The 57,671-nt window shown below is 63.0% G+C and carries 44 protein-coding genes (1 of these 44 running past the window's edge); 25 read left to right on the forward strand and 19 right to left on the reverse strand.

Annotation, left to right across the window (positions count from 1 at the left end):
- From BN2475_RS24520 to acnA, 4 genes are all read left to right on the forward strand, one after another.
- Positions 1 to 497, forward strand: a 497-nt coding sequence (locus tag BN2475_RS24520) for a citrate/2-methylcitrate synthase (RefSeq protein ID WP_281254267.1), incomplete at its 5' end; no start/stop codon positions are given.
- 104 nt (positions 498 to 601) lie between these two features.
- Entirely contained in the window at positions 602 to 1,108 is a 507-nt protein-coding gene (locus BN2475_RS24525) for a hypothetical protein (RefSeq protein ID WP_094782075.1), read from the forward strand.
- A 26-nt stretch (positions 1,109 to 1,134) separates the two neighbouring features.
- On the forward strand, positions 1,135 to 2,586 hold the full coding sequence (locus BN2475_RS24530; RefSeq protein WP_094782076.1) for a bifunctional 2-methylcitrate dehydratase/aconitate hydratase: 1,452 nt from the start codon (positions 1,135 to 1,137) through the stop codon (positions 2,584 to 2,586).
- Positions 2,587 to 2,626: 40 nt separating this feature from the next.
- Positions 2,627 to 5,344: an aconitate hydratase AcnA gene (gene acnA / locus BN2475_RS24535; RefSeq protein ID WP_094782077.1), complete on the forward strand. Its 2,718-nt coding sequence runs from the start codon at positions 2,627 to 2,629 to the stop codon at positions 5,342 to 5,344.
- Positions 5,345 to 5,509: 165 nt separating this feature from the next.
- On the opposite strand, the gene BN2475_RS24540 is transcribed toward acnA, so the two are convergent.
- Complete coding sequence (locus BN2475_RS24540; RefSeq protein ID WP_425435565.1) at positions 5,510 to 6,007, reverse strand: GNAT family N-acetyltransferase; 498 nt, start codon at positions 6,005 to 6,007, stop codon at positions 5,510 to 5,512.
- Positions 6,008 to 6,622: 615 nt separating this feature from the next.
- Here BN2475_RS24540 and BN2475_RS24545 point away from each other — a divergent pair.
- Together BN2475_RS24545 and BN2475_RS24550 are read left to right on the forward strand one after the other, a co-directional pair.
- Positions 6,623 to 7,678, forward strand: a complete 1,056-nt coding sequence (locus BN2475_RS24545) for a DMT family transporter (protein WP_245841561.1) — start codon at positions 6,623 to 6,625, stop codon at positions 7,676 to 7,678.
- 375 nt (positions 7,679 to 8,053) lie between these two features.
- A complete protein-coding gene (locus BN2475_RS24550; RefSeq protein WP_094782132.1) occupies positions 8,054 to 8,257 on the forward strand; it encodes a DUF3079 domain-containing protein in 204 nt (67 codons plus the stop codon).
- A 24-nt stretch (positions 8,258 to 8,281) separates the two neighbouring features.
- Here BN2475_RS24550 and BN2475_RS35785 read toward each other — a convergent pair whose 3' ends face one another.
- Positions 8,282 to 8,542, reverse strand: a complete 261-nt coding sequence (locus BN2475_RS35785) for a hypothetical protein (protein ID WP_094782079.1) — start codon at positions 8,540 to 8,542, stop codon at positions 8,282 to 8,284.
- 17 nt (positions 8,543 to 8,559) lie between these two features.
- Positions 8,560 to 10,107, reverse strand: a complete 1,548-nt coding sequence (gene pdxR / locus BN2475_RS24560) for a MocR-like pyridoxine biosynthesis transcription factor PdxR (RefSeq protein WP_094782080.1) — start codon at positions 10,105 to 10,107, stop codon at positions 8,560 to 8,562.
- 124 nt (positions 10,108 to 10,231) lie between these two features.
- On the opposite strand from pdxR (BN2475_RS24560), the gene BN2475_RS24565 reads away from it, so the two are divergent.
- Entirely contained in the window at positions 10,232 to 10,870 is a 639-nt protein-coding gene (locus BN2475_RS24565) for an FMN-binding negative transcriptional regulator (protein WP_094782081.1), read from the forward strand.
- A gap of 199 nt (positions 10,871 to 11,069) precedes the next feature.
- The gene (locus tag BN2475_RS24570) at positions 11,070 to 11,861 is read left to right on the forward strand and encodes a hypothetical protein (RefSeq protein ID WP_094782082.1); all 792 of its coding nucleotides are present in this window, start codon (positions 11,070 to 11,072) and stop codon (positions 11,859 to 11,861) included.
- A 397-nt stretch (positions 11,862 to 12,258) separates the two neighbouring features.
- Here BN2475_RS24570 and BN2475_RS24575 read toward each other — a convergent pair whose 3' ends face one another.
- From BN2475_RS24575 to BN2475_RS24600, 6 genes are all read right to left on the reverse strand, one after another.
- Positions 12,259 to 12,729, reverse strand: coding sequence for a hypothetical protein (locus BN2475_RS24575; protein ID WP_094782083.1), 471 nt, complete (start codon positions 12,727 to 12,729; stop codon positions 12,259 to 12,261).
- 535 nt (positions 12,730 to 13,264) lie between these two features.
- Positions 13,265 to 14,173, reverse strand: a complete 909-nt coding sequence (locus tag BN2475_RS24580; RefSeq protein WP_094782084.1) for a hypothetical protein — start codon at positions 14,171 to 14,173, stop codon at positions 13,265 to 13,267.
- The gene (locus BN2475_RS24585) at positions 14,170 to 14,769 is read right to left on the reverse strand and encodes an Hpt domain-containing protein (protein WP_143325893.1); all 600 of its coding nucleotides are present in this window, start codon (positions 14,767 to 14,769) and stop codon (positions 14,170 to 14,172) included. The genes BN2475_RS24580 and BN2475_RS24585 overlap by 4 nt, the downstream gene beginning before the upstream one ends.
- A gap of 294 nt (positions 14,770 to 15,063) precedes the next feature.
- Entirely contained in the window at positions 15,064 to 15,672 is a 609-nt protein-coding gene (locus BN2475_RS24590) for a response regulator transcription factor (RefSeq protein ID WP_094782086.1), read from the reverse strand.
- Between the two features lie 347 nt (positions 15,673 to 16,019).
- On the reverse strand, positions 16,020 to 17,135 hold the full coding sequence (locus BN2475_RS24595) for an OmpA family protein (protein WP_094782087.1): 1,116 nt from the start codon (positions 17,133 to 17,135) through the stop codon (positions 16,020 to 16,022).
- Between the two features lie 94 nt (positions 17,136 to 17,229).
- Positions 17,230 to 23,913 carry a YadA-like family protein gene (locus tag BN2475_RS24600; RefSeq protein WP_094782088.1) on the reverse strand — a complete coding sequence of 2,228 codons (6,684 nt, stop codon included), beginning with the start codon at positions 23,911 to 23,913 and terminating at the stop codon, positions 17,230 to 17,232.
- 746 nt (positions 23,914 to 24,659) lie between these two features.
- Here BN2475_RS24600 and BN2475_RS24605 point away from each other — a divergent pair.
- From BN2475_RS24605 to BN2475_RS24670, 13 genes are all read left to right on the forward strand, one after another.
- Positions 24,660 to 24,935, forward strand: a complete 276-nt coding sequence (locus tag BN2475_RS24605) for a Flp family type IVb pilin (protein ID WP_094782089.1) — start codon at positions 24,660 to 24,662, stop codon at positions 24,933 to 24,935.
- A 25-nt stretch (positions 24,936 to 24,960) separates the two neighbouring features.
- Positions 24,961 to 26,490 carry a pilus assembly protein TadG-related protein gene (locus BN2475_RS24610; RefSeq protein WP_094782090.1) on the forward strand — a complete coding sequence of 510 codons (1,530 nt, stop codon included), beginning with the start codon at positions 24,961 to 24,963 and terminating at the stop codon, positions 26,488 to 26,490.
- On the forward strand, positions 26,487 to 27,455 hold the full coding sequence (locus BN2475_RS24615; RefSeq protein WP_094782091.1) for a hypothetical protein: 969 nt from the start codon (positions 26,487 to 26,489) through the stop codon (positions 27,453 to 27,455). Before BN2475_RS24610 ends, BN2475_RS24615 begins: the two co-directional genes overlap by 4 nt.
- On the forward strand, positions 27,452 to 28,180 hold the full coding sequence (locus BN2475_RS24620) for a hypothetical protein (protein ID WP_094782092.1): 729 nt from the start codon (positions 27,452 to 27,454) through the stop codon (positions 28,178 to 28,180). Before BN2475_RS24615 ends, BN2475_RS24620 begins: the two co-directional genes overlap by 4 nt.
- A 1-nt stretch (position 28,181) precedes the next feature.
- Complete coding sequence (locus BN2475_RS24625) at positions 28,182 to 28,388, forward strand: hypothetical protein (RefSeq protein WP_094782093.1); 207 nt, start codon at positions 28,182 to 28,184, stop codon at positions 28,386 to 28,388.
- Between the two features lie 19 nt (positions 28,389 to 28,407).
- Positions 28,408 to 29,505 carry a Flp pilus assembly protein CpaB gene (gene cpaB, locus BN2475_RS24630; RefSeq protein WP_094782094.1) on the forward strand — a complete coding sequence of 366 codons (1,098 nt, stop codon included), beginning with the start codon at positions 28,408 to 28,410 and terminating at the stop codon, positions 29,503 to 29,505.
- A gap of 24 nt (positions 29,506 to 29,529) precedes the next feature.
- Positions 29,530 to 31,326 (forward strand): type II and III secretion system protein family protein, encoded by a 1,797-nt coding sequence (locus tag BN2475_RS24635; RefSeq protein ID WP_094782095.1) that lies wholly within the window; start codon positions 29,530 to 29,532, stop codon positions 31,324 to 31,326.
- Positions 31,327 to 31,346: 20 nt separating this feature from the next.
- Entirely contained in the window at positions 31,347 to 33,296 is a 1,950-nt protein-coding gene (locus BN2475_RS24640) for an ATPase, T2SS/T4P/T4SS family (protein ID WP_094782096.1), read from the forward strand.
- A 10-nt stretch (positions 33,297 to 33,306) separates the two neighbouring features.
- On the forward strand, positions 33,307 to 34,155 hold the full coding sequence (locus tag BN2475_RS24645; protein ID WP_094782097.1) for a type II secretion system F family protein: 849 nt from the start codon (positions 33,307 to 33,309) through the stop codon (positions 34,153 to 34,155).
- A 3-nt stretch (positions 34,156 to 34,158) separates the two neighbouring features.
- Positions 34,159 to 35,040, forward strand: coding sequence for a type II secretion system F family protein (locus tag BN2475_RS24650; RefSeq protein WP_094782098.1), 882 nt, complete (start codon positions 34,159 to 34,161; stop codon positions 35,038 to 35,040).
- The gene (locus tag BN2475_RS24655; RefSeq protein WP_094782099.1) at positions 35,037 to 35,387 is read left to right on the forward strand and encodes a DUF192 domain-containing protein; all 351 of its coding nucleotides are present in this window, start codon (positions 35,037 to 35,039) and stop codon (positions 35,385 to 35,387) included. Before BN2475_RS24650 ends, BN2475_RS24655 begins: the two co-directional genes overlap by 4 nt.
- 71 nt (positions 35,388 to 35,458) lie before the next feature.
- The gene (locus BN2475_RS24660; RefSeq protein WP_094782133.1) at positions 35,459 to 36,202 is read left to right on the forward strand and encodes a TadE family protein; all 744 of its coding nucleotides are present in this window, start codon (positions 35,459 to 35,461) and stop codon (positions 36,200 to 36,202) included.
- 194 nt (positions 36,203 to 36,396) lie between these two features.
- Entirely contained in the window at positions 36,397 to 37,185 is a 789-nt protein-coding gene (locus BN2475_RS24670; RefSeq protein ID WP_245841563.1) for a lytic transglycosylase domain-containing protein, read from the forward strand.
- 30 nt (positions 37,186 to 37,215) lie between these two features.
- Here BN2475_RS24670 and BN2475_RS24675 read toward each other — a convergent pair whose 3' ends face one another.
- The 7 genes from BN2475_RS24675 to BN2475_RS24705 form a co-directional block, all read right to left on the reverse strand.
- Entirely contained in the window at positions 37,216 to 37,590 is a 375-nt protein-coding gene (locus tag BN2475_RS24675) for an Hpt domain-containing protein (protein ID WP_094782100.1), read from the reverse strand.
- Positions 37,591 to 37,606: 16 nt separating this feature from the next.
- Complete coding sequence (locus tag BN2475_RS24680; protein WP_094782135.1) at positions 37,607 to 38,251, reverse strand: response regulator transcription factor; 645 nt, start codon at positions 38,249 to 38,251, stop codon at positions 37,607 to 37,609.
- 66 nt (positions 38,252 to 38,317) lie between these two features.
- Entirely contained in the window at positions 38,318 to 38,977 is a 660-nt protein-coding gene (locus BN2475_RS24685; protein ID WP_245841564.1) for a hypothetical protein, read from the reverse strand.
- Positions 38,978 to 39,134: 157 nt separating this feature from the next.
- Positions 39,135 to 39,974: an ABC transporter permease gene (locus BN2475_RS24690; RefSeq protein WP_094782101.1), complete on the reverse strand. Its 840-nt coding sequence runs from the start codon at positions 39,972 to 39,974 to the stop codon at positions 39,135 to 39,137.
- Between the two features lie 15 nt (positions 39,975 to 39,989).
- On the reverse strand, positions 39,990 to 41,258 hold the full coding sequence (locus BN2475_RS24695) for an ABC transporter permease (protein WP_174642036.1): 1,269 nt from the start codon (positions 41,256 to 41,258) through the stop codon (positions 39,990 to 39,992).
- A 552-nt stretch (positions 41,259 to 41,810) separates the two neighbouring features.
- Positions 41,811 to 42,860, reverse strand: coding sequence for an ABC transporter substrate-binding protein (locus tag BN2475_RS24700; RefSeq protein WP_094782103.1), 1,050 nt, complete (start codon positions 42,858 to 42,860; stop codon positions 41,811 to 41,813).
- Between the two features lie 105 nt (positions 42,861 to 42,965).
- Positions 42,966 to 44,063 (reverse strand): ABC transporter ATP-binding protein, encoded by a 1,098-nt coding sequence (locus tag BN2475_RS24705; RefSeq protein ID WP_094782104.1) that lies wholly within the window; start codon positions 44,061 to 44,063, stop codon positions 42,966 to 42,968.
- A 129-nt stretch (positions 44,064 to 44,192) separates the two neighbouring features.
- On the opposite strand from BN2475_RS24705, the gene pdxR (BN2475_RS24710) reads away from it, so the two are divergent.
- A complete protein-coding gene (pdxR, locus tag BN2475_RS24710; RefSeq protein WP_094782105.1) occupies positions 44,193 to 45,749 on the forward strand; it encodes a MocR-like pyridoxine biosynthesis transcription factor PdxR in 1,557 nt (518 codons plus the stop codon).
- 130 nt (positions 45,750 to 45,879) lie between these two features.
- Here pdxR (BN2475_RS24710) and BN2475_RS24715 read toward each other — a convergent pair whose 3' ends face one another.
- Positions 45,880 to 49,680: a DUF748 domain-containing protein gene (locus BN2475_RS24715; protein ID WP_094782106.1), complete on the reverse strand. Its 3,801-nt coding sequence runs from the start codon at positions 49,678 to 49,680 to the stop codon at positions 45,880 to 45,882.
- 304 nt (positions 49,681 to 49,984) lie between these two features.
- Positions 49,985 to 51,421, reverse strand: a complete 1,437-nt coding sequence (locus BN2475_RS24720; RefSeq protein WP_094782107.1) for a DUF1254 domain-containing protein — start codon at positions 51,419 to 51,421, stop codon at positions 49,985 to 49,987.
- A gap of 376 nt (positions 51,422 to 51,797) precedes the next feature.
- Here BN2475_RS24720 and BN2475_RS24725 point away from each other — a divergent pair, with 376 nt between their 5' ends.
- From BN2475_RS24725 to BN2475_RS24735, 3 genes are all read left to right on the forward strand, one after another.
- Complete coding sequence (locus BN2475_RS24725) at positions 51,798 to 52,493, forward strand: FMN-binding negative transcriptional regulator (protein ID WP_094782108.1); 696 nt, start codon at positions 51,798 to 51,800, stop codon at positions 52,491 to 52,493.
- Positions 52,494 to 52,644: 151 nt separating this feature from the next.
- A complete protein-coding gene (locus BN2475_RS24730) occupies positions 52,645 to 55,260 on the forward strand; it encodes a heavy metal translocating P-type ATPase (protein WP_094782109.1) in 2,616 nt (871 codons plus the stop codon).
- Positions 55,261 to 55,417: 157 nt separating this feature from the next.
- Complete coding sequence (locus tag BN2475_RS24735) at positions 55,418 to 57,391, forward strand: methyl-accepting chemotaxis protein (protein ID WP_094782110.1); 1,974 nt, start codon at positions 55,418 to 55,420, stop codon at positions 57,389 to 57,391.
- A 143-nt stretch (positions 57,392 to 57,534) separates the two neighbouring features.
- Here BN2475_RS24735 and BN2475_RS24740 read toward each other — a convergent pair whose 3' ends face one another.
- Positions 57,535 to 57,671 carry the 3' end of a glutathione S-transferase family protein gene (locus tag BN2475_RS24740; protein WP_094782111.1) on the reverse strand. It continues 517 nt past the right edge of the window, so 137 of the gene's 654 nt are visible here — the last part of the coding sequence; the start codon falls outside the window, past its right edge; the stop codon is at positions 57,535 to 57,537.

Below are 57,671 nucleotides of genomic sequence, written 5' to 3' on the forward strand. Positions count from 1 at the left end.
GCGCGATCGGCGCGCTGCGTGGGCCGAAGCACGGCGGGGCGAACGAGGCCGCGTTCGAGATCCAGTCGCGCTACCAGAGCCCGGACGAGGCGGAGGCCGACATCCGCCGGCGCGTGGAGAACAAGGAAGTGGTGATCGGCTTCGGCCATCCGGTGTACACGATCTCCGATCCGCGCAACAAGGTCATCAAGGAAGTCGCGCAGAAGCTCTCGAAGGAAGCGGGCAACACCAAGCTCTTCAGCATTGCCGGGCGGCTGGAGTCGGTGATGTGGGACGCGAAGAAGATGTTCCCGAATCTGGACTGGTTCAGCGCGGTGTCGTATCACATGATGGGCGTGCCGACGGCAATGTTCACGCCGCTCTTCGTGATCTCGCGCACGGCCGGCTGGAGCGCGCACATCATCGAGCAGCGCATCGACAACAAGATCATCCGGCCGAGCGCGAATTACACCGGACCGGAGAATTTAAAGTACGTGCCGCTAAATAGGAGAAAATAGCGGTCGCTGTGCGCTGTCAAAGCGCGTGCAGTTCAACGCACGCGGCCGCCAGGACCGGTAGCCCGCGCGATGTTTAACTGAAACTAGATAGAAAGGTTTTCTCCATGAAAAAGCTGATGATCGCCGCCGTGATTGGCGCCCTGTCCTCGACGATGCTGACCGTCGCGACTGACGCCGCCGCTGCGGACACGGCAACCGCCAAGCCGGCCACCAAGGCCGTTGCGAAGCGCCCAGAGCCGCGCCGCCTGATCAAACGCAAGCCGAACGCGGCCAAGGAAGCGAAGGTCGATCCGGTGCCGGAAGGCTCGGAAAAGTGGTCGTGCAAGGAAGGTCTGGCATTCGACCTGAAGGGCGACATGAAGCGTGACCAGGTCGTCACGGTTCACTGGGCGAACAAAAACTACACGCTGCCGCGCGAATCGACCACCACGGGTGCCGACCGCTTCCACGACGCCGCAACCGGTATGGATCTGGTCGTGATCCCGACCAAGGCCATGCTGTTCCAGGACAAGGACAGCTCGCGTCTGGCCGACGAGTGCAAGACGGCAGCGATGGAGCAAGGCGCACCGGCTCCGACGCAATCGAACGCGATCAACAAGTCCAGCAACTAATCATCGTCATCAGGAAAAGCTCCCCGATGTCCGCTCCGATTTCCAACGTGCGACCCGACCCGGATTCCGTCCTGGTCGATATCGTCGATTACGTTCTGGATTATCCGATCGACAGCACGCTCGCGCTGGAAACCGCGCGTCACTGCCTGATCGACACGCTCGGCTGCGGACTCGAGGCGCTCACCTACCCTGCCTGCACCAAGCTGATGGGACCAATCGTGCCGGGCACGATCGTCCCCAACGGCGCAAAGGTGCCGGGCACGTCGTTCCAGCTCGATCCGGTTCAGGCTGCCTTCAACATCGGTGCGATGATCCGCTGGCTCGACTTCAACGACACCTGGCTCGCCGCAGAATGGGGTCATCCGTCGGATAACCTCGGCGCAATTCTCGCGACAGCCGACTGGCTCTCGCGCACTGCCATCGCAGCGGGCAAAGCGCCGCTGGCGATGAAAGACGTGTTGATCGCGATGATCAAGGCGCACGAAATTCAAGGCTGTATCGCGCTCGAAAATTCCTTCAACAAGGTCGGGCTCGATCATGTGCTGCTGGTGAAGCTGGCGTCGACGGCCGTGGCCGGCCAGTTGCTCGGCCTCACGCGCGACGAGCTGATCAACGCGGTGTCGCAGGCGCTCGTCGACGGGCAGGCGCTGCGCACGTATCGCCACGCGCCGAACACCGGTTCGCGCAAGTCGTGGGCCGCGGGCGACGCGACCTCGCGTGCGGTGCGCCTCGCGCTGATTTCGAAGACCGGCGAGATGGGCTATCCGTCGGTGCTCACCGCGAAGACGTGGGGCTTCTACGACGTCCTCTTCAAGGGCAACGCGTTCAAATTCCAGCGCCCGTATGGCTCGTACGTGATGGAAAACGTGCTGTTCAAGATTTCGTTTCCGGCCGAGTTCCATGCGCAAACCGCGGTGGAAGCCGCGCTTGCGCTGCATGCGCAACTCGCCGTGCAAGGCCGGCGCGTGGAAGACATCAGCAGGATCACGATTCGCACCCACGAAGCGGCGCTGCGCATCATCGATAAAAAAGGCCCGCTGAACAATCCGGCCGACCGCGATCATTGCATTCAGTACATGATCGCGGTGCCGCTGATCCATGGCCGGCTGACGGCCGCGGATTATGAAGATTCGATCGCGCAGGACGCGCGCATCGATGTGCTGCGCGCGAAGATGGAATGTGTCGAAGACGCGCAGTTCACGAAGGACTACCACGATCCCGAGAAACGTTCGATCGCCAATGCACTGACGATCGAATTCAACGACGGATCGAAGTTCGATGAAGTCGCAGTCGAATACCCGATCGGTCACAAGCGCCGTCGCGAAGACGGAATTCCGTTACTGGTCGAGAAGTTCAAGACCAACCTCGCGCGGCGCTTTCCGGTCAAGCAACAACTGGCGATTCTCGACGTGTCGCTCGAACAGGCAAGGCTCGAAGCCATGCCGGTCAATGAATACGTCGATCTGTACGTCATCTAGTCAAGTACTGTAGTTCCGCGATCAAACCAAGGAAAACACCATGGCCCACAACCTCCACAAAACGCTCAAGGAATTCGACAGCGGTTCCGGCAAAGGCAAGTTCTACTCCCTGCCGCAACTCGGCAAGGCACTGAACATCGAGATCGACCGCCTGCCGGTCTCGATCCGTATCGTGCTGGAATCGGTGCTGCGTAACTACGACGGCAAGAAGATCGCCGAAGAACACATCACGCAACTGGCGAACTGGAAGCCGACCGCCGCACGCGTCGACGAAATCCCGTTCGTCGTGTCGCGCGTGGTGCTGCAGGACTTCACCGGCGTGCCGCTGCTCGCCGACATCGCTGCGATGCGCGGCGTCGCGAAGGCCGTCGGCAAGAACCCGAAGTCGATCGAGCCGCTGGTGCCGGTGGATCTCGTCGTCGACCACTCGGTGCAGATCGATCACTTCCGTGAAAAGAACGCGCTCGACCTGAACATGAAACTGGAATTCCAGCGCAACAACGAGCGCTACCAGTTCATGAAGTGGGGCATGCAGGCATTCGACACGTTCAAGGTCGTGCCGCCGGGCGTCGGCATCGTTCACCAGGTGAACCTCGAATACCTCGCACGCGGCGTGCACAAGAAGGCTGAGGGCGCCGACACCGTGTACTACCCGGATTCGCTGGTCGGCACCGACAGCCACACCACGATGATCAACGGCATCGGCGTGGTCGGCTGGGGCGTGGGCGGTATCGAAGCCGAAGCCGGCATGCTCGGCCAGCCGGTGTACTTCCTGACGCCGGACGTGGTCGGCGTGAACCTGAAGGGCAAGCTGCGCGAAGGCGTGACGGCGACCGACCTGGTGCTGACCATCACCGAACTGCTGCGCAAGGAAAAGGTTGTCGGCAAGTTCGTCGAGTTCTTCGGCGAAGGCACGCGCTCGCTGTCGCTGCCGGACCGCGCGACGATCGGCAACATGGCGCCCGAATACGGCGCGACCATGGGCTTCTTCCCGGTCGACGAAAAGACCGTCGACTACTTCAAGGGCACCGGCCGCACGGACGCGGAAATCGCCGCGTTCCAGAACTACTTCAAGGCGCAGGACCTGTTCGGCCTTCCGAAGGAAGGCGATATCGACTACACGAAGGTCGTCACGCTGGATCTCGGCACGGTTGCTCCGTCGCTGGCAGGCCCGAAGCGTCCGCAAGACCGCATCGAAATCGGCAACGTGAAGTCGACCTTCACCGACCTGTTCTCGAAGCCGGTCGCGGACAATGGCTTTGCGAAAAAGGAAGCCGATCTCGACGCGAAGTACACGACGAGCAACGGCGTGGACGTGAAGAACGGCGACGTGCTGATCGCCGCGATCACGTCGTGCACCAACACGTCGAACCCGAGCGTGCTGCTGGCCGCCGGCCTGCTGGCGAAGAAGGCTGTCGAAGCCGGCCTGACGGTCGCGCCGCACATCAAGACGTCGCTGGCTCCGGGATCGCGTATCGTCACCGAATACCTGACCAAGACCGACCTGCTGAAGTACCTCGACAAGCTCGGCTTCACGCTGGCCGCTTACGGCTGCACGACCTGTATCGGTAACGCGGGCGATCTGACGCCGGAACTGAACGAAGCGATCACGAAGAACGACATCGTTGCGGCAGCGGTACTGTCGGGCAACCGTAACTTCGAAGCGCGGATTCACCCGAACATCCGCGCGAACTTCCTGGCCTCGCCGCCGCTGGTCGTCGCTTACGCGATCGCCGGCAATATCACGCGTGACCTGATGACCGAACCGGTCGGCAAGGGCAAGGGCGGCAAGGACATCTACCTGGGCGACATCTGGCCGACCAGCGAAGAAGTCAACGACCTGCTCAAGTTCGCGCTGGACGCGGAAGCGTTCCGCAAGAACTACGCGCAGCTCACCAAGAAGGGCGACCTGTGGAGCAAGATCGAAGGTGAAGAAGGCCAGGTCTACGACTGGCCGAAGTCGACCTACATCGCTGAGCCGCCGTTCTTCGGCAGCGACTTCTCGATGACCCCGGCCGACAGCATCGCACCGGTCAAGAACGCACGCGCACTGGGCATCTTCGGTGACTCGGTCACGACCGACCACATCAGCCCGGCAGGCTCGATCAAGGAAGATTCGCCGGCAGGCAAGTGGCTGAAGGCAAACGGCGTGCAGAAGGCCGACTTCAACAGCTATGGCTCGCGCCGCGGCAACCATGACGTGATGATGCGCGGCACGTTCGCGAACGTCCGGATCAAGAACCTGATGATCCCGGCGAAGGCTGACGGCACGCGCGTGGAAGGCGGCCTGACGGTTCACCAGCCGAGCGGCGAACAACTGTCGATCTACGACGCAGCGATGAAGTACATCGACGCCGGCACGCCGACCGTCGTGTTCGCGGGTGAAGAGTACGGCACAGGCTCGTCGCGCGACTGGGCGGCGAAGGGCACGCAACTGCTGGGCGTGAAGGCCGTGGTCGCACGCAGCTTCGAGCGCATTCACCGTTCGAACCTGGTCGGCATGGGCGTTCTGCCGCTGCAGTTCAAGGGCTCGGATAGCGTGCAATCGCTCGGCATCACCGGCGAAGAAACGTATGACATCGAAGGCCTGGGCGCTGACTTCAAGCCGCAACAGGAAGTGACGCTGGTGATTCGCGGCAAGGACGGCAAGGAAAAACGTGTGCCGGTGCTGCTGCGTATCGACACGCCGATCGAAGTCGACTACTACAAGCACGGCGGGATTCTGCCGTTCGTGCTGCGCTCGCTGTTGGCTGCTTAAGGTTAGCGGTCAAGCAAACGGCTTGGATGTTTTGCAGGGGCTGCGTCCTGTGGAAGGCGCAGCCGACTTTGAAGCCCGACCTTTGGTCGGGCTTTTTTTGTTGTGGGATGCGTGGTCTGCGGGTGGTTTGTTGCTGTGCGAGTGGGGAGACCAACGCGCGAAAAGCTAAGCCAATTGCCTGTGAAAGAACGTGGTCCCACAGAACTTGCCGTCGGGCATCAACGCATAGTTGGGTACATCGCCGACACGTTGCCAACCGGAGCGTTCGTAGAGTCTCTCGGCATCTCCACCGGTAACGGTGTCGAGGACTAATACAGACTTGCCGGCAGCGCGGGCCGCCTCATCGACCGCAGCTAGCAGGCGCAATGCGATACCTTGGCGCCTCGCTTTACGGCAGACCAGCATCTTTGCAACGTCAGCGCGATGCGGCTGGTTTTCGGGCTGGGCCGTTATTATCTGCACTGTGCCAACGATCCGGCCGTCGGCGTTTTCAGCAACGAGTAGTATTCGCTCGTTGCGCGCTACGCCATCTGCCACCCGCCGCCAGAACTCGACGGCGGCGCTCCTCGAGATCGGCAACATGAAACTCACGGACGCACCGCCCTCGACGCAATCAATCAGGACATCGGCCAACGCGTCCACACAGGCCATCGCTTCGTTCATGCCAACGCGTTCCACCTCGCGCTGAAGCGCGTCGCGAATGGGCCGTGCGATACGGAAATCCATCTCCGCGACCCACATGGACAGCGGATCCGCGGCGTATTGATCAGCGGTCAGCCGCTTGCGCGCGCCGGCCCACTTCATCGAATTGGAATGGCGTCGATCTATGATCTCGTCGAAGTCGTACATGGTCCACGCTCATGACAGGGCGAAGCGGATATTGTGACCATGTGGTCCGGCGCGCAGAAGCGCGAGATTCGACAAGCACTTGTGAATCGTCGTCACAAATCGCGCGAAGGCCGCGTGCTGCGCCTCACGCGTCGTCGATGCTGGCTTGCGGTGAACTCAGCGTAGCGACGTCCAGGCGTTCACCGTACGTCCTATTACATAGAGTCATGCGAGCGCGAAAATAAGTGCGTTGACGACTCAAGTAGATCTACCGACACTTGGCGAGCGACATAGCAATACGAGCGGGACGCGGCGAATGGCGTTACTCGTTTGTCGACAGAGCCGAAAGAGCGATAACCATGTGTTTGAAACGGGTCGCTCGCTTCGAAGCTTGAGAGCTTTTTCGCCTGGCTCATTGAGATTTTCGTTCCCCGCTCGATGCAGGCGCGTATGAAGTTGCAAGGCACGGCCGCGGCGCTGCCACCGCGGTCGGCAGCCCAATCTCAATTCGGTCGCCGTGAGATTCGCTGTCGTCACATGCAATGGCTAACAATGACTACCCGCTCGGATCGTGCCTTGATAAGAATCTATACCGCCTTCGTTCTCCTCGGAGTCCTCTGGGGATCAAATTTCATCTACATGAAATGGGCGGCTGCGTTCATCAGCCCAGGTCAGATATCGCTTTTGCGGGTCCTTTTCGGCTTCGCGCCGTTGGCAGTGCTCGCGTGGCGTAAAAGAGTAATCAGAATCGAACAGCTGCGCTATCTGCACCACTTCTCGGTGATGGCTGCGTTGACGACGGCCTTCTCCTACTTCGCAATGGCAAAGGGCACCTCGCTTCTTCCCTCCGGTATTGCCGGAGTGCTGGCGGGATCGCCTCCCTTGTTCACCTCGATGGCATCAAGCCTCTTTCTTCGCAACGAAAAAATGAATGGCCTGATGGTGTGCAGTGTAGCGTTGGGTCTGATCGGTATCGCATTGATTGCTCGTCCGTGGGAGAGCGCGAGTGCTGACAACGCGATCAGCTTTGCGGGGGTTGCATGGATGCTGGCGGGATCGATAGTTTTTGGGCTGTCGTATATCTACGTCCGGCGATTTATCTCGCCGGTCAACCTTGCCCCTTTGTCCGTAGTGACGTGGCAAATCGGCCTCGCACTTCTGATGCTTCTCATCTCGACCGACATGAGCGGAATCGGCCAGATACTGCAGGACTGGCGTGCTGTCACGGGACTGGTCATCGGTCTGGGATTGCTGGGTACGGGCGCATCATTTGTTCTTTACTACTTCCTGCTCCAGGAACTGGGTGCCGTGGCGGCTGCGGGCGCGATCTACATCACCCCCGTTGTTGCGCTTCTGATCGGTTGGGTTGCCGGTGAGCGAGTCGGTCTCGTGGAAGTAGTGGCCGTGATTCTTATCGTCGGCAGCATTGCCATGCTGGAAGTGGGTCGCCAGCGCACGGCTCACAGGGAAGCAGCGCCAACTCAAGGCACCGTCAGCTTTGATTGACCATGCCGAAACCAGGGGATTCTGTCGCAAACTCCAACAGGGCGGACTCCACAAGTTGGTTTTTGCGGATGAAACATCTTCGCGTTTGACCCGGTGCGTGTACTCAGCGCGGCGCGGGTCGAATTTCTGGCCGGTTTCATCCGCCGAGCCATGACGCCACAAAGCTGCCGCTCGCGCACGGGAACGTTTTCGCACAGCGGCTCCCGGCGAAGGTAGCGCAACGCGCACAGCCGACCACGAGCTCACGAGCCCAACTCTCCCTCTGCCCGCTCCCCCAGCACTGCACATGCGACGTTCTGCCATGCCTCAACCCCGCCGCAAATGATCGACAATTATTCGCGGCGAGCTGTTGCCCGATCGTTCAGCGAGGACACCATGGCGAAGAAGTTTCCGATATATCCGCTGCGCCCTGAGCGCGTCTGCTGGGGCTGCGATCACTACTGCCCGGCCGACGACATGCGATGTGGCAACGGACAGAGCCGGACGCAGCATCCTGCCGAACTGCTCGGCGATGACTGGTTCGAGCAAGGCGACTGGAACATCAAGGTTGACGCTTCAGGCAAAAACGTTACACCGTGATTCGCGGTGTCTTCACTGGGAAGCTCACTGTCGGTCCCGATCCTTTCCCCAGCGCCAGCGAGGCGGCTCGCCCTTCAGCCAGCACACCGCCAAAAGAACAAGCGTCAGGAGCACGACCGTCGCCGCGAAGGTGAACGGGCGCCGATGAGGCTCAAAGAATGCAACGGCCAAACAAAGCAATAAGACATACACGGCCAGTGTCACCCATCCCTGCCATCGCGTCGGCAACCCCCAGCCCCAACCATAGCGCTTGGCTGCAAACCAGTATTCGTTAGACCGCGGCATCACGCTTGCTCCATTCGCTATCGATCTCGCCCCTTGCGCATCGGAGGCTTTCCTATAACAGCGCGACTTTGCCCGAGTGAGTTCGCCACGTCGGCGATAACCGCTGCAAGCCGCTGCGCAGCCGCCTTCATCTGCGCAATGCTAAACCCCCCGAATCCAAGGATTAGACCAGGACGCCCCGTTCCCGGCGCAAACGTCGGCGATACGGCACGCACAGCGACTCCAGCCCGTGCGGCCAGCTCAACTACTTTTCGATCGTCTATGCCTTCGGCCAGCCAAAGGACAAGATGCATGCCCTGGTCGCCTCGTTCCACCCATGCCAGTTCCTTCGGGAGCAGTGTGCTGAGTGTCTCGATCAACTGCACTCGATGAGCGAAGTACACGTTACGAACCCTGCGAATATGGCGCTCCAGATGGCCCTCGGCCATGAAGGCCGCCAGCACGTGCTGGTCGGCATTGGGCGGATGACGGTCCATCAGCACACGCGCGCCGCAGAAAGCATCGACCAGATCATCGGGGACGATCGCATAACCCAAACGCAGCGACGGAAACAGGATCTTGCTGAACGTGCCGAGATAAATCACCCGATCGGGATCCAATCCCTGAAGTGATGGAAACGGATAGCCCTGATATCGAAGCTCGCTGTCGTAGTCGTCCTCGACCAGCCATGCGTGGTTGGCGCGCGCCCACGCGAGCAACGCGCTGCGCCGAGCCACGCTCATCGGCATGCCCAGCGGATACTGATGCGACGGCGTGACGAACGCGGCTCGCGCGTGAGGCGCCATCCGGATGCCTGCTTCGACGTCGATGCCTTCAGCGTCGACCGGTACGCGAATCATTGTGTCGCGATGGCCCGTACTTTCGAGTATGGCCGTCACGCCACGGTAGGCGGGATTTTCTACCCACGCCTCGTCACGCGAACCCAGCAACACCTGACACGCAAGAAAGAGACCCTGCTGTGTTCCGCTGGTCACGATAACCTGACCAGCTTCGCAATGCACCGAGCGCGACTTGCGCACATAGCCGGCAATCGCTTCACGAAGCGGCAACGCGCCGAGCGGGTCGGTATAGCCGGCCGGCGCGCCGGGCCCCTTGGCACGCACACGGTTGCCGAGCCGACGCCAGATGTCGCCGGGCGCTGTCAAACCGACGGGGACGGAAACCGCAAAAGGCACCGGCGCAAGCGGCCTGAACTCCTGCGCGATCTGCGCAAACGCTACCGCTGGCTCAGGCAAACCACGCAGCGCACTACGCCGGCGGATAACGCGCGGCTCGCGTGCCTGTCGCGGTTCGGCGAGCGCTCGCGCGACGCGCGTGCCGGCGCCCTCTTTCGATTCCAGGAAACCCTCGGCGATCAACTGCTCGTAGGCCTCGATGACCGTACCACGCGCGATTTGCAGCGACGCTGCCAGCAAGCGTGTGGACGGCAGCGCATCGCCAGGCAATATCTCGCCATTGCGCACCGCTTCTCGCAATGCCTGCGCGACCTGACGGCTCAGCTTGCCAGCCTCGCGATCCAAGGTGCCAATCGATGGAATTTCCGCGATTCCGGCGGTTCTCGCCATGATTCCGGTTCACCAAAAATTATTCAAACTGGATCTATAGCATAAACCAGTTTCCGACCACAATGCGCCCTTAGGCAGTTCGAATCGCTGACCCTCGACACCTCGGCAAGCAAGTGGAATCGATATGTACGTACCCAACCATTTCAACGAATCCAACCTCGAAATTCTGCACGCGCAGATTGCACAACATCCGTTCGGCACGCTGATAACGCATGGCAAAAGCGGCCTGGACGCCAATCACATTCCGTTCGAACTGGCAGCGGCAGAAGGCGAATTGGGCGTGCTGCGCGCGCACGTCGCGCGGGCCAACCCGGTCTGGCAGGACGTCGCAAACGGCGACGAGGTGCTGGTCGTGTTTCGCGCCGGAGACGCGTATATTTCCCCGACCTGGTACCCGAGCAAACACGAGTTCCACAAGCAGGTACCGACCTGGAATTACATCGTCGTCCACGCGCATGGACGCGTCACCATTCGTGATGACGAGCGATACGTGCGCGGCGTGGTTGGCCGGCTGACTCGCACGCATGAGGCATCACAACCGCAACCGTGGAAGATGGCCGACGCGCCGAAGGACTATATCGATACGATGCTCAAGTCGATCGTCGGCCTGGAGATCGAGATCACGCGACTGGTCGGCAAAAGCAAGCTGAGCCAGAACAAGGAAGCGCGCGATATTCAGGGTGCAGGCGAAGCGCTCAAAGCGCGCGAGAACTTCCAGATCGGCGACGCGATGCTCGCCCGGCTTATCGAAAAGTCGGAATAGAACGGTTCGATCAGGCCATCCTCATCTCTCCAGCAACGACGCCTCCCAATTAACGTACGGAAGGGCTGCCATGTTCCATACGGGTGAAGTGAAGGTTTACCGAGGCGGGGCCGTTCGCAGCATCAAGGACTGCGCGAAGATGGAATAGACGCCCCCGCGAAATCGTTTAGTCGACAAGCTAACCAACGGCGGACTTTTGATGAGCACTCGACAACAGCACGTCATGCGTCCTGTCAGCGCGACGCTGCTAATTGCATCCGTTGCGTTGTTCGCTGGCTGCGGCGGCGGCGGCGGTGGCGGGGGCGGTAGTGCTGGCGGCAGCGCAAGCAGCTTGTCGACGGTTTCCATCGCCGGTACGGCGGCAACTGGCAAGGCACTCTCGAACGCGACGATTAGCATCGATTGCGCGCGGGGCTCGATGTCGGTCGTAGCAGATGCGAACGGAAACTACCACGCGACCTTCGGCGCAGACATGCCGTGCATGATCGCTGCGACTTCGGGCGGGACGACGCTGCATTCCGCAGCCTTCGCTGGCGGCACGTACAACATCACGCCGGAGACTGACCTGATGTTGTCGTATCTGGCGGCGCAACTCGGCACGAATGAAAGCGGGCTCATCGCCGGCTTCGCGACGAACACACAGTTTCAGCAGACGCTGCAGAATCAAACCGACGTTCTGACTGCGCAGGCCGCTGTCGTCCAGAGTCTGCAGCAACGGTACGGTGTTACGCTTTCCACGCCCAATTTTCTGACCACCGCATTCACTGTCGGTCAGCCAGGCGAGGACAGCGATCTCGAAGCACTTTTCGCTCGCGGCGCAATCGATACCAACGGTGAACCGGACGCAGCCGCGGTTACGCTGATAGCTGCGGCGGGGGCCGCACATCCGATTGCACTTGTGCCGCCTACCGGCACAAGCGGGACCGGTGGAACCGGGGTGGGCGGCACTGGAAGTATGGGAGGCACCGGAAGTATGGGCGGCATGATGTGAGGCGGCACGACACATGATGCCTTTGAGTCACCGTTCGTTCGACCACCGTTCAACGTGTCTGGAACCTTGGGGATGGTCATCTTGTCACGGCGCACTCATGGCGCTGCATGAGATCGCGATGCAGCAGAGGTGACCGATAGGCGCTCAACCGAAAACACCCGCACATGTGTCAGAGGCGTTCCAGGACTTTTCGATCGACGTGTTTGCCATCAGCGCCAGCTAGAAGCCACGTAGACATCTTCGCCCACTACCGGCGACCGGCTCGCGACTGGCTCGCGACTGGCTCGCGACCGGTTGCCCTAGCGTACCCTGAACGGCTCGAGTAATGCGTTCCTGAGCGGTCCCGTTGGACGACCAGATATGAGCGTTGCGTGAGGCGCGCACAGGAACACTTGGACTAGTGCCGATGCATTCCGCCGAATCCCCTCATGCCACCGACCCCACGCATACCACCGTCGGGGAACGGGGCGCGATGAAAGCCCCCTCCGATTGGTGCGAAGTGATCGTGACCCTTCTGATGAAAGTGGTCGAAGTGGTGAAAGTGATGAAAGTGGTTGACAAAGATCACCCCCGTGCCAACGAATATCGGCGGCCCCCACCACCAGGTACCGGGATAAGGATAGGCCGAGACGGGATACCACAGCACGCTGCCATCCTCCCTTTGCACAATCTGCCAGGTTCCATCACTTTGCTGGCACATACGTCCGACGACCTGCTGCATCGTCCCGTCGATTTCTACCTGCCCGAAGATTGCGCGGCAATTCGTGCTGTCGGCCAGCTCCGGTGGCTCGTCATATGTTTGCGCGAGTGCAGGCGCAGCGAAGCCGAGACAGACGAGCAATGTCCCGCAACGAAGCAGTTTGTCCATGATGCATGGCCACGTGAATCCCCGAGGTTTTCGACGTCGTTCGTCGGCGTCACCCAGCGCATTGGTGCGCTTACGTAATTTAATGCCGCGGGCTTGGGTGTGGTGGGGCTTGCCGCTCGGGACGGAGTTGCCTGATGAGTAAACGACGAAGCACATCGGCCTATTCCGGCGATAGCTGTGCAGCGGGCACTTTCTGAACGACTTTGACTGGCAGTAGCGGGGCGAATCTTCGCATACGCTTGCAGCGGGACCAAACGTTCGTGCTGCCCTGGTGCGAATGTCAGGAAAGCAACCCGCGGCGGCCTGACCGGCGCAGATGGCTAAGTGCCGGCAACCGCCGATTATTTGTCCGCGAGTGGCCGTACCGGGCGGCCGCTCGACTCTGATGCCTGCTCTTGCAATCCCGACAGGTTTACCAGAAGCAGCGGTCGAAGTGCGTCCGTCGGCGACGCACGGTTAGCATGCCAAATTTTTCCTATGCAGCAGAGAACTGCCGACATTAACGAGCAAATGCAGATGTCCCTTTTATCGTCGGTCAGTGTTGGCCGCCGGGCACTTCGAAGGCGTTCGGATTGTCGGTGATCCGGCGCTGAGTCATGTGGGCGTTCCAGTCGGCGTCAGCCGACGATGGTGCGTCTGGCCGCGGCGCGACTTTCACGTGGTGCTGCGCGGGCTGATCCGAGGGCTGGTGGGCTTGCGCGATTGTGCCGTCGGCGGACGAGCGTGTAGTCCATTCGGGATGCACAGACAGGGAAGGCCGCTCGGCTGGATAAGCGAAGCGGTCCGGTGCCTGGCGTTCATCGACCCGCGCTTCGCTGGCACGTGCGGCTGCCGTTGCGCGATCGGCCCTCGCGACACGATGGGTTGCGCCGTGCCGAGCCGAGCCTCCCTCGATCGTCGGCGTAGTCTCACCTGCGGGTTGTACGGCTCGGGATGACGCCCGCGGATGAACCTCCTCCGGTGCGACATGCGCCGGCACGGTCGGCTGGATTGTCGCAATCGTTGCCGACTGATCGTCGCCGTGCGTTGCGCTGGTTGTCAGCAACCAGGTAAGCACGATTGCGCAGGCGACGAAGATCGCCGCGCCCAACACATGGTCTGCACGCGACGAACGCGCAAACGTGTTGCCCGTCTCGAGGTACTGGCGGGCTTCGGCCAGTTGAGCATCCCAACGGGACGAATAGTCACGTGGCTTCGGCAGCGTGTAGAAGAAACGGAACTTCGAACCCGATGCAAACGGATGCTGACGCGCCAGTGGCGCGGTGAGTCGCACGGCTTCGTGGCCTGTGCGCTGCGCCTCAGTGGATACGGCCGCTCGGGGCCGATTCTGCGCTGCGGCTCGCGCCGGCCATCGATAGACGCCGTAAGGCGCCGGCAAACCACGAAGCAACCGCGCATCCGGCAACGCCAGATTGCCTTGAATCAGCGCAAGCGGTCGGTTCAAGGTTCGGTGCTCCGGTGGACAGCGGGCAGCGCTTCGAGCTGTTTGACAAGACTCTTCGCACGGTCGATCAGCGCGTCGATTGCCCCCGCGTCCCGTTCCCGCGGCGACGTACTCGCGCGGCGCAACCCCTCCATCAAACCGCGCGCACCGACGAGACCCACCGCGCCGCTCAATCGATGCAGCACGCTGCGCAGATCATCGGGATCATCCTGATGACGCAATACGCTCAGGCGCGCCAGGTCGGCGTCCATCGCACGGCACCAACCGTCCAGAAATGCGGAAAGATCGACCCCTTCTTCGCACAATGCGTCCAGATAGCGATGTTCAAAGGGCTCCAGTGGAGCGCTTCGGGATGCATCGAGTGGCATCATGGTCGGCTTCACAGCGGCGCTCGACGGGTTTGCAGTGGCGACTTGGGCTGCTTGCTCGCGCGCTTGCGCGGCTTCGCAACGGTGCAGCCAGTGGTCCGCGATATGTTTCTGTTTCTTGGCCGCCCGCTTCCACGCGGCTCGCGATATGCACGTGCCGATCAGCGCAACGACCGCCACAAGGGCCAGTGCGAGTGCCAGTGAAGATGGCCATGGCTGCGACGCCATTGCCACGCCGTCTGCGCTCGATGCCGCGAATTGACGCGAATTTTCAGCGTGCATTGCATGGCGCACGGTGCTGATTGATGGTGGCGCGTTAGGCGCCGCCTCGGTGCCTGCCGGAAACATCCACAGCAGCGCAAGCACCAGGAGACAGCCAGATGCCCTCACCTTACGGATCGACGTCCGCAACGCACGCTGAACGATGGAATGCGAAAAATCGCCGAGGCAGCACGGCACACGACAATGACGCACCCATGACGAGAAACCTGGCGGGCTCACAGTGTTCACCGACGGCAAGCGCTAACCGATCAGCTTATGCAACGAAGCGAATTCGATCAGCGCCGCCAATGACGAGAGCCCGAGTTTTTCCTGAATACGGCTCTTATAGGTACTCACTGTCTTGTCGCTAAGGAACAGGCGGCTCGCAATGTCGCGATTGCTGACGCCGCGGGCGAGGTGTTGCAACACCTCGATCTCACGCACCGACAAGGACTTTAGTCCGTTTTCGGTTGCGGAATCGGTAGTATCGACCGGGAAGCAGTCGTAGCCGAATAGAACCGTTTTGAGTGCCGTAATGAGCTCGCCCATTTCACGGCCCTTGCTGACATAACCATTTGCGCCGGCATTGCGCGTATAGCTCGCCATGACATGCTCCGGCTTCGCCGAAAGAACGAGAATGCAAGTTTTTAGATTCTGGCCGCGAATGCGGCGGATCATGGATAAACCATCGAGCCGTGGCAAATCGAGATCGAGAATAACCAGATCGGGGCGTTCTGCCAGCACCATTTTCAGGCCGTCTTCACCATCGCCGCATTCGCCGACCAGATCCAGTTCAGGATCGGCACGCAGCACACTGGCTATGGTTCCCAGAATGATTGGATGGTCATCGATAATCACAATTCTCTTCATTTATAGCTCGCCTTTGATATCAATCAATGGGCACAAAACGAATCGAACCCGCCCGCATGTAATTCAAATGAAATACTAGCAATATTGCCGATAAAAAATTTCGGCAAGATAGAGTGAAATTTCCGCAATATCGAATTGCTTCTTCTCGCGCGAACGCTTGAACGAGATCGGCTACCTCTCGCTGGCATGACTTCAGAGGTGGCGATGTAACCAGACCCGATGCAAAAAGTGGCGTGCGAAAATCACAGAGAAGCAGAACGCGAATCCTGTTCGCGTTCGTGCTACTCATTGGGAGTACTCCCCGATGAAAAGAACGACCGGCCACGCTGGCCCGGTCGTTCCTTGTGTCACTCTCCCTGCTGATCTTGCAGCGGGCGTTGCGATTGCATGCGCTGGCCCTGCGGCGCAACCGACGTCTGCGCATTACTGCGCGCAAAGTCGAGTTCGACGCGACGGTTCGGTGCAAGACAGTCGATCAGCGCCTGACGGTTGCGGTCGTTACACTGCACCAGCGGATTTTCCTTGCCGCGGCCACGCGCCGTTATCGGTGTCTTGACGCCACCGTTCTGCAGGTAGCGTTTGACAGTCTCCGCACGCCTCGCCGACAACTGACGGTTGTAGCTGTCGCTACCCAGGCGGTCCGTATAGCCTTCAACGCGGATGCCCGTCACGTCGTCAACCTGATTGAGATCGTGCAGCAGCTGGTCGAGCTTGGCCTTGCCGCTGGGCAGGATGCCTGCCATATCGCCACGATCGAACCTGAAGGTTGCGTCGGCTTGCAGCGTCACCTTTGGCGGGATGGTCGTCACACCCGCGACGGGCGGCGGCGTACAAGCCTGGAGGGCAGCCCCGATGGCCGGCAAACCCTTCTCGACGCCATCGACCAGACGCTGGCTCTCGTCGAAGTCACGCGTCCACGCCTCATGACCGGCGTGCATCAACTCGACTTCGGAACAGGCCGTCAAACGCTGCGCTTCCTGGCACTGCGGAAACAGCGGCGAGGTCTTGGCCGCCAGGACCTGCTTCCATAAATCCGGCCGGATCACTGACACGGTGCGCAATTCCGGATTCTCGACGGAAAGGCCCTGGCCAGTTTCCAGCGCCGTGGTCAGACGGTTGGACTCCACCAGCGCCTCCTCGACAAAGCCCCAACCGTCGTGCAACGAACGTTCGTCGCGCGCAGCGTCCAGCCAGCACTGCGCCTTGTCGCCGAAGTAGTTATTTTTGCGCTCACCGAGCGCGGTCAAGCGGGCATTCAATGAACGTAGCATCGCAGCGTTCTTGACGCCGCCGTACGTCGCAATCCACTGTGACGTCACCGCTCCCGCCGCCTGATTCTGCGTCGCGTTGAATCCGGTTTGCAGGACCGTGGGATCCTGGATCTGCAGGTGATCGCGCGTCGCGGACGACGAACATCCTGCGAGCATCGCGGCAAGCGCGATGGCAATTAACGAATACTTCATGTCTGTCTCTCATGGAAAGGGTCGCACGGAAGCTTCCCGTGCGACCCAGACAGCTAACGCCTCAAGCCTCTATTCAAAGCCTTGCGGCCTTCGCCTAGTTGCCGAGTACGATGCCGATACCAGCGCGGACGATGGTACTGTTGCCGCCCGAGGTGGACACGCCAAGGTTGTAGTTGATCGTGCCCTTCTCGTTCCAGCGGGACACACCGAGGCCGACAGCCTGGTAACCACGATAGTTGGCGATACCTGCGTTCATGGTGGTGCGACCCGGCAGGTACGGCGTCACGATGTTCAGCGCCGATGCCGATGCAATACCCTTGGCGGCATTACGATCGACGTTGTGGATCGTGTTGTTCATGCCGCCCATCGCATTGTTCAACTGACCCAGGTTGACCGCGTCGGTCAACTGCGTACCGGCCGCGACGTTCGTGATCTGACGCTCCGCACCGGCGGACCCCACCGATACTGAGTTGTCCCGATCCGTGGTCGAGTTCGAGCCCAGCGCGACCGCGTTGGCATTCGGCGCCGTTGCGCCGGCACCCATCGCGACTGAGTTGTCACCCGCCGTCACCGCGCCCTTGCCGATTGCAATCGCGCCACTACCGGTTGCCGCGGCGCCATTGCCGATTGCAATTGCGTCCGAACCCGAGGCAACCGCCGCCGTGCCGCCGCCGGAACCTGGTGAGCCGATGTTGACGTACGTACCGCCGCCCGTATCGCCCCTGGCCAGGTTGTTAATCTGGCTCTGCAGGCTCGAGAACTGTCCGTAGGTGACGGCGTCCGTCGCGCTGGTGCCGTTCGCCAGGTTAGTCAGCGTGACCGGCGTGGTCGAACCCGCGCCACCCAATGTCACCTTGCTCTTCGATGCGTCGTCGTAGGCGACGGCGTTTGCGGTGCCGCCGCCACCACCATTGTTCGTCACATAGTCGGAGACATACGTCTGCATCTGGCCGACGTTGACGGCGTCGGTCGCGGCGGTGCCAGCCGCCACGTTCTTCAACTGGGTCGGGGCGCCGCCCGGGTTGAAGGTCAGCGTGGTCTTGCTGGTGTCGTCGTACGTGACCAATGGGTTGGTCACGTTGCCTGTTGGATCGACGTTCAAGCCAGCGTCTTTCAATTGCTTGAGGTTCACTGCTTCATCGTCGGTCGTTGCAGCGGCCACGTTCGCGATCGTAACCGGCGTAGCCGCATTACCCAGCGTCAGCTTGTCGTGTGCGGGGGTATCGTAGATCACGCCATCCGGGTTCCCACCGGTCACGATCGCCGCGTTGAGGGCGCCGATTGCGGCGTCTACGCCGCTGTACGTGCCGCCACCGACGGTGTATGTGGGTTTGCTGACCTGGCCGTTCGAACCCACCGTCGAGCCGCCGCCCAGCGCGGCTGCGGTACTGCTCATCGCGCCGAACAATTGCGAACCGTTGATCGCTTCTTTGCTGCCCGAGGTGACCGCGCCAACGGCGACGTTCGTCAAGTTCACCGGCGGCGCAGTCGCGCCGCCCAGTGTGATCTTGCTCTTGGTCACATCGTCATACGCGACAAATGCGTTCGACACGTTGCCGTTACCATCGAAGTTCGCGCCCATCGCCTTCAACTGGCTAACGTTCACCGCATCGGGGTCCGCCACACCATTGGCCACGTTCGATACCGTCACCGGCGTACCCGCGTTACCCAGCTTGACGCTGGTATGCGCGGGCGTGTCGTACGTCACTGCATCGGCCGGGCCTGTGCCCCCAAAGTTCGCCGCCGCAACCAGCGCCGCGCCCACGTCGGTATAGGTCTGCCCGCCGATCGTGTAACTCGGACGCTTGATCGTGCCATCCGGGTTCACGGATGCGCCACCACCAATCGCAGCAGTCACCCCCGACAGCTGGTTCACGTTCACCGCGTCGGTGCCGCTGGTACCCGCCGCCAGGTGAATGATCTGGCTCTGGCTGGTGGAGTTGCCCACCGACACCGCGTTGGCACGATCGGCAATCGAGTTCGAGCCGATTGCAACACTGTCCGCCGCGTTGGCCGTCGCATGCCAACCAAACGCCATGCTGTTCGTAGCACCCTGACTGACGAACGAGCCGTAGCCGATCGCAACGGAACCAGTACTCGTAGCGCTGGCGGTTGTCCCCACGGCGATCGCGTCGACTGCGCTCGCACGGGCGTTGTAGCCAATCGACACCGCGTCGGCCGACAGCGCGCCGACCGTTGCACCGGCACCGATTGCCGTCGCGTTGATGGATGCAACGCCGGCCGCCGAGCCGACTGCGGTCGACCCGGCGCTGCCGGCGATGGAACCCCCGCCGACCGCCAGGGCACCATCGCCCGTAGCGCTCGCGACGGGGCCAATTGCCATGGTGTTCAGGTCATCCGAAGCGGTCGTGTTCGCGCCAGCCACCACTTTCGAGCTCACCGCGATGTAACTCAGCACGGCGTTCGAACTTTGCATCATCGACTTCACGCCGCTGGTCGTGTCCGCTAGCAGTTGCGCCTGCAGATCGTTCCATTGGGCCATGTTCACCGCATCGGTCGCATCGATACCGTTCGCGACGTGCGTGATGCGCACTTCCGCCCCCTTCGAGCCAACCGATAACGTGTTTTCCGCATCCGTGACCGCATTCACGCCGAGCGCAGTCGAATTGGCAAAGCCCGCGCTTGCGCCCGCGCCGATTGCCAGCGCATTCGACTTGGTCGCCATTGCGTTGCCGCCGATTGCAATCGACTCCGAGCCGCTCGCCTGCGCAGTTGCCGAATCCGACACCACCTTGACGTACTTCAGGTTGGTCGCGAAGTTCGTGTTGATCTGGCCGAGCTCACCGTCGACAGCAGTCAGTGCCGAGCCCACATCGGCATACGGGCTACCGGCGATCACATACGACGGTTGCGACAGGGTGCCATCGTCGAGAACGCTTGCACCGCCGCCCAGTGCTTGCGCGGTCGAGTGCGCCGTGTTGTAGAGCTGCCTGCCTGTCACAGCATTGTCGCTCGATGCAGCGATCTGACCGTCGGCAAGGTTGCCCAGTAGAACCGGCACAGTCGCACCGACGCCACCGAGCGTGACCTTGTTCTTCGCCGCATCGTCGTACGAGACGAAGCTGTTCGTCACCGAGCCATCGCCGCCGATGTTCGCGCCCAGCGCCTCCAACTGCGACACGTTCACCGCGTCGGTGCTGTTCGTGCCGTTGGCCACGTTGACGATCTGGCGCTCCGCACCGGCCGCTCCCACCGACACCGTGTTGACACGGTCCGCCACCGAGTTTGTACCCAGCGCCACCGAATTGGCTGCCGTAGCACTCGCTGCGCCGCCGATAGCGACCGAGTCCACGCCGGTTGCCGACGAATCGTCGAGCGACGAATTGGTGTGGAAATACTTGATACCACCACCATCGACAACGATGTTGTTGACGATGTTGGTCACGTTGGTGACGTTGCCCGCGACGTTCGCCAGGTCACCGGCTACGTTCGCCACGTTTGCGTTCGTCTCGGAGAGCTGGCTGCCGTTGACCGCCTCCATGCTGTCCGGCGAAAGATCACCCGCCTTCACGTTCGCGATCGTCGTGCCATTCGCACCCTTTAACGTGATCGCATCGAGCGTGGTGTCGTCGTACGCGACGAAAGAGTTGGTGACGTCGCCTGTTGTTGGGTCGACGTTCAAGCCAGCGTCTTTCAATTGCTTGAGATTCACGGCCTGGTCGTCGGCCGTCGCAGCGGCCACGTTAGCGACCGTCACCGGCGTACCCGTACTACCCAGCGTCAGACCGGTGTGCGCGGGCGTATCGTATTGCACCGAGTTGGCCGTTGCAGCCGCGAGGGCTGTGCCGACGTCGGCATAAGTCTGACCGCCGATCGTGAAACTCGGACTCTTGATCGTGCCATCGGGGTTCACCGCTGCGCCACCGCCGATCGCAGCGGCCACGCCCGACAGCTGGTTGACGTTCACCGCGTCGGTGCCGCTGGTGCCCGCTGCCAGGTTGATGATCTGGCTCTGTCTGGTGGAGTTGCCCACCGAGACCGCGTTGGCACGATCGGCAATCGCGCCGGAGCCGATCGCCACGCTATTCGCGGCAGAGACCTCAGCGTTCACACCCAGCGCCACCCCGTTAGTGGCGGCTTGCCAAACGAACGACTTATAGCCAATCGCGACGGAACCGGCACTCGTGGAGCTGGCATACGCGCCCAATGCCAACGCATTGACCTGACTGGCACGGGTGTTGTAACCGATGGACACCGAGTTGTCGGACAGCGCGCCAACCGTTGCGCTCGCGCCGATGGCCGTCGAGTTCACCGACAACGCGCCCGCGCCCGAACCGACTGCGGTGCTGTCATCGCTGCCCGCCGCAGCACCTGCGCCGACGCCGAGTGCGTTGGTTCCAGTCGCGGCCGCCACCGGGCCGATCGCCATGGCATTGGTAGCGTTTGAAGCAGACGTGCTGGACCCTTGGGTCACGTTCGGACTCACTGCAATATAGTCCGTCACCGGCACCGGAATCGCCCCCATCGACTTCACGCCACTGCTCGACGAGCCCAACGCCTGAGCTATCTGATACTCCATTTGGCCCACCGTAACCGCGTCGGTCGCATCCATACCGTCCGCGACGTGCGTGATGCGCATCTCCGCACCCTTGCTGCCGACCGACACCGTATAGGATGCGTCCGTAGTGGCGTTCACGCCGATCGCCGTGGAATTTTCGAACGTTGCGCTCGCGCCCGTGCCGATTGCGAGCGTGTTCACCTTGGTCGCCATCGCTCCGCCGCCAATCGCCACCGACTCACCACCGCTTACCAGCGCGGCGGGCGCGGTCGACACGACCTTGACATACTTCGCCGCGCTGACCAGATCGCCCGCGGCCGTGTTGAGCGCGAACAAAGCATCGCCGACATTGTTGTACGTGGTACCGCTGATCAGATAACCCGGCGCGGTGATCGAGCCGTCCGAACTGACCGACGCACCGGCGCCCAGTGCCGAAGCCAGGCCACTGGCCGACTTGTACAGCTGGTCGCCGTTCACTGCGTCATTGCTGCCCGATACGATCTGACCGGCTGCCAGGTTCTTCACGAGAACCGGTGGCGTGGGAGCGACTGTGCCACCGAGCGTGAGCGTGTCATGCGCTGGCGAGTCATAGATGACCGCATCGGGTCCGCTGCCAATCGAGGCATTGTGGATGGCCGTATTCATCTGCTGCACGTTGACAGCGTCGGTGTCTTGCGTGCCTTCTGCCACGTTGATGATCTGGCGCTGCACACCAGCCGCGCCCACCGACACCGCACTGTCACGATCGGCCACCGAGTTCGATCCCAGCGCGACCGAGTTGTTTGCCGATGCGACGGCTGCGCCGCCGATCGCCACCGACTCCGTACCGACCGCCGACGAATCATCGAATGCCGAATTGGCATGGAAGTACCTGACGCCCCGATCGTAGAGGCCGTCCCCGATCTGCCCGACGTTCGCCGCGAGCGCGTCCAGGTCTTTGTTCGTCTTGTACAACTGGCCGCCGTTGACCGCTTCGTTGCTCGACGCGGACGAGATGTCGCCAGCCGCCACGTTGCGCAGCTTGACCGGCGCGCTGTCCGTGCCGCCGAGCGTCACCGTGTCGCGCGCAAGCGAGTCATACGCCACCGTGAGCGGCGAAATGCCGTTGGTCCAGTTGTTGACGATATTCGTCACGTTGGCGAGATTGCTCGACACGCCGGCGACGTTCTGATTCGTCTCGAACAACTGCGAACCATTCACGGCTTCCATACTGTGTGCCGACGAGATGTCGCCAGCCACCAGGTTTTGGATCTTCGTGCCGCGCGTGCCCTTGAGTGTGATCAGGTCCGACGTGGAACTGTCATATGCCACCGGGTTGTCGACGGGCGGGCGGAGCCCCGGATCAATACCAGCGATCGCGGCATTCAACTGGTCCACGTTGACCGCGTCGGTGCCCGCCGAGCCTTCGGTCACGTTAGTGATCTGCCTCGTATACTGCGCTTTGCCGTCCGCGGACAGATAGCCGACCGACACCGCGTCGGGCCGAGCAGCAACCGAGCCTGCACCCAGTGCAACCGAATTGGTTGCCACCGCGACGGCATTCGCGCCGTATGCGCTGGAGTTGTCGCCGATCGCCAGCGATGACGGCCCGGAAGCAACTGTACTGGTGCCCAGTGCCCGCGCATCGGTCGACGCGTCACTCGACGGCGAGTTCGCCTGGAAATATCGCGTGTACTGATAAAGCTGCGCGCCATTGACCGCGTCCGCACTCCCCGACGAGACACCGCCCGCTGCCAGATCCGTGATCTTGTTGCCGGTCATGCTCACGTCGTTGAGCATGCTGATGCCACCCATGCCCTTCAGTTCGAGCCGGCCGTCGTCATAACCGGTGACGCGCGCCGTGATGTTCGAACTGTTGAAGCCCCACGCGCCGTTGTCGGCTGCCGAGTTGTTCAACGAGAACGACATGCCGTTAGTGGACTCGCCGGTCGAGCTGCAGTCCATGATGCCGACGGCACTCGACAGCGGCCCCCACGAAGACCCCACCCCGCCCACGCCGCCGGGGCACAACTCGAGACCACCGTTGCCGGTTGTCGCCTGGGCTGCCGCCATACCCGGCAACATGGCCACGCCGATGGCCATCGCGATCGGCATGAACGCTGCCTTGAGCGGAGTGGCCGGACGACTCGCGCTCTCCCCGCAGAGCGGGATTGTCTGGGAGGAGGCGGCTCCCGCGCCGCGATGGGTCCTGGCAGTCTCGGGCGCAGCGACCCACGTTCCTGAGACGTCATTCCAGACGCTGATATACGACTTGTTCATAAATTCCCTAAATGGAGGGCAAGCCCCGCTTGCAATTCGATTTGAGAAATCGTGCGCACACGCTTCCGGCAAAAAAACTGGCCGGCACATTCAGGACTCGACCCAAATTTTTTCACGCGTGGTAAATCTAACCGGCGGCTTTATCCCTAAAAATCAGGAAACGCGGAAATCATGTAGGAAATATCTGTACGATCACGCGAGAAATCGCAGTCGGCGGCGCAAAGCAATCCCAGCTTGAATTGGGCAGATTTAAGCTCAAGCGGGAAATCGCGCGATCACGTGACAGCCGTCTCGTCTTTGCAACGGATCTGAATCGACAGGTATCGAAAATAGATCGATTACGGTAGATAGCGGCTGGCCGCGCATCGCGCCAGCATCGAAACGACCTCGCTGACAGCCTTGTCTGGCGGCCATTCCAGCGCATCGCCATGCACTGCGCATGCGTGTGCGGCAATAGCGAGACGCCAGAAGCGCAACCGCCCCGGCGTTCGCACAGTCATGCGCCGACGTTCGTCGCAATATTTAAATTGCTATAAATTTTTCGCGCCGCACAGTATGCGGAATAGTGTCATCGAGATTGGGAAATTTCGCAAATTTGCAAGATAGATCCATTTCTATACTTTGCCCTGACACTGTTGCTCGTGCATTTTTTGATAAACCTTTTCTTAGTCCACGTTTTTTCGGTAACGGAAAAATCTGAACAACCGTGTCCAGCCTTCCGAATTAACGTCTTCAAAATTGAAATCATGAAATCCTCACCAATTCGCCAAAAGAATAAGCAACTGGGTCAAGGCATGACGGAATACATCATCATCGTCGCGCTGATCGCGGTGTCGGCCATCGGCGTGTATTCGCTGTTCGGCCAGACGCTGCGTAACCAGACGGCCGGCCTCGCTATTGAGATGTCCGGTCAGAACGCCCAGGGCAACATCGACAACGCGAAGAGCAACGCAAATACGGCAACGACGAACGCCGACAAGACGAAGAACATGGGTACGTATAACGACAGCAACAACAACTAATCTCGTCAGATTGGCGATATCCGTCATGAAACGCTCTGCCCGCGAGGGCAGGGCCAGGCTCGCCAGCGCTAGCGGGCAGGCGCTGGTCCCTGCACTGCTGTTTCTTCTGGTCGGCTGCATCGGCCTGTACGTAGCGTTCAACTCGTTCCAGATGACTAGCGCCAGGATCAAGCTTCAGAACACGGCCGACGCCGCCGCATACAGCGCAGCCGTGCTTCAGGCGCGCGACTACAATTTCTCCGCATACACGAACCGGGCCATGATCGCCAATCAGGTCACCGCCGCGCAGGTGGTGGCCCTGAAATCATGGATCGACGAACTCGACGCGACTTACTCGCTGTCGGACCTCGACAAGACGATCAACGCAGTAGCGGATCACCCGGCGCTATGGAGTACGCCAAAACAGATCGGCAAAGCCGACATCGCGCCGGTGCGCGCCGCGCTCGACGCGCTGCTGCCTACCGTGGCCGCCAATATCGGCGTGCTCAATCGCGCGCTGAGCGTGGCGCAGGCCAACTATCACGCGGCGGTCTTCACCGCCGTCCCCGACACGGCCAACGCAATCGCACAGCTCAACCAGCCCGATACACGCGTCACCAGCGGCTACTTCACCAGTGCGCGCAATGCGGCGCAGCTGGCGGCGTGGACTTCGTACACCGCCACCGTGACGCCGGCCGGCACCGCCGGCCAGGATGACTTTGCCGATGTGGTGACGGACGCAGACACGCTCGACGGCCTCGTCAAGAATCGCGACTCGGTGCGCAGCGTCGCGCCGAACTTCCAGCAATTGAACGACAGCGCCAACAAAATCTGCGGCGCCAACAGCTCGTTCACCGTCAATGTGACGCACGACGGCGGCACTCAGCTACGTAGCGACAAAGCCGGCTGGCAGTCCATCGACGCGAGTACCGCGCACTTATGGATCAGCTGTATTGGACCGATCGAATCCGAAGCCGGTTATGGCGGCAGCGCCAACGGCAATATCACCAGCTTCATGGCCCATCCGCCGTTCGCGGCATGGCAGGACTGGCAAGGCTATGGCGGCTACTTCAACTTCGGCTACACGGGTAGCGCGAGGCCCGGATGGCAGGTGCCGGACGCGATGGCCGAACAGTTCAGACTTGGCCCCGGCCCATCGCTCGATCCGGCCAACGGCGGCCTGCTGCCTTATCAGGAAGTGAACGGCACACCACTCGCCGCACAGGCGCCACGCATCACGATCGAAGTCACGCGCAACACCGACACGCTGATGAAGACCGTGGGCCTGCGTGGCAGCGGACACATGAATGTCGATCCCAACGCGGCTGGCGGCGCAATGCGCGCACTGTCGAGCGCGCACGCGTACTTCGTGCGGCCGGACGAGACCTCGCCAGGCAACTCGATCATGGGTGGCCTGCTGAACGGCGATCAATGGGCACGCCCCGACCATAAGACCGAATACCCGAGCCTCTTCAGCCCGTACTGGCAAGCCGCGCTTGCGCCGGTCAGCGCAAGCGAACGCGCTGCGGCTCAGGCCGACCAGATCCCGCAAGCGTCGCAGGTTCAAGCGCAATGAGGCCCATCTACCCGAACGCCACCGCGCAAGGCGGTCAGGCTATGGCGGAATTCCTCGTTGCCATGGTCATGGTCATGAGCGTGCTGCTGCTTGCCATCGTGATGCTCGGCAAGTTCAACGACGTGCGCAACCGCACGCTGATGAGTTCACGCTATGTCGCCTGGGAACGCACCGTGTGGACGGACAGCGAGGCCACGGATCCACAAAGTTGCATCGCTGGGGCCGAAAACGACACCACGAAGCCATGGGGATGCACCGTCTGGGCGACGAGCGGCGCCACGAAACCGCTGACCGGCGACCCGAGCACTACTGAAGGATGGTCCAGCACCTACGGCAGCGCCGCGCTGAGCGTGAGCAAGTCGGACGCCGAGCTCAAGGGCGAAGTGATGCAACGTCTGATGGCAGGCGACGGTGCGCCAATCGCCAGCACCGATCGCAAGCAGACCCAGCTGGCCGCGTCCCGGCCGTCCATGTGGCACGACTACGGCGGCAATCCTTTGCTGACCTCCACGGACGACGTCGCGGTCGGCACCAGCGTGGCAGCCGATCCCGCGAGCGCCCAAAGCGGCGGCGCCCTCGCCCAGTGGCCCGTTCCCACCGCCACTGGCGGTCAATACGTCGCACACCTGAGCGTGCCGACCAGCACGCTGCAATCCGGCTTCGTCAGCATCTCAATCGCGCGCAACAGCGACGCGCTGAAGCGGCTCTTGCCGAAAGACGGTCTGCTGCCGGCATTCAGCGGTCTCACGTTCTCTGACACGAATGTGCTAATGACCAACGCCTGGGTGCCCGACGGTTCCGCCAGCAACGAAGCACTGTTCAGCCAGGCCGTGCCGGCGGTGAACGTCGCACTCGTGCCGTCCAGCGGCTATCTGGGGCTGCAAAAGTACGCGCCTGAGATTTCGACGCTTGAATTCGGCCGCATCCGGCAAGACGTCGTCCCGCCGAGCCGTTTGAATCAATGACATGCTTCCATCACCTCGCACGCGGCGCATGCCTCGCCAGCGCGTTGATGTCCGGTGTGCTGATCGCCGGTGCCGCGCTGGCTGGTAGCGCCTGCAACAAGACGCCCGTACCGCCGCAAAGCACCCTGGCGATCGGACGCGACATGATCGTCAACGGTGTGCCCGCCTCGGTCGTCGGGATGCAGTTCGCCGGAACAACGGATGACGTGTCGAAGGCATTCCGCGATTTCTGGACTGGCGAAAACGTGCCGGCGAAAGGTCAGCGCAATTCATCAGGACTACTGCTGAGTGCTTTGGACCGTCAATGCCTCTACGTGCTCAGCATTCCACCACAAGCGGAGGCCGGCCGCACGCGCGGTCTCATGAGCGTGATCCGGCTCGACAGCGACCAGGCCGGGCACCGGCTACCCGATTCCGCGGTTCCGCTGCCGGAAAACAGCAAGGTGGTTTCCGATATCGAGAGCCGCGATCCGCAGCAAACCGGGCGCACATGGTTGCTCGACATCCCTGGCGAGGCGCGCTGGAACGCGCAGCGCTACCGCAACGATCTCGCGGCGCGCGGCTGGGTGAGCGTGGGCCGTCAGCCGGACTATCAGTTCAGTGGCAGCGTACACGCTGAAGGCACGGCATTCGCGATGCAGCGCGGCAGCGATAGCGTGGACGCGAGTTTTTCCGATCGCGACGGCAGGACCGTCGCAATCGTCAATGCAATAAGGAACCGTTGAGATGCAACCACCGGGGCGCTTCACTCACTTCGCGAGGCGACGTAGTCGGCAACGCGGCCAGACGTACGCGGAATACCTCGTCGTCACAACTGCTTTGATCGGCATTCTGCTGATCGCGTCGGGCGACACCGCCGCGCCGTTCGTGGCGCTCGTCTCCGGCTTGAAGTCGTTTTTCGGCGCTTACAGCTTCGCCCTATCGCTTCCCTGACCGGCGACGGTCGATTGTCATGCTCAAGAAAATCAAACTCCGCTCGCTCCTCGCAAACTCCTGGGTGCTGCTGTTGCTTGCCGTTCTGGTGGCAGGCGGTCTCACGTTTCTCCTCTACAAGTACCTGAACGACCGTGAGAACAAGCTCAAGGCCGACATTGCCGCGCAAACGGCAGGCGCGGGCGTCCAGGTGGTCGTGCCGCAGCGCGATGTACCGGTCGGCACGCCGTTGTCGAGCAGCGTCTTCGTTGCCCGCGAGATTCCGGGTTATCTGGTCTACGACGACATGATCCGCCCGGATGACTTCGAGAAGTACCGCACGTCGCACCTCGTCAAACCGGTGCGGCGCGGTCTGCCGCTGCGCGCCGCCGACATCGACGTGCTACGCGGCCGTGATTTCTCGGACGTGCTGCCCACCGGACAACGCGCGCTGACAGTGGAAATCGACACGGTGAATTCGACGGCTCTGCTGCTTCGTCCAGGCAATCGGGTCGATCTGTATTGGGTCGGCAGGGTCTTCCGCGAAGACCACGCGTCCGACGACAAGAAAGTCGCGCAACTGCTGAAAGCGGACGTGCTGGTTCTCGCGACCGGCCAGGACATGCGCCCTCGCGACGCGGGCGAAGCCGCGCAGCAGGACCCGGCGAATGCCAACAGCAGCGCGATGAGCCGGCAGCAAGGCATGGGCTACACCACCGTCACGTTGCAGCTATCAGTCGACGATGTGCCGCGCGTCGCGCTCGCGCAGAAGATCGGCGGCTTGCGTCTGATCCTGCGCAACGCCGACGACAAGGGTAACGACGGCCCGCCGCTGGTGCAGGAAAGCGACGTATTCGTCGATCCCACCCGAGGCACGCTGCCCGCCGGCAAGGGTCCGGCCGCTCAGGTCGTGGAAGTGATTGCGGGCGGCGGGATGAACAGCACCAGCGTGTTGGTGAGTCCCGCCGCGCAGCCGGCTCCCGCGCCGGATATGCCCGCCGCCGCCCGCGCCCCGGCCGACGCGAAGCCACCCGCACCCGCTGCGACGCAGCGCGAGCCAAGCGTGTACGAGCAGGCCAACGCGATCGCGCAACAACTCCAGAAGGCGGCTGCGCCCAGCACGTCCAGGCAGAACTAAAGCACCGAGTCAAGGTTTCACACCATGAAAGTCAAACACAATGCGGCGCGATTGCGTCACTGGGTCCTGCTGTGCGTCGTCATCGGCATGGTGTTGTGCGACGCCGCGCCCGCTCGCGCCGTCTACCCGATGGCCGCCACCTCGGCCGACGCGTTGGCGAGCCCACACGTGCTCGAAATGTATAGCGGTGAAGTCCGCATCCTGCCCATTGCGGGCACGATCAAACGCATCGCGATCGGCAACGGCAAGCTGCTCACCGCGAATGTGGTCGACGGCAGTCTGATGCTGCTCGGCGAACGGGATGGCATCACGTCGCTGGTGGTCTGGAATGACAAAGGCATTGCGCTGCAAACCACGGTTCGCATCGCCAAGGCGGAAGTGAATGCGTCGGTGCAACAGTTGCGTGCGGTACTGCAGCCGGTAGCGGGATTGCAGATCGATGCGATCGGCTCGAACATCGTCCTGTCCGGTGTCGTGCATCGGGACATGGTCCCGATTGTCAAAGCCGCCACGCAAGACATGAAAAACGTGCTCGACACCACCAAGGTGGATGAAGGGGACGCGCTCAAAAAGACAGTCCACTTCAAGGTGCAAATCATGGAAATCACGCGCAATGCGCAGAGAAACCTCGGCATTGCGTGGGACAGCGCGTTCAACGGACCGCAGGTAGGCGGGGCCGCGAGCTTCGCGACCGGCGCCGCCAAAGCTGCCACCGCGGGCACGAGCTATTTTCTTGCGGGCATCGCGACCAATATCACGTCGCAGATCCACTTCGCGATCAACAACGGCGATGCGTTCATTCTCGCTGCACCCGAACTGAATACGAAGAGCGGCGGCACGGCGAGTTTTCTCGCCGGCGGCCAAGTGCCGATTCCGCAATCGGGTGCACTGGGCACCGTCAACGTTCAGTACAAGGACTACGGGATCAAACTGAGCATCGTGCCCGTCGTCGACGCAAACAACATCATCTCGGCGCATCTGACCACCGAAATCAGCCAGATCGACCCGACAGTGTCGTACGGCGGCCTGCCTGGCTTCCTGACCCGCAACACGAGTTCCGATATTTCGATGCGAGCCGGCGAGACACTCGCGATCTCCGGCCTCGTCAGCGCGGATGCGGTCACCGATTCGAACGGCATGCCGTTCCTCGGGCAATTGCCTATCATCGGCCAGCTGTTCCGTTCGGACAGCTTCCGCGCGAAGAAGAGCGACCTGGTGATTTTTGTGACTCCGCTCATCTCCGATCCGGCGCTCGAACCCAACGAGAATCTGCTGGCGCGCGCCGACAGGGTGGACCAGGGCTTCCGCAAAGAGTATGGCAATCCCGAACCGCTTGTCGCGGATGAGGAAAAGGCGACGCATTCGAGCGCACCGCGCCAGCCTGTCAGGACAACCCCGGCGTTTCTTCCGGCGCCCATCCGCAGCACGCCGCCGGTAGAGCTAACGCCCGCACCAGCCCCGGAGCGCGCGCTGCCACCAGCGCCGGTTTCGGACCGGACTCTATCGCGGGCTCCGCTGGATCGCGCGCAGCCTCACACCGATGTGTTGCCCTCGGCGAGGGAGCAGGAGCCCGTCTCGACACCTGCTCCGACATCCACGCCCATTCAGACATCCACGGACCATCCCGCGCCGGCGCGACCTGCGCCGCAGCCGCCAGCTGCCAGCGCGCCGCCAGAGGGCGTCGCCGAGGCGCTGCGCATGCTGAACGCGGCGCAATATCCGCCTGCCGCGCCAAGCGCTCCGCGTGACGCCGCACAACCGGCGTCGAACGGCAAGGTCCCGCCGCAGCAAGTCGGCGTGCTCGGCAGTCCGGCCAACTGACCGGCGAGCGAGGAAACATCATGCTCAATCTTCAGATACACACGCGCAATGCGCCGATGCAGGCGTTGCAAGTCGAACGTGGTTGCACGATCGGCAAGAACGCGAGTTGCGACATCGTCGTTAGAGGGTTATTGATCGGCAAGGTGCAGGCGCGCATCGTCAGGGAAAACAACGCCTATTACATCGAGGACCAGGGTGGGATCGTGGCGACGCTCGTGAACGGTTTGCCAATCACGCGCTATGGGCCACTGACCGAGGCGGATCAGATCGAGGTCGGCATGACGACGATCAGGATCGTTCGCGCTGCCACCACGACACCGTCAGCGCAGCGCGCGCAGGAGTCGCATCGTACGCCGGCAGCGTCCGTCGCTGACTCGCAGACCGTCCGTGCCGCGCCGCACGCGCTACAGGCGCTGCGGCCAGTGCCGCCAATGCCGTCACCACAGGCTCGCCCGTCGACCCACGTCGAGCCTTCCTTCACGGCGCCTGCTCCAGCGCCTACCCTGGTCGGCTCGTTGAACCCGCTCACCAGCGAACGCGTCGCCGTTACCGCTGCCGCGGCTCAATCGCAGTCCACCGCGCGTGACAATGCGAGCGTCGCTCAAACCAGACCCGCGCCCGACACACGACCGCGCATCCACACCGCGCACGCCAGAAAAACCGCCGCCGCCGAGCTGCCCGTCGCGCCGATCAACAGTCCGCTTGGCATCGAATTGCGCAAGCAGGCGCACATGAAAGTGATTGCCGCGCTCGACCTGCGGCGTCTGAACGTCGCGCGCATGGAAGAGGACGAGTTGCGCAAAACCGTCAGCGCCGCGCTCGACGACATCCTGAATCACGACCGCAGCTTCCACTCCACGGACATCCCGCTCGCCATCCTGAAGAAAAGCGTGTTCGATGAAATCATCGGACTCGGGCCGCTCGAAGAACTGATCGCCGATCCGAGCGTGTCGGAAATCATGGTCAATTGCCATAACGAGATTTTCATCGAACAGGACGGGCGGTTGAGCCGTTCGCCGGTCATCTTCACCGACGATCGCGCGGTGCTCGGTGCAATCGAACGCATCGTCGCACCGATCGGCCGCCGCATCGACGAAAGCTCGCCGATGGTGGACGCGCGCCTCGCCGACGGCTCGCGCGTCAACGCCGTGATTCCGCCGCTCGCGCTGAAGGGTCCAAGCATCACCATCCGCAAGTTTCTGCGGCGCAAACTGGATGGCGAGGATCTGCTCGGGTTCCACTCCATGTCGCCGGACATGCTCGAGTTTCTGCATACGGCCGTCAGGCATGGGGCCAATATCATCATCTCCGGCGGCACCGGCTCGGGCAAGACCACCTTGCTGAACGTCCTGTCGAACTACATTCCCGACGACGAGCGCATCGTCACTGTGGAAGACGCGGCGGAACTGCAACTGTCGCAACCGAACCTCGTGTCGCTCGAAGCGCGTCCCGCAAACATGGAAGGCAAGGGCGCGGTCCCGATCCGCGACCTGGTGAAGAACTGTTTGCGGATGCGGCCCGACCGGATCGTGGTCGGCGAATGCCGGGGCGGCGAAGCGCTCGATATGCTGCAGGCCATGAACACCGGTCACGACGGTTCGCTAACCACGGCGCACGCCAACTCGCCACGCGACTGCATCGCGCGTCTCGAAGTGATGACGCTGATGGCGGGTCTCGATCTACCGGTGCAGGCTATCCGTGAGCAGATCAGCTCGGCCATCGACATCATCGTGCAGCAAACGCGCTTTTCCTGCGGCTCGCGGCGCGTCACGCACGTGACCGAAGTGGGCGGCCTCGAATCAGGCGTGATCACGCTACAAGACGTGTTCGTCTTCAAGGAAGAAGGTTTCGGCGCGGACGGCAAGATTCGGGGCGAGTTCGTGCCCACCGCCTACATCCCCGACTTCTATCAGGACCTGATACGCCGGCGCATTCCCGTCAATACGGGCATCTTCACGCGCGTCGACTGAGAGGCCAACCATGAGTCTCGCCGTTATCCTCACGCTCGTGTTCTTCGGCTGCCTCGCGTTGATCTTCCTGATCACGCGCATGGGTACGTCCACGCTCAGAGCCGGCACCCGGCAAATGGCGAGCGAAATCGAGTCCTCGCTCGCCGACGCCTTCGTTTTCGTGAACCGGCAAAAGGCCGCTGCGTGGAGCGTGGTCGCCATGATCGGCCTGCCGGTCGCGGTCTTTCTGTTGACTCGCAGCCTGCCGATCGCGCTCGCTTCCATAGCGCTTGCGATGGCCGTGCCGAGGCGCTATCTCGTGCGGATGCGCCAGAAGCGCATTGAAACGCTCGAAACGCAACTGCCCGACGCGCTGCTGATGATGTCGGGCGCGCTGCGTGCGGGCGCGAGCTTCCCCTGCGCGCTCGAGGCCGTGGTGCAGGAGACTGCCGCGCCGATTGCGCAGGAGTTCGATCTGTTGATGCGGGAGATCCGCCTCGGCATCGATCTGGACATTGCGATGCGCAATGTCGAAAAGCGCATTCCGATCCCTGACTTTCTGATGATGACGGCGGCAGTCACGATTGCGCGTGAAGTCGGCGGCAATCTCGCCGAGTCGCTGGAGTCGGTCGCGCGCACGCTGCGCGAAAAGCTGCAGATGGAAGGCAAGATCAGGGCGCTGACGTCGCAAGGCCGCATGCAAGGCATCGTGATGACCTGTCTACCGCTCGTTCTGATGCTCGTGCTGCGCCGCATGGAACCCGAGGCGATGGCGCCATTATTCAAGGAACCGGTAGGCTGGGCCACGCTTGCGGTCATCGGCGTGATGGAGTTGCTCGGCTACGTCTTCATCAAGAAGATCACCCATATCGACGTGTGACCTATGTTGCTCTTCATTGCTTTTGTCGTCAGTATCAGCGTGATCGTGATTGCCGGTGTCGGCTACAAGTCGATCAGCGGTCTGGCCGGCGCCGTGCCGCCAGAAGATCGCCTCTTCCTCGACCCGCTGCCGAGGTCATTGCGGCCGCTGTGGCCGCTCGTCAATTTCGTGGTCCACCATTTCGGCGACCGGTTCAGCGCGAAGCTGGTCGAGAGAACCGATCTGCAACTGCGCCTGACATCGCTCACGTTCCTGATGAACGCGCGGCAGTTCCTCGCGCTATCGATCATCGCCGCGTTCATGGCCGCGCTCGTCGCGCTCCTGCCGATGCTCGCGCTCGGCCTCTTTTCGATCCTCGTGCTGATCGGCGCGGGTATCCTCGGCTACTTCTATCCGCGCATCTGGACACGCGACGTACGGCGCCGCCGCGTTGCACGCATCCTCAAGCATTTGCCGCTCTATCTCGACTTCCTGACGCTCGCAGTCGAAGCCGGTCTGAACATCAACGGTGCGATTCTGAAGGCCGTCGAAAAAGGGCCGCCTGGTCCGTTGAACTGGGAGTTGGAGCACGTGCTGCGCGACCTCAAGTCCGGATTGAACCGCACGGAAGCGCTGCGACGTTTCGACGACCGTCTGCGCATCAAGGAAGTGACGAATCTGGTGGGCGCTATCGTGCAGGCCGAACGGATGGGCTCGGGTCTCGCGAAGTCATTGCGCTTCCAGTCAGAACAGCGCCGCTCCGAGCGCTTCCAGCGCGCGGAGAAGCAGGCCATGGAAGCGCCGGTGAAACTGATCTTTCCGCTGCTGGTGTTCATTTTTCCGGTCACGTTTATCGTGCTGGGCTTCCCGATTGCGATGAAGTTCGTGCAGGCGGGCTTGCTGTGAAGCCGGCGCACCTTCAAGTTCGCGGACACGAGACCGGTATCGCGGTGTCGATCACGGAAACCGCGCGGGAACGGCTGCGCGGTCTGCTCGGCCGCGACCATCTGCCGTCTGGCGAAGCGCTGCTGCTCGATCGCTGCGGGTCGGTGCATACGTTCGGCATGCGCTTCGCGATCGACGTGGTGTTTCTCGACCGCCACCAGCGCGTCGTCGCGATTCATCACGATGTGCCGAGGCGGCGCATGTTGTTCAACCTTCGCGCGACTCGAACGCTGGAAATGCCGGCTAGTGGAGCGCGTCGACATGGATTAGCCGTTGGCGATTCACTCGTTTTCGAGGTGGCTTCGTGAACCTTGCACGTTTCAGATCGAGGCGGACATCGGCGCGTGGCGCGCGCAGGCTGCGCCAGACGGGTCAGTCGATGGCAGAGTTCATCGTCATCGCGCCGGTGTTGCTGTTCGTCTGCTTCGGCACGCTGCAGTTCGTGCTGCTGTATCAGGCGAAGTCGACATTGGATGTCGCGGTGCTGGAGGCCGCCCGCGAAGGCGCGGTCAACAACGGCTCGATGCAGGCGATGCGCAATGGCCTCGCACGTGGGCTCGCACCGCTTTACGCACGTCAGGCGAATGTCGACGGTTTCGCCGAAGCGCTCGCGAAAGCGCAAACCGATGCCACCCGTTTCAGCACCATCACGGTCCTCAATCCCACTGCAGCGGCTATTCGCGATTACGCGCAGCCTCGCTATTACGCGGACGAGGCCGCCACTTACACGGAAGTCCCCAACGACTCGCTGATGTATCGCGATTCGTCTGTCCCGGCTGGCGCGAGCTCTAGCATGAACATCCAGGACGCGAACCTGCTGAAGATTCACGTGCACTACTGCTATGACATGTACGTGCCGCTCGCCAACAAGGTGATTTACTACGCGGCCAACGTGATCGGCAGCATCGGCACGAGCGGCATCCTGACGCGTGAGCCGGTCAACCTGATCCAGGACCCTTATGGCGCCCCGAAGAACGGCGACGATCTTTGCAAGACGCGACTCAAGGATGGCATCGCGACGGGGCGCTGGCCCATCTCGCTGGATTCGGAAGCGATGGTGCGCATGCAGTCGCCGCTCAGACTCTCGGCGTTGAACGACTCGCCGAACCCGACGGGCAATTGATGGCGCATCGGGTGAGGAACGGGTGGTTAGCATGGCGCGTGAAGGTGGCGAAGCGGTGGCGCGAGGTGCGGTGTGAAGCGTTCGCGACATTAGCGGCATTAGCGGCGTTCGCGGCGTTCGCGGCGTTTGCGGCGTTTGCGGCATTCGCGGCATTCGCGGCATTCGCGGCATTCGCGGCATTCGCGGATCGGAGGGTGTTTGGGTCGCGTGGGTTGGTCAAGTCACTGCTGCTCGCCGGCCTGCTCGCCGCAATCGCATGCCTGCCGGTGCGCGCTCTTGCAGCCGACGCCGTCACTGCACACGCACGCCACACGGCAAGCGTCGTCATGATGATCGGCGGCATGACTGACGACGCCGACACCGCCGCAGCGTCACCATTGCGCATGGCCTCGGCGGAAATCAGCGCGATTCCTGACGACGCCGGCCGACGCTCGGTCGTGCTACAGCCTGGCAGTTCACGATTGACCGCTGCTATCCGGCAAACGTCCGCGTCAGTCGCCGCCCGCGTCATGGCGCTCTCGCCGATCGTCGACGAGGCTGCGCACGTCGCCGATGTGGATAGCGCGTTGCTGATGGCCGTGATCGACGTGGAATCCGCCGGCGATCCGCAAGCGGTGTCGCCCAAAGGCGCGACCGGCCTGATGCAGTTGATGCCCGGCACCGGCGAGCGCCACGGTGCATCCAATCTGTTCGACCCGCGCCAGAACATCGTTGCCGGTGCGCGTTATCTAAGAGAACTCATGCGTCAGTTCGGCGACCTTCCGCTCGTGCTCGCGGCCTACAACGCCGGTGAAGGCGCCGTGCAAAAGTATGGCGGACAGATACCACCGTATGCGGAAACGATGGGCTACGTGCCCAAAGTCATTGCACGATATGCCTGGTATCGCGCCGCGATGTCTTCGATGAACCGAGCTTCGGTACGAGAGTTGCCAGCGAATGCTCGCGGGCGCTGGCTGGTAGTTCGCTCCGCAACCGCAGACTAGTCGCGAGGCCGGCAACGGCCCGCGCTTCGTTCAGCGCTGAACGAAGCCGCCCACTGCCGCCGCGATCGCTCCATCCAGTTGCGCGAGTGCGTCGGCGACGAGCAGCAGAAGCTCGCCCGCCGCGGCATGCTCCGGCTCGCGTGCAACCGCTTCGAGTTCGGTGAGCAACACGATCATTTCGCCGCATGCGAGCAGACGCGCCGATCCAGCGATCCGGTGCGCCGCGTTCGCAACCTCGTTCCATGACGACGCCGCGGCACTGGCCTGCAACGACGCGAGCGTGCTTCGGTTGGTTGCGGCAATCATTTCGAGCAGACGTCTGGCAACGGTGCGATCGTCACCAGCCAGTTCGAGGGCTCTTGCGCGCAGCGAATGCGGGTCGTGCGAAGGCATTGGATGGTTCATCACGGACGGCCTTGCTTCATTGCGCCGAAGCGATCCGGCAACGCCGCGCCAGATCGACCAGCTCCACCAGCGACTTCGCGCCGAGCTTGTGCATGATGCGAGTCTTGTGACTGCTGACGGTCTTGTTGCTGATAAACAGCGCGTCGCCGATCGCCTTGTTCGACATGCCCTTCGAGAGCATCTGGAGAATCACCAGTTCCTTGTCCGACAGCAGCCTCACCCGCTCCTCGTCATCGCCGCCAGCGCCGACCGTGGGCGCAATGCCGCTCCCACTGGCCGTCACCGGGAACACGGTGTAGCCGGCCAGCACGGCCTCCACGCCGCGCATGATCTCCTTCATGTCCTGCGATTTACCGACAAAACCGTGCACGCCGGAGCGCATCGCACGCGGCGCGAACGTGGCAGGGTCGTGCCCCGACAGCACCAGCACGCGAATCGACGGATGGACGAGCTTCAGACGCGGAATCACGTCGAGCCCGCTGATGCGCGGAATGTCCAGATCCAATATCGCGAGTTTCGGCATGTGTTGCCGGGTCATTTCGACGGCGGTCTGTCCGTTGTCGGCCTCGATCACTTCTTCGATACCCAGCAATTGCATCAGCTGCATCTTGATGACCATCCGGAATGCCGGGTGATCATCGATAACCAGAATAGTCGACATGTTCTCCATTCCCCTTGAAACCATTTCCACCGCACCGACTCTTGCCATCCGCAATTTGCAGATACGTCAAGCCGTACGCAACGCGTCCTTGCATTGCTGCGCTATTTCCGCCGACGTGCGCAAGTTCTGCTGAACCTCCGGCAAGCGCTTCTCGGCGTTGGAAAAACCACGCATCCAAGCGTCATGCCCGGCTTGCATCAGTTCGACTTCCGCGCACGCCAGCGGCGGCTGCGCCTGCGGGCAGCGAACCACGGCGGAGTCGGCCTTGATGGTGTTGACGATCTCCCACAGATCAGGGCGCACCGTGGACACGGTGCGTAGCGCGGGATTCGCGGCGGAGACGGGCGTGCCGCGCTCGAGGCTCAGCGTGATCATGGCCGCCTGGCCGATCGCTTCCTCGACGAAGCCCCAGTCGTCATGCGCCGCTCGCGCCTCTCGGGCGGCATCGATCCAGCATTGAGCCTTCGCGTGAAAATAGTTGGTCTTGTCGCCCGGCATCTGCTCGAGCCGCGCCTGCAGCAATGCCAACGTGGCGCGACTGTTTTTGATCGACGCGTAGGTGTCGACCCATTGCGGGTTGGCCGCGCCCGCCGCTTCGTCCTGGATCGCGCCGAAGCCGGTTTTCAGCACGCTCGCATCTTCGATGCCGAGTCGTTCACGCGCGACATGGTCCGCGCAGCCGGTCAGGGCCAACGCGCACGCAAGCGTCGCTAGCTGAAGTTTCATTGCCTGTCTGCGCCGAGCGCATCCCTCTAAAGAAGGCTCAGAGTATGCAGACACGCAGTCCCATGGGAAATGGGAAGAATCTTAGAATCGCGTCAGAGAAAATGACCGTCGCGATGCCGGACAGGAGCCGGCCGTCACCTCTCGACGCGTATCTTGCTCAAGCCCTGACCGCACGCGCGGCATTGCGCCCGCGTAGCCACTCGAGCGCCAGCAGCAGACACGTCGAGAACACGATCAGGATCGTTGCCAGCGCGGCGATGGTTGGGCTGATGTTTTCGCGGATGCCCGTGAACATTTGCCGTGGCAGGGTGGTCTGATCCGCGCCCGCGAGGAATAGCGTCACCACCACTTCGTCGAATGACGTGGCGAACGCGAACAGCGCGCCCGAAATCACACCCGGCGCAATCACCGGCAACGTGATGCGGAAAAACGTCTTCACCGGATTCGCACCCAGCGACAAACTGGCGCGCACCAGGTTGTGATTGAAGCCCTGCAACGTGGCCGCCACCGTCGTCACGACGAACGGCACGCCGAGCGATGCATGCGCGAGGATCAGACCGATATAGGTATTGGCGAGTCCAAGCGGTGCGAAGAACAGATACATGCCGACGCCGACCACCACGACCGGCACGATCATCGGCGAGATCAGGATCGCCATCAGCACTCCCTTGCCGCGGAAGTTCGCCTTGGTCAGCCCGATTGCCGCCAGCGTGCCGAGCACGGTCGCCACCACCGTCGCCGATGGCGCGACGATGAAGCTGTTCTTCGCGGCCATGCGCCACTCGCTGGACGCGACAAGATTCTGATACCAGCGCAGCGACCAGCCAGGGATCGGATAAACGAGGAATGTGCTCGACGAGAACGACAGTGGCACGATCGCCAGCACGGGCAGGATCAGGTACAGCAGCGTCAGCACGACCAGCACGCGCAGCGCGAAATACCACGTGCGTTCGACAACCGACGTATGCGGCGCGAACAGAGGCTTGGCAAGTTTCATCGCGGTTCGCTCCGTTCAGCCCAGGCTCAATGAAGAACGCGTGAAGCGTCCGTAAATCACGTACAGCACGAGTGTGGCCGCCAGCAGCAAGCCGCCGAGTGCGCACGCCATGCCCCAGTTGATCGTCACGTTGGTGAAGTACGCGACGTAGTAGCTGACCATCTGATCGTTCGGACCGCCCAGCAGCGCCGGCGTGATGTAGTAGCCGATCGCCAGAATGAACACCAGCAGTGCGCCCGCGCCGACGCCCGGATAAGTCTGCGGCACGTACACGCGCCAGAATGCGGCGAACGGATGGCTGCCGAGCGAGATCGCGGCACGCTGATAGGTGGGCGGAATCGACTTCATCACGCTATACAGCGGCAGGATCATGAACGGCAGCAGGATGTGCGTCATCGAAATGTATACGCCGGTGCGGTTGAACAGCAGCGCGAGCGGATCGTTCAGCAGCCCGCTCGCGATCAACGCCTTGTTCACCAACCCTTCGCTTTGCAGAATCACGATCCACGCCGCCACGCGCACGAGGATCGAGGTCCAGAACGGGATCAGCACGAGGATCATCACCAGATTCGCGCGGCGCTCGGACAGCGTCGAAATCCAGTAGGCGAGCGGATAGCCGAGCAGCAGCGTGAACAAAGTCACTGCCGCGCCGATCACGAAGGTGCGGCTGAACACCTTCAGATAAATCTGTTGATCGGGATCGGTGGGCACGATGCGGCCGAACGCGTCCTGTTTGTGATCGAGCGAAGCGAGCAGATAGAACGGCGACAACGTGTTGGCGTTCTTCGCGATGGCCTGCCAGTACGCGATATCGTTCCAGCGCTCGTCCAGATCGATGAACTTCGCACGGAGCTGAGCGGGTGTCAGTTGCAGGGGCTTGTTGTTGTCGTCGGCGAACGGCATGGCGCGCGCCGATTTCGCGACCAGCGAGCGATAGCCGGGAATTTCGACGTTCAGGCGCCGCGCCAGCGCGCCCATACCGTCGCTATCGGCGATCGCGGTGAGGTCGGTGGCGAGCGCGACATACGCGGCATCTGACGGCGGCGTTTTGCGATCCCAGCCGCGCAATGCGCTCAGCGTATGCGGCAAGGCGTTGGCGACTTCGGGGTTTTGCGCGGCGCGCGTCAACAGTGCACCGATCGGCACGACGAAGATCAGCAGCAGAAAAATCGCGAGCGGCGCGATCAGCAGCAAGGCCATGGCCCGCTTTCTGGATTCCGCGGCCTTCAGTTCGCGTTTGAGTTTGCCAGTTGATTCAGGCGTTGAATCGGCGGCGATGGTCATCGTGGTCACACCTGTCTCCTGTCGACCGCAGTTGGCGCTTCAGCGCCTACTGCGGTCCCATGCTGAGGTCTGACTGGAGTTAGCGCTTCAGCGCTTACTCCAGGCCCTCAGCGGTCGACCGCAGTTAGCGCTTTAGCGCTTACTCAGGTCCCATGCTGAGGTCTGACTGGAGTTAGCGCTTCAGCGCTTACTCCAGGCCCTCAGCGGTCGGCCGCAGTTAGCGCTTTAGCGCTTACTCAGGTCCCATGCTGAGGTCTGACTGGAGTTAGCGCTTCAGCGCTTACTCCAGGCCCTCAGCGGTCGGCCGCAGTTGGCGCTTTAGCGCTTACTCAGGTCCCATGCTGAGGTTTGACTGGAGTTAGCGCTTCAGCGCTTACTCTAGGCCCTCAGCGGTCGGCCGCAGTTGGCGCTTTAGCACTTACTCCAGTCCCATGCACAGCAATCCTCTGCATCAGCGCACGCGCGCCCAGCTTCGGACATGCGCGCGCTTCATTGCATCGATCCGGCGCGGCCCTGCCAACGGCAAAGCCGCGCCTTCCCACTCCCCGCCGATTACTTCGAAGCCCACGACGAAAAACGCTGCTCCAGTTCATCGCCATGGTCGGTCCAGAACGACAGGTTCTGCAGCACCGCGTTCTTGCCGTTGGCCGGTGAATTAGGCAGATCCGCGAGCGTCTTGGCGTCGAGCGACTTGATCGCCGTCACGTTCACCGGACCATACGCGATATGGTGCGCGTACTCCTGCTGCGGCTTCGGCGACAGCGAATAGGCGATGTACTGCTCGGCCAGCGCCTTGTTCGGCGAGCCCTTCGGAATCGCCCAGTAATCGAGGTCGTAGATGCTGCCGTTCCACACCACCTTGAGGTTCTTGCCTTCCCGCTGCGCGGCGTCGATCCGGCCGTTGTACGCGGTGGACATCACCACGTCGCCGGCGACGAGAAACTGCGGCGGCTGCGCGCCCGCTTCCCACCACTGAATGTTCGGCTTCAGCTGGTCGAGCTTCTTGAACGCGCGGTCCTGACCTTCCTTGGTGGCAAGTACTTTGTAGACGTCCTTCGGTGGCACGCCGTCGGCCATCAGCGCGAATTCGAGGTTGTAGCGTGCGCCCTTGCGCATCGCACGCTTGCCCGGAATCTTCTTGACGTCCCAGAAGTCGGCCCAGCCGGTCGGCGCGGTCTTGAGCTTGTCGGCGTTATACGCGAGCGCCGTCGACCACACGAAAAAGCCGACGCCGCAAGCTTGCGGAGCTTCAGGAATCAGATCCGACTTCTTGCCGATCTTCGACCAGTCGAGCTTCTCGTACAGCCCTTCGTCGCAGCCACGGCCGATATCGCCCGACTCCACTTCCACCACGTCCCAGTTCACGTGCTTGGCTTCGACCATTGCCTTCACTTTGGCCTGCTCGCCGTTGTATTCGACGGCCGTCACCTTGGCGCCGGTTTGCGATTCGAACGGCTGGTTGAATGCGGCCTTTTGCGCGTCCCCATTCGCACCGCCGAAATTGACGACCGTCAGTTCCGCGGCATTGACCTGCGCGGCGCCCAGCGCAAGCGCGACAGCACCGACAGCGATGGCACAGCGCGATTTCCCGATCTTGCTCATGGTGTGTTGCTCTCCTTTGGTGGTGTACTGCAATCTAATTAGTGCGACTTGTTATGTGCTGCTAGTTTGAGTTGCCTGCGTCGAATCCACGCGCGCGCGACGCCATCACGCCCCTGCGAACACCCGCAGATGATCGGGTGCGAACTCCAGTGCGACCGGCGCGCCGGGCGCAAAGGTATCGAGCGCATCGGTACCGAGTGGCACCTTGACGAAGCACTCGTCCTGCTGCGGCACACCACAGCGCATGCGCACGTGGTCGCCGAAATAGATCAGTCCGCGCGCCTCGCCGGTGAGCGCATTCGCGCCGGGCCGCGCGAGACCGTTCGCGAGCTTCATACGCTCGGGCCGGATGCACGCGACCGCTGGCGAGCCCGCACGCGCGCCGCCGATATTTCGGCCCGTCAGGCGCGTGCCGTCAATCAGATGAAACTCGCAATACTCGCCTTCGACATTCGCGATCGTGCCGCGCAGCCTGTTGCTATCGCCGATGAAGTTCGCGACGAACTCGTTGCACGGCGATTCGTAGAGCCGATCGACGGTGTCGAGTTGCTGCACGATGCCTTTGTCGAACACCGCGACCCGGTCGGACATGGTCAGCGCCTCGCCCTGGTCGTGCGTGACATACACGAATGTGACGCCGAGCTTCTCGTGCAATGATTTAAGTTCATACTGCATGTGCTCGCGCAACTGCTTGTCCAGTGCGCCGAGCGGCTCGTCCATCAGCACCAGCTTCGGTTCGAACACCAGCGCCCGCGCCAGCGCGATACGCTGCTGCTGGCCGCCCGACAGTTGCGCCGGATAGCGCTTTGCGAAGCTCTCCATGCGCACCATCTTCAGCGCGTTGTTGGTGCGATGCGCACGCTCCTGCGCCGATGACTTGCGCACGGTCAACGGATACGCGACGTTCTGCTCGACCGTCAGATGCGGGAACAGCGCGTAGTTCTGAAACACCATGCCGATGTTGCGCTTATGCGGCGGCACCGTATTGAGCAGCGTGCCGTCGAGCCAGATCTCGCCGCCGGTGGGGAATTCGAAGCCGGCCAGCATCATCAGGCAGGTGGTTTTACCTGAGCCGGACGGCCCGAGCAGCGTCAGGAATTCGCCCTGATAGATATCCAGATCGAGTTGTTTGACGACCAGCGTTTCGCCGTCGTACGTCTTGCGTACGCCTCGAAAGCTGACGATCACGTCATCGGTTTTCATGCCCTCGTCTCCTCTGCGGTCTGGCAAGCGCCCGCTATGTGACAGCGGGATTGCATCAATTGCGTGGCTCACTATAGACCGTTACGGTTCTACAATATGGAGCCATTTCATTATTCCGGATAGAACCACTTGGACACCGTCATTTTATCGGACTGGCTCGCCGCGAGGCTCGACCGCGGGGCCGCCGAACCGGTCTACCGGCAGACGCTGCGGCTGATGCAGCAGGCCATCCTGACCGGCCAGCTGCCGCCGGGCACCAAGCTGCCCAGCTCGCGCACGCTCGCCCAGGACCTCGGCATCGCGCGCAATACGGTGCTGCATGTCTACGACCAGTTGACCGCCGAAGGCTACGTCATCTCGACCACCGGTAGCGGCACGTATGTCGCCGACACACGGCCGGATACGGCCGCGATGAACACGCGCAGGAAGCCGGCGGTCGTGGCGGTCGCGGCTGCCGACTCGCACGGGCAGTCGGCCACCCGCATTCCGCAGCCGCCCAAACGCGATCTGGGCGACCTGTCGACTCGCGGACGGCGCCTGATCGGCCAGGCCGGCGTGTCCGCCAAGCAATGGGGCGCGTTCATGCCGGGCGTGCCCGACGTCGCCGAATTCCCGGCGCGCACGTGGAGCCGCCTGCAGGCGCGCTTATGGAAGGAAGCCAATCCCGATCTGCTCACCTATGCGCCCGGCGGCGGTTACCGGCCGTTGCGGCGGGCGCTGTCGGACTACCTGCGGGTGGCGCGCTCGGTGAATTGCACGCCGGACCAGATCATCATCACCACGGGCATCCATCAATCGATCGATCTGGCGGTGCGTTTGCTGACCGACGTCGGCGACCGCGCATGGGTCGAGGAGCCGTGCTACTGGGGCGTGCGCAGCGTGCTGCAATCGTCCGGGGTCACGCTGGTGCCGGTGCCGGTGGACGACGAAGGCCTGAATCCGCGCGAGCAGGATCTGCAACAGCCGCCGCGGCTCGCGCTCGTCACGCCGTCGCACCAATATCCGCTCGGCATGGTGATGAGCCTCGCGCGCCGCCGCACGCTGCTCGAATACGCGCGTCAGCACAACGTCTGGATCATCGAGGACGACTACGACAGCGAGTTCCGCTACGGCAGCCGCCCGCTCGCTTCGCTGCAAGGGCTCGACGACGCCGGTCAGGTGATCTACGTGGGCAGCCTGGGAAAGATGCTGTTTCCCGGCCTGCGGATGGGCTACATGATCGCGCCTGAGCATCTGGTGGATACGTTTCGCACCGGGCTCGCGGAGTTGTATCGGGAAGGCCAGTTGATGCAGCAGGCGGTGATGACCGAGTTCATCATGGACGGCCATCTGACCTCGCACGTTCGCCGCATGCGTGCGCTATACGGCGAACGCCGGCAGATTCTGATCGACGCGATCACCGCGCGGTTCGGCAGCGAACTACCGGTGATGGGCGACGAGGCCGGCCTGCACCTCGTGCTCGGCCTGCCGGATCACGCGAACGATCGCGCGGTGACGGTCGCCGCTTCTGAAGCCGGCGTGATCGTGCGGCCGCTTGCCAGCTATTACACCACCGATCCGCCGCCGCGGCGCGGCCTGCTGCTCGGCTATGCGTGCGTGCCGAACGACAGGATTGGCCCGGCGTTCGAGACGCTCGCGCGTGTGATCGAGCAGACCGCGTTGAAGACGCCGACGCGCGCCGCCTGATCCGCTCGCATAGCGCGCACGTGGGGCATGAGGCACGTACCGCTTGTGGCGAATGTCGCGCATGTGGCGCATGTAGCACATGTAGCGCACGTGGCCTCGGGCGCGCGGCGTCACCAGCCGCGCACCGCCGTCACTTCAGGCCGAAATCCACGCGCGTGGTCGCGCCCTTGTCCTTGATGCCGTCCGCGTTCAGCTTCGGCGCTACGATGAATACGCGGCTGCTGTCGATCTTGCCCTCCAGGTACTGCTGCACGCTCTGCGCCCGCTGTTGCGCGAGCTGGCGCAAGCTGGCGTCGTCGATCGGCGCGTTGGCGGCAAGCGCGCTCTTCATGTCGTCGTCCGGCAGGCTCTTGGTCAGGCCGATGAAGTTGCGCGGCTTCTTGAAGTCGGCGGACTTGTAGGCCTTGCTCAGATACTTGTCGTAGTCTTTCTGATCGACTGTGACGGTCGACACATCGACGCTCTCGCCGTTGCCCACCACGTCCTTGATCTTCTGCTGCTTGACGAGGCGCTCGACATACTGGGTGCGCAACGCCGGCTCGTCGATTGCGGGATCGACGCGGCCAATCAGGTCGATGCGGACCGACGGCTTGTCGGCCAGCGCCTTGACGATCGTATCGAGCTTTTGGGTGTCGGCGTCCGTGAGCTTCGCCAAACCCGGCTCGAACTCCACATAGCCCAGTTCCTCGCCGCTGCCGCCGAACGCGTGCGCGATCAGCGTGAACGGCGCGGTCACCGCCTTTTCCAGCAGATTGAGCACCGCATGCCAGATCAGGCCGCCGATACTGAACTCGGGATTCGACAGCGAACCGGACACCGGTAGATTCACATCGATTTCGCCGCGCGAGTTTTTCAGGAGCGAGATCGCGAAACGCACCGGCAGTTTGGTCGCCGTATCGTTTTCGACGCGGTCGCCGAACGTGAGCTGAGAGATGAACAGGTGGTTGTTGGCGGTCAACTGATTGTTTTCGAGCTTGTAGTGCACGTCGACATTCAGCTTGCCCTTGATGATCGGATAACCGACATATTTCACCGAATACGGCGCGAGGTTGGTCAATTCGATGTCATGCGCGATCCCGGTCAGATCGAGCGATGGTTGCGCGATGAGCGGATTGACCGTGCCGCGAATCGACAGCGGACCGTTGGCCGCCAGCTTCGCGGCGACATCGACCGGCGCGGGGGTGGTCGACTGCGTGCCGAACGCGCCGACCGTGCCCTGGATGCCGACCAGATTGGCGGTGTAATTCGGCTTGATGAAGTTGTCCGTGTAAGTGACACGGCCCTGCTGCAGCACCAGTTGCCCGAAGTGCAGCTTGACCGGGCTCTGCGGCGGCGTAGCGGCCGTGACGGTGGCGGGCGTGGCCGACGAGACCGGCGCCGACGCGGCAGCGGCTGCCGCCGCCGATGCCGCGGGCGGTGTCAGCGGTATGGGCTCGGCGCCGCTCTTCTCGCGCGTCAGCGATTGCGCCGCGCCGCTTTCATGCGCGACCACGTCTCTCAGATTGAGCTTGCCTTGCGCGTCTAGCAGCACGCGCCCGTAGAACTTCGTGAACGTGACGCGGCCCGCGTCCACCGACGTGCCGTGCTCGTCGTAATTGGCCTTCAGGTTCGACAGCGCGAGCGAGCCCCAGCTGGCGAACGGGTCCGAGGTTGCCTTGTCGAGCATGCGCACGTCGACCAGCGCCATGTCGCCGCGGTAACTCGCCTGCAACGACTTCGCCTGCGTCACCGCGAGATCGCCGTTCGCGTTGAGCAGCGCGCTCGCGACCACCGCATTCAGCGCGCTGCCGAAGTACGGTTCGAAGGCCGCCGCGTCGAGCCGGTTCGCGTTCACCTTGACGGCCACCTTGAGCGGCGTCGCCGTGACGTCGCCCTTTATGCCGAGCGTGCCTTTCTTGTTCAGCGTGGCTTGCAGATCGACCGGCAGCGGCCGGCTGAGGTCGTCGCTGATCTGCTGCACCTTCAGTTGCAGCGGCGTGATGCTCAGCTTCACCGGATGCGGCGTGGTGTTGTCCGTGACGTTGACGGTCGCGTCCTTCAGCGTCAGCTCGCCGATCTTGTAGTGCCACGCGGGCCCTTCGGCGTGGGCCTGCTTGACCGCGCGGATCGCGGTGCGCTTCTGCTCGGTCTGGTGCGGACCGGCGAGCGACGCGAGGTTGATGCTGCCGTCTTTCAGACGCTGCGCGTCGAGTGCGAGACCGGTCGTGGCGACGCTGGTGACATCGGCCATTCGCGCGGCCACGTCCACCTGCTTGACCGTCACGCTGCCTTGCGCGAGCGAGACCACCGGCTCCCTGGCGCCAGGCGCGGCCAGCTTCAGCGATTGCAGATCGAGTTGCGTATCGGCGACCATCACGGCCGCTGGCGATTTCGACCAGTTCGCATCGATATTGGTCGTCGCGGAAAGCGCGCCGTCCACCACCTGCGCCGCCGTCGTGGTGTCGAGATAAGGCTGCAGCCGCGACAGATTCAACGACTTCAGATCGAGCTTGGCGCTCGCGGTCTTCGCCGCGAGGCCGAGCGTGCCCTCGGCACCAAGTGAACCGCCGCCGTCGCGAAGCTCGGTGTTCAGCGTGTAGCGTGCGGGCGCGGTGGCGAGCGTCGAAAAATCATTCAGCGTGACCGCGAGTTTTTGCAGGCCGAGATCGACCGGCCGCGAGGCTGCGTCGTCGTGGACATTGACGGTGCCGTCGTCGAGCACGAAGCGTTTGATCGACAGGTCCATAGGGGCGGTGGCCTTGTCGGTGGCCTTGTCGGTGGCCTTGGCCGGTGCGCCGGATGCCGCGGCCGGCGCGCTCGCCGCAGGCTTTTGCGCAGGCTTTTCCGCAGCCTTCGCGGACGCCTCCGCGTCAGGCGCCGCGGGTGTCGACGCCAACATCCGCTCGACGCTTAGTACACCGTCCTTGTCGCGTGCGAGATTGGCGCTCGGCGCGTCGATACGGATTTCATCGAAGTGATAGAGGCTCTTCAGCGGCTCGAGCGTCGCAGCGGCCACGTGCAACGCGCGGGCTGCGAAGAATGGCGCCTTGCCCTGATCCTGCAAGTCCACGTCGTTCATGTCGACGGTGCCCGTCACGCGCAACGAGGGCGTGTCGTTGGACATCACGAAGTTGAGCTTGAGATCGGTGGACAGCTTGCCGGACTGCACGATCACCGGCAGTTTCGTCGGCACGTAGGACACGAGGCGCGGCACGTCGAGCCCGTCGAAGCGCAGCGACACTTCCGACTCGCGCGACGCCGCGAACGGCTTGGTCTTGCCGTCGATCGCGAGCGGACTGCCGTCGATGCGCGCACGCAGCAACGGCTCGACGAAGATGTCGGTTTTCGAAGGCAGCGTGGCGATGAACGGAATGCCGAGCTTCCATTGATCGATCACGTGAGTCGCGCCGAGCAGTTTGTCGTCGAACGTGATCCGGCCGTTTTCGAGGCGAATGTTCGATACGGAGAACAGCGTCGGCTTGTTATCGGGCTTGGCAGGCTGTTTGGCGAACTTGTCGATCAGGTCGGTGAAATTGAAGCGCTGCGCATCGTAGCGAACGAGATGAAAACGCGGCGAGTCCACCTGTACCTTGTTGACGATCGGCGCGCCGCGAAACAGCGAAGTCCATGACGGCTGCACGATGAGCCGCGAAATATCCACGAAATCGCCCGCGCCGCCGCGCTCGCCGATATGCACGTTATTGGCTTCGAATCTGAGCGTGTAGGGATTGAGCGCAATGCGGCCGATCGTGGCGGGGCGATCGAGCTGCTTGCTGAGCTGTTGCTCGGCAATGTGGCGAATCAGCGGCGGCGCCGCGAAAAAGCCGAGCAGACCGATTACTACGAAAAAGATCAGCAGACCTACGAGAACACGTCGCGTGCGACGTGACTGCGCGACCTCGCGCACGGTCTTCATGGAAGAAGCGAGTGATGCTTTATTGAGGCTTGCCATGCTCGGTTTGGGTAATGCGGCGGCAAGCCCGCCGCGAAAACGAAAATCCCGCAAACGGCAGTATAAGTCGTGAACGTGACAGCGGATAGGAATGTCAGTCGCGGCTCGACCATCCGAGCCGCGCGATTGCGTCACATGTCCGTCGCGGCGGAGCGCCGGACACGCGACGTTTGATGCGTCATGCGTGCGTAGCTGTCATATCACTGACGCATTGCGTAGCCACGCTTCGTTGACGTATTTCATTGACACACATCATTGACACACATCATTGACACACATCATTGACACACATCATTGACGCACTTCATTGACGCACAACAGCCGGCGGTTGCCAGCTGCCGTCGGTGGCTTGCGGCTTCGGTGCGTAGAGACGCAGCACCAGTTGCAGATCGGCGCGCGGCGCCGGCAGCCAGTTGCCGTTCTTGACACGCGTGGATGACACGATCACATCAAGCGAGCCGTCGCGATTGCGGCGCGCGCCGTTGCGATCGCTGACTGCGAGACGGGCTGGGGCACTTTCGCTCAACGCGCCATCTTTGGTATAGGCGGTGATCGACCAGAAGCCGCGCACCGGCGGCAACTGGTTCGACGCAAAGTGAATCACGTAGCGGTTCGCGCCGTGCAGCGCATGGCCGTCGCTGTCCTGCGAGACGACCGCGCGCACTTCGTCGTCCTTGGTGCCGATGCCCAGCTGCGCACTCGCGGCATACGCGCGCAATGAGTAGTCGGGGCCGTAGTTGCCCACGCCTTCGCCGAACCAGCTCCAGCCATTGGCGCTCAGCAGATTGGACGGCGGCGTGACCACGCGGTCGTGCCCCTCGGCGAGACCCGCCGCGATGGCATCGGGCGTGCTTGGCAGCTTCACCGGCTCGCCCGGCGTTACCCCGAGGTCCGCGAGAAATTTCAGCGCATGGGGATCGGCCGGTGTCGGCGGATTGTCAGGCAAGGCGTCCGCGAGACGGGTGAAGAAGCCGGTCGCGTCGAGCGCGGCAACCTGCGCGGCCGGCGTGCCGCTCGTGCCATTCCCGCTGCTCGTGCCGATCGCGATATCGGCGGCATTGCCGCGCGGCGGCGTCATCGACGCCCCGGACGCATCAGCCGCGTAGACGCTCAGCGGTGCGACGCGAATCGCGCGTTGCAGCTTGCGCACCGCTGCCAGGTCGCGTGCGCCGTTCGACTGGATGCGCACGCTCACCCACGCATTGCGGGTCGGCACGTCGACGCGCTTCACGCCCTTGGGCAGCTCGCCCTGCCAGCCCGGGCCGACGAACGCGATGCTTTGCGCCTTGATGCCCCTCGCGTTGGTCGCGAACTGCGAGCTGGTCGACCACACGACGTTGGTCCACATATCGAGCACGCGAGCATCGACATAGCGGCCGTGCGAGTCGGGTAGCGCAATGATCACCGGCTCGCTGCCGACGTCGAGCCAGCCGGTCGAGTCGAGTGTGTCGAGGCTGGGCTGCGACGGATTGGACGCGCCGATCGGCGGCAACGCCTGCGCGTGGCGCAGCGTATTGATGGGCGCCTGGCCCGGACCGGTGCCGAGCGCCGCGTCGCACGCGACGCCCATCAGCACCAGCGGATAGCCGAATACGTATGAGTCGGCGACTTCATCGCCGATCCAGCCGGTAGTCTTTTGCGTTGCGGACGGGTTCGACGCACAACCGGCCAGAAGTGCGAGGCCGGCGAACGATGCGCAGGCCCAGTGAATCGAAAACGGTTCTCGGCGATTTTTTATCATTCGTTCAGAAAGCGGAACGTGCGGTCCAGGGGATGCCGGTGCGTTGCGATCTCTGCGTGCGTGGTCTCCCAGAACCCAGCGCAGCCAGTCCGCGATCCGCGATGCCGACAACAGTCGGTTGTATCGTATCCTTGCTCACCAGGCAAGCGCAAAGGCATGAATTGCGCCAGGCGATCCGGGCGTGGTATGCACGTGGACCGTTCTCCGAAGGGGTGGCAATTTTTGGCGCACCCGCCGGCTCGTACGATATGTGTCAACCTTGCAGGTTGGGCGACGCCGATTAGCTCTTTCGGTCCTTTGCGGTCCTTTGCGCCCTTCTTCGTCCTTGTTCGTCCCGTTTCGTCCTGTTTCGTCCTTTCGTATCCGGAGCGCCCCGATGTATATGCCCGCCCATTTCGAAGAGAACCGTCCAGAGGTTCTCCACCGCCTGATCGCCGAGCAGCCGTTCGGCACGCTGATTACGAACGGCCCGAACGGGCTCGACGCGAACCATTTGCCATTCGACGCGCAGCTAGTCCCCGCAGGGGGCGACGCACAGCTGGTCCCCGCAGGGGACAATCCCGCGTCCCCCGCTCACACCCGCTGTATTCTCCGCGCCCACGTGGCGCGCGCCAATCCGGTCTGGCAAGAAGCCGCCACGCATCCCGACGCGCTCGTGATCTTCCAGGGCCCGGCCGCCTACATCTCGCCGAGCTGGTATCCGAGCAAGCATGAAGCGCATCGGCAGGTGCCGACCTATAACTACATGGTGGTGCACGCGCATGGCCGGATCGTCGTGCGCGACGACGAGTCGTTCGTGCGTGGCCTGGTCGCACGGCTCACGCGCAAGATGGAAGCCGGCGAGCCGGTGCCGTGGAAGATGAGCGACGCGCCCGCCGACTTCATCACGCAGATGCTCGGCGCGATCGTCGGAATCGAGATCGAGGTGACGCGTCTCGTCGGCAAATGGAAGCTCGGTCAGAACAAGGCCGCCGCCGACCGGCGCGGCGCGGCCGAAACGCTGCTGGCGCGCGCCGGCGAGCAACAGCGGGCCGTCGGCCAGGCCATGCTCGACGCGCCGCCCGCTCTCTGAGCGGACGGTTTCGCGCGGGTGGGCGGCTCGCCTCACGCGCCACACTTACGCGCCACGCCGTCGCCGCATCATCGTTGTTGACCTTCCCGTCATGGGAAGGTCGATACTGTATGCATGATGCGGCCCAATGCCGCCACGAGCCTTATCGATCATGACCGAACTTGCCCACCCGCAGCGCGTCGCCGCGCCAGACGCCGCCCGTACCGTCGAATTCGACATCGGCGGAATGACGTGCGCGTCGTGCGCGATGCGCGTCGAGAAAGCGCTGGCCAAAGTACCCGGCGTTATGCGCGCGTCGGTCAATCTCGCCACCGAGCGGGCCCGCGTCGAAACCGACGCCACCGTCGACCCCGTCACACTCGCCGACGCCGTGCGCAAAGCGGGCTATGACGCGACGCCATCCGCCCGCGCCGACGTCGCACCCGCACAAGCGCCGCAGCTCACCGAATTGGCGATCGGCGGCATGACCTGCGCGTCGTGCGCGCTGCGCGTCGAGAAAGCGCTGGCGAAAGTGCCGGGCGTCGCGAGCGCGTCGGTGAATCTGGCGACCGAAACCGCCAGCGTCCAGTTGGGCGGCGCAGCCTCCGACCCGCAAGCGCTGATTGCCGCAGTCAGAAAGGCGGGCTACGAAGCGACGCTGCTCGCATCGCCGGATGCGCCAGCCGCCACCGACACCAGCGACCGCGCCACCACCAGCGCCGCCGCGGACCGCAAGCGCGACGAGGCGCGCCGCGAACTGGCGGCCGTGCTCGCCTGCGCCGTGCTGACGCTGCCGCTTGTTGCACCGATGCTTGCGCCGATGCTCGGCGATTGGTTCGGCATGCATACGATGGTGCCGCCATGGCTGCAATTCGGACTCGCGTCGATCGTGCAGTTCGTGTTCGGCGCGCGCTTCTACCGCGCGGCCTACCGGGCCGTGCGCGCAGGCGCCGGCAACATGGACCTGCTGGTGGCGCTCGGCACGTCGGCGGCCTACGGGATCAGCGTCTACCAGCTCGCGGCGCATCCGGACGACATGCTGCATCTGTATTTCGAAGCGTCGGCGGTCGTGATTACGCTGGTGCGTTTCGGCAAGTGGCTCGAAGCGCGCGCCAAACGGCAAACCACCGATGCGATCCGCGCGCTCAACGCGCTGCGCCCCGAGCGCGCACGCATTCGCGTCGGCACCGACGAGCGCGACGTGCCGCTCGCGCAAGTGCGCGTCGGCACGGTGGTGATCGTGCGTCCGGGCGAACGCGTGCCGGTCGACGGCGCGGTGCTCGAAGGCCGCACGCATATCGACGAATCGCTGATCACCGGCGAAAGTCTGCCGGTGCCGAAACAGGTTGCCGACGCGGTCACGGCCGGCTCGATCAACGGCGAAGGCGCGATCGCCGTGACCACCACCGCGATCGGCGCCGAAACGACGCTCGCGCGGATTATCCGTCTGGTGGAAAGCGCCCAGGCGGAAAAGGCGCCGATCCAGCGACTTGTCGACCGGGTCAGCGAAATCTTCGTGCCGGCGATTCTGGCGATCGCCGCGCTCACGCTGGTCGGCTGGCTGATCGCTGGCACCAGCGGCGAAACCGCGATTCTGAACGCGGTCGCCGTGCTGGTGATCGCATGCCCGTGCGCGCTCGGGCTGGCGACGCCGGCCGCGATCATGGCCGGCACCGGCGTCGCGGCACGGCACGGCGTGCTGATCAAGGACGCCGAAGCGCTCGAGACCGCGCATCGGGTAACGCTCGTCGCGTTCGACAAGACCGGCACGCTGACACTCGGCCAGCCGTCCATGACGGCGTTCGAACCGATCGGCGAGACCGGGCGCGACGAGGCACTGGCACTGGCCGCCGCGGTGCAGCGACACAGCGATCATCCGTTGGCGCGCGCCGTGGTCAAAGCATACGACGCGGCAGCGAGCCAGCCGGCGGCAATCGATGACGACGCAGCGTCAACGCAACGCGCCGACCTCGTGACGCCCGCTCGCGTGCTGGCCCCTCAGGCGAGTGCCGCGCGAGCGGTCGCCGGCCGTGGCGTCGAAGCGGACATCGACGGCCGCACCCTCGCGCTCGGCAGCACGCGCTGGCTCAACGAACTCGGCATCGAGCTGGCGCCCGCGGTCGCCGCACGCGCGCACGAGCTCGAAGCCGCCGGCAACACCGTCTCGTGGCTCATGCAGCGCGATCGGCAAGCGCCCCGGGCGCTCGCGCTGACCGCTTTCGGCGACACCGTCAAGCCGACCGCCCGCGCCGCCGTCGAACGGCTGGCCCGCATGGGCATACAGAGCGTGCTCGTCACCGGCGACAACCGCGGCAGCGCGGCGAGCGTCGCCCGCGCACTCGGCATTGAAGAATTCCACGCCGAAGTGCTGCCCGACGACAAAGCCCGCGTGATCCGCGACCTGAAAATCCGCCGCGCCGGCATCGTCGCAATGGCGGGCGACGGCATCAACGATGCCCCCGCGCTCGCCGCCGCCGACATCGGCATCGCGATGGCGACCGGCACCGACGTCGCGATGCACGCGGCCGGCATCACGTTGATGCGCGGCGACCCGGCACTCGTCGCCGACGCGATCGACATCTCGCGCAGAACCTGGCGCAAGATCCAGCAGAACCTGTTCTGGGCGTTCGTCTACAACCTGATCGGCATCCCGCTGGCCGCCTTCGGTTGGCTCAATCCGATGCTCGCCGGCGCGGCGATGGCCTTTTCCAGCGTCAGTGTCGTCACCAACGCGCTGTTGCTGCGCACGTGGCGCGCAGCGCCCGGGCGCTCCGCGCGCCAGGCGTAACGCGCATCGGCCATCCCGGCAGGGCCGCGTTCAATTACGGCCGGCTTTCAAATGTCCTAAAGGCGGTGCCGTCGCGGCCGTAAACCAGACATCGACGCCGGCCATGCCCACGCGTGGCGCGAGCATTCGCGTGTCCACTTTTACTGCGCCCACTGCCATGGATTTCATCTTTCTGCGCCGCGCCAGCGTTGGCGCACGGCTCGCCGTGCTTTCCTGCGTACTGGTCGCGCTGATTTTCGCCGCGTTCACGTGGGCGCTCACGCGCTCCGCCGGCCTGCAGGTCCGCGACCAGGTGCTCGAGCGCATCGCCGAAAAGGATCGCTCGATCGCGGCGATGATCATGCTATTCGACAAGGCGCTGTCGTCAGAAGTCGATCGCTCGACGTCGCTCTTCGCGAGCTTCCTGCCCACCAGCTACTCGCTCGACGACACGCAGAAAGTCGATATTGGCGGGGTCGCGACGCCGACCATGAAGGCCGGCGACAAAGTCCTGAACCTGGACTTCTCGATCCCCGACCAGTTTCTCGAACGCAGCGGCGCGATCGCCACCGTGTTCGCACGCAGCGGCGACGACTTCGTGCGCGTGACGACTTCGCTGAAGAAGCAGGACGGCACCCGCGCGATCGGCACGCTGCTCGACCGCAAAGGACCGGCCTATGCGCCACTCCTCGCGAACCAAACCTACACGGGACTGGCCACGCTGTTCGGCAAGCGGATGATCACGCAGTATCGGCCGGTTACCGACGCGAGCGGCCGCGTGATCGGCGCGCTGTTCGTCGGCGTGGATGTGGACAAGGAAATCCAGTCGGTCCAGGACGGCATTCGCAACCTGAAGATCGGCGACAGCGGTTATTACTTCGTGCTCGACGCGTCGCAGGGCGCGGAGCGCGGCAAGCTGATCGTGCATCCGGGCGCCGCGAGCCAGAAGGCGGACGACGCGAACGCACCGTATCAGCGGATGCTCGACATGAAGCAGGGCCAGCTCGACTACAGTTCGGCCGACGCAACGCTCGGCGAGCGCGACGCACGCGACAAGTTCGTATCGTTCATCACCGTGCCGGAATGGCATTGGCTGGTGGGCGGCGTCGCGCCGCGCGACGAGGTGATGGCCGACATCGTCGCGACCCGCAACGAATTCCTGCTGCTCGGCTTCGCGCTGGTCGGTCTGTTCGCGATCGTGTTCCTGGTCGCGGTGCGGCGTCTCGTGAGCCGTCCGCTCGACGAAGCGGCGCGCGCCTCCGAGCGCTTCGCAGCGGGCGATCTGAGCGTGCGCGTGGCGCAGCACGGCAACGCCCGCGCGGATGAAATCGGCCGCCTGATGCAGGCGATCGACGGGATCGGCGAAGGCCTCGCGCGCATCGTTTCACAAGTGCGCGGCGCGTCGGCCGATATGTCGGCAGGCACCGAGAAAATCGCCGCCGGCAGCGGCAACATCGCGGCGCGCATCGCCACGCAGGCGAGCAGCCTGGAGGAAACGGCGGCCAGCATGGAGCAGATCACGTCGACCGTGCAGCAGAACGCCGACCACGCGACCCAGGCCAACACGCTCGTCACGCATGCCGCCGACGCCGCGCTCGAGGGCGGCCGCGCGGTCGAACGCGTGGTATCGACGATGGGCGAGATCAGCCGCTCGTCGCAGAAGATCGCTGAGATCACCACCGTGATCGAGGGCATCGCGTTCCAGACCAACATCCTTGCGCTGAACGCCGCCGTCGAAGCGGCGCGTGCGGGCGAGCACGGCAAGGGCTTTGCCGTGGTGGCCTCGGAAGTGCGGGCGCTCGCGCAACGCAGCGCGGCGTCGGTGAAGGAGATCGAGAGTCTGATCGCGACCTCGACGGCAACCGTGCAAAGTGGTTTCCGGATCGCCGAAGAAGCCAGCTCGACAATGCAGGGCATCGTGCAACAGGTCGGCCAGGTCCGCGCGATCATGAGCGAGATCAACGTCGCGTCGCGCGAACAGTCGGGCGGCATCGAACAGGTCAACCTCGCCGTCACGCAGATCGGCGAGGCGACCCAGCAGAACGCGACGATCGTCGGCGAAGCGGAACTCGCGGCGGCCGAATTGCGCGAGCAGGCCGCGCGGCTTGCGCACGTGGTTAGCGTGTTCACGCTCGAAAGCGGGCGCGAGTGAGCCTCGGCTCGCATGACGGCGCGGCGCTTTGGCTTTGGCGTCAGCTTCATGCCGCGTCGGCGATACTATCGGCCGCGCAGTCGTGACGTGACCGGCGCGCGCAACGGCAGCGCGCGCTGCCGGAACGCTCTACCGGAACGCTTTTAAAACTCGACGTCCAGCTCGTCGATCTCTTCCACTTCCAGCAGCGCATCGGTGATCCACTGCTGCATTTCAGGCAGCGCCATGATCCGCTGTCCGTATTCGACGATCTCCGGATCGAGTTTCACGTCGTACGTCA

Origin of the sequence: Paraburkholderia ribeironis (assembly GCF_900019265.1) — a bacterium.
In the GTDB taxonomy this organism is placed as follows: Bacteria; Pseudomonadota; Gammaproteobacteria; order Burkholderiales; family Burkholderiaceae; genus Paraburkholderia; species Paraburkholderia ribeironis.

What these genes read in the sequence shown, in the direction of transcription:
- BN2475_RS24525 (WP_094782075.1), top strand. Translation starts at nt 602, where the DNA reads ATGAAAAAGCTGATGATCGCCGCCGTGATTGGCGCCCTGTCCTCGACG.
- BN2475_RS24530 (WP_094782076.1), top strand. Translation starts at nt 1,135, where the DNA reads ATGTCCGCTCCGATTTCCAACGTGCGACCCGACCCGGATTCCGTCCTG.
- acnA (WP_094782077.1), top strand. Translation starts at nt 2,627, where the DNA reads ATGGCCCACAACCTCCACAAAACGCTCAAGGAATTCGACAGCGGTTCC.
- BN2475_RS24540 (WP_425435565.1), bottom strand. Translation starts at nt 6,007, where the DNA reads ATGAACGAAGCGATGGCCTGTGTGGACGCGTTGGCCGATGTCCTGATT.
- BN2475_RS24545 (WP_245841561.1), top strand. Translation starts at nt 6,623, where the DNA reads ATGAAGTTGCAAGGCACGGCCGCGGCGCTGCCACCGCGGTCGGCAGCC.
- BN2475_RS24550 (WP_094782132.1), top strand. Translation starts at nt 8,054, where the DNA reads ATGGCGAAGAAGTTTCCGATATATCCGCTGCGCCCTGAGCGCGTCTGC.
- BN2475_RS35785 (WP_094782079.1), bottom strand. Translation starts at nt 8,542, where the DNA reads ATGCCGCGGTCTAACGAATACTGGTTTGCAGCCAAGCGCTATGGTTGG.
- pdxR (WP_094782080.1), bottom strand. Translation starts at nt 10,107, where the DNA reads ATGGCGAGAACCGCCGGAATCGCGGAAATTCCATCGATTGGCACCTTG.
- BN2475_RS24565 (WP_094782081.1), top strand. Translation starts at nt 10,232, where the DNA reads ATGTACGTACCCAACCATTTCAACGAATCCAACCTCGAAATTCTGCAC.
- BN2475_RS24570 (WP_094782082.1), top strand. Translation starts at nt 11,070, where the DNA reads ATGAGCACTCGACAACAGCACGTCATGCGTCCTGTCAGCGCGACGCTG.
- BN2475_RS24575 (WP_094782083.1), bottom strand. Translation starts at nt 12,729, where the DNA reads ATGGACAAACTGCTTCGTTGCGGGACATTGCTCGTCTGTCTCGGCTTC.
- BN2475_RS24585 (WP_143325893.1), bottom strand. Translation starts at nt 14,769, where the DNA reads ATGGCGTCGCAGCCATGGCCATCTTCACTGGCACTCGCACTGGCCCTT.
- BN2475_RS24590 (WP_094782086.1), bottom strand. Translation starts at nt 15,672, where the DNA reads ATGAAGAGAATTGTGATTATCGATGACCATCCAATCATTCTGGGAACC.
- BN2475_RS24595 (WP_094782087.1), bottom strand. Translation starts at nt 17,135, where the DNA reads ATGAAGTATTCGTTAATTGCCATCGCGCTTGCCGCGATGCTCGCAGGA.
- BN2475_RS24600 (WP_094782088.1), bottom strand. Translation starts at nt 23,913, where the DNA reads ATGAACAAGTCGTATATCAGCGTCTGGAATGACGTCTCAGGAACGTGG.
- BN2475_RS24605 (WP_094782089.1), top strand. Translation starts at nt 24,660, where the DNA reads ATGAAATCCTCACCAATTCGCCAAAAGAATAAGCAACTGGGTCAAGGC.
- BN2475_RS24610 (WP_094782090.1), top strand. Translation starts at nt 24,961, where the DNA reads ATGAAACGCTCTGCCCGCGAGGGCAGGGCCAGGCTCGCCAGCGCTAGC.
- BN2475_RS24615 (WP_094782091.1), top strand. Translation starts at nt 26,487, where the DNA reads ATGAGGCCCATCTACCCGAACGCCACCGCGCAAGGCGGTCAGGCTATG.
- BN2475_RS24620 (WP_094782092.1), top strand. Translation starts at nt 27,452, where the DNA reads ATGACATGCTTCCATCACCTCGCACGCGGCGCATGCCTCGCCAGCGCG.
- BN2475_RS24625 (WP_094782093.1), top strand. Translation starts at nt 28,182, where the DNA reads ATGCAACCACCGGGGCGCTTCACTCACTTCGCGAGGCGACGTAGTCGG.
- cpaB (WP_094782094.1), top strand. Translation starts at nt 28,408, where the DNA reads ATGCTCAAGAAAATCAAACTCCGCTCGCTCCTCGCAAACTCCTGGGTG.
- BN2475_RS24635 (WP_094782095.1), top strand. Translation starts at nt 29,530, where the DNA reads ATGAAAGTCAAACACAATGCGGCGCGATTGCGTCACTGGGTCCTGCTG.
- BN2475_RS24640 (WP_094782096.1), top strand. Translation starts at nt 31,347, where the DNA reads ATGCTCAATCTTCAGATACACACGCGCAATGCGCCGATGCAGGCGTTG.
- BN2475_RS24645 (WP_094782097.1), top strand. Translation starts at nt 33,307, where the DNA reads ATGAGTCTCGCCGTTATCCTCACGCTCGTGTTCTTCGGCTGCCTCGCG.
- BN2475_RS24650 (WP_094782098.1), top strand. Translation starts at nt 34,159, where the DNA reads ATGTTGCTCTTCATTGCTTTTGTCGTCAGTATCAGCGTGATCGTGATT.
- BN2475_RS24660 (WP_094782133.1), top strand. Translation starts at nt 35,459, where the DNA reads ATGGCAGAGTTCATCGTCATCGCGCCGGTGTTGCTGTTCGTCTGCTTC.
- BN2475_RS24675 (WP_094782100.1), bottom strand. Translation starts at nt 37,590, where the DNA reads ATGAACCATCCAATGCCTTCGCACGACCCGCATTCGCTGCGCGCAAGA.
- BN2475_RS24680 (WP_094782135.1), bottom strand. Translation starts at nt 38,251, where the DNA reads ATGTCGACTATTCTGGTTATCGATGATCACCCGGCATTCCGGATGGTC.
- BN2475_RS24685 (WP_245841564.1), bottom strand. Translation starts at nt 38,977, where the DNA reads ATGAAACTTCAGCTAGCGACGCTTGCGTGCGCGTTGGCCCTGACCGGC.
- BN2475_RS24690 (WP_094782101.1), bottom strand. Translation starts at nt 39,974, where the DNA reads ATGAAACTTGCCAAGCCTCTGTTCGCGCCGCATACGTCGGTTGTCGAA.
- BN2475_RS24695 (WP_174642036.1), bottom strand. Translation starts at nt 41,258, where the DNA reads ATGACCATCGCCGCCGATTCAACGCCTGAATCAACTGGCAAACTCAAA.
- BN2475_RS24700 (WP_094782103.1), bottom strand. Translation starts at nt 42,860, where the DNA reads ATGAGCAAGATCGGGAAATCGCGCTGTGCCATCGCTGTCGGTGCTGTC.
- BN2475_RS24705 (WP_094782104.1), bottom strand. Translation starts at nt 44,063, where the DNA reads ATGAAAACCGATGACGTGATCGTCAGCTTTCGAGGCGTACGCAAGACG.
- BN2475_RS24715 (WP_094782106.1), bottom strand. Translation starts at nt 49,680, where the DNA reads ATGGCAAGCCTCAATAAAGCATCACTCGCTTCTTCCATGAAGACCGTG.
- BN2475_RS24720 (WP_094782107.1), bottom strand. Translation starts at nt 51,421, where the DNA reads ATGATAAAAAATCGCCGAGAACCGTTTTCGATTCACTGGGCCTGCGCA.
- BN2475_RS24725 (WP_094782108.1), top strand. Translation starts at nt 51,798, where the DNA reads ATGTATATGCCCGCCCATTTCGAAGAGAACCGTCCAGAGGTTCTCCAC.
- BN2475_RS24730 (WP_094782109.1), top strand. Translation starts at nt 52,645, where the DNA reads ATGACCGAACTTGCCCACCCGCAGCGCGTCGCCGCGCCAGACGCCGCC.
- BN2475_RS24735 (WP_094782110.1), top strand. Translation starts at nt 55,418, where the DNA reads ATGGATTTCATCTTTCTGCGCCGCGCCAGCGTTGGCGCACGGCTCGCC.